Origin of the sequence: Paractinoplanes pyxinae (assembly GCF_026626335.1) — a bacterium.
Lineage (GTDB): Bacteria > Actinomycetota > Actinomycetes > Mycobacteriales > Micromonosporaceae > Actinoplanes > Actinoplanes pyxinae.
Map to the genome: position 1 here is coordinate 1 of NZ_JAPNTZ010000017.1, position 55199 is coordinate 55199.

The 55199-nt window shown below is 70.5% G+C and carries 58 protein-coding genes and 3 tRNA genes (1 of these 61 running past the window's edge); 26 read left to right on the forward strand and 35 right to left on the reverse strand.

Annotated elements, in window-relative coordinates; all coding sequences use genetic code 11:
* Positions 1–248: 248 nt before the first annotated feature.
* Positions 249–1085: a Rieske (2Fe-2S) protein gene (locus OWR29_RS37785; RefSeq protein WP_267568319.1), complete on the reverse strand. Its 837-nt coding sequence runs from the start codon at positions 1083–1085 to the stop codon at positions 249–251.
* 60 nt (positions 1086–1145) lie between these two features.
* On the opposite strand from OWR29_RS37785, the gene OWR29_RS37790 reads away from it, so the two are divergent.
* Positions 1146–2162 (forward strand): serine hydrolase domain-containing protein, encoded by a 1017-nt coding sequence (locus OWR29_RS37790; RefSeq protein ID WP_267568320.1) that lies wholly within the window; start codon positions 1146–1148, stop codon positions 2160–2162.
* A 231-nt stretch (positions 2163–2393) separates the two neighbouring features.
* On the opposite strand, the gene OWR29_RS37795 is transcribed toward OWR29_RS37790, so the two are convergent.
* From OWR29_RS37795 to OWR29_RS37825, 7 genes are all read right to left on the reverse strand, one after another.
* Positions 2394–2470, reverse strand: a tRNA-Phe gene (locus tag OWR29_RS37795).
* A gap of 14 nt (positions 2471–2484) precedes the next feature.
* Positions 2485–2558, reverse strand: a tRNA-Asp gene (locus tag OWR29_RS37800).
* Positions 2559–2621: 63 nt separating this feature from the next.
* Positions 2622–2694 (reverse strand) — tRNA-Glu (locus OWR29_RS37805).
* A gap of 149 nt (positions 2695–2843) precedes the next feature.
* Positions 2844–3743: a MerR family transcriptional regulator gene (locus OWR29_RS37810; RefSeq protein WP_267568321.1), complete on the reverse strand. Its 900-nt coding sequence runs from the start codon at positions 3741–3743 to the stop codon at positions 2844–2846.
* Positions 3733–4293: an isopentenyl-diphosphate Delta-isomerase gene (idi, locus tag OWR29_RS37815; protein ID WP_267568322.1), complete on the reverse strand. Its 561-nt coding sequence runs from the start codon at positions 4291–4293 to the stop codon at positions 3733–3735. Before idi ends, OWR29_RS37810 begins: the two co-directional genes overlap by 11 nt.
* Positions 4290–5771 carry a phytoene desaturase family protein gene (crtI, locus tag OWR29_RS37820; RefSeq protein WP_267568323.1) on the reverse strand — a complete coding sequence of 494 codons (1482 nt, stop codon included), beginning with the start codon at positions 5769–5771 and terminating at the stop codon, positions 4290–4292. The genes idi and crtI overlap by 4 nt, the downstream gene beginning before the upstream one ends.
* Positions 5772–5793: 22 nt before the next feature.
* Positions 5794–6927, reverse strand: coding sequence for a polyprenyl synthetase family protein (locus OWR29_RS37825; protein WP_267568324.1), 1134 nt, complete (start codon positions 6925–6927; stop codon positions 5794–5796).
* Between the two features lie 68 nt (positions 6928–6995).
* Between OWR29_RS37825 and OWR29_RS37830 the strand changes: the two genes are divergently transcribed.
* The 5 genes from OWR29_RS37830 to OWR29_RS37850 all read left to right on the forward strand — a co-directional run bounded on the left by OWR29_RS37830 (position 6996) and on the right by OWR29_RS37850 (position 10951).
* A complete protein-coding gene (locus OWR29_RS37830; RefSeq protein WP_267568325.1) occupies positions 6996–7883 on the forward strand; it encodes a phytoene/squalene synthase family protein in 888 nt (295 codons plus the stop codon).
* 1 nt (position 7884) lies between these two features.
* Entirely contained in the window at positions 7885–9210 is a 1326-nt protein-coding gene (locus OWR29_RS37835; protein WP_267568326.1) for a cryptochrome/photolyase family protein, read from the forward strand.
* Positions 9211–9338: 128 nt separating this feature from the next.
* Entirely contained in the window at positions 9339–9551 is a 213-nt protein-coding gene (locus OWR29_RS37840; RefSeq protein WP_267568327.1) for a hypothetical protein, read from the forward strand.
* Positions 9552–9613: 62 nt separating this feature from the next.
* Positions 9614–10138 carry an excalibur calcium-binding domain-containing protein gene (locus OWR29_RS37845; RefSeq protein ID WP_267568328.1) on the forward strand — a complete coding sequence of 175 codons (525 nt, stop codon included), beginning with the start codon at positions 9614–9616 and terminating at the stop codon, positions 10136–10138.
* Between the two features lie 168 nt (positions 10139–10306).
* Positions 10307–10951 carry an HAD family hydrolase gene (locus tag OWR29_RS37850; protein ID WP_267568329.1) on the forward strand — a complete coding sequence of 215 codons (645 nt, stop codon included), beginning with the start codon at positions 10307–10309 and terminating at the stop codon, positions 10949–10951.
* On the opposite strand, the gene OWR29_RS37855 is transcribed toward OWR29_RS37850, so the two are convergent.
* The gene (locus tag OWR29_RS37855; protein WP_267568330.1) at positions 10870–11928 is read right to left on the reverse strand and encodes a TDT family transporter; all 1059 of its coding nucleotides are present in this window, start codon (positions 11926–11928) and stop codon (positions 10870–10872) included. The genes OWR29_RS37850 and OWR29_RS37855 overlap by 82 nt on opposite strands.
* 70 nt (positions 11929–11998) lie before the next feature.
* Between OWR29_RS37855 and OWR29_RS37860 the strand changes: the two genes are divergently transcribed.
* Positions 11999–12895, forward strand: a complete 897-nt coding sequence (locus OWR29_RS37860) for a LysR family transcriptional regulator (RefSeq protein ID WP_267568331.1) — start codon at positions 11999–12001, stop codon at positions 12893–12895.
* Positions 12896–13161: 266 nt separating this feature from the next.
* Here the strand turns inward: OWR29_RS37860 and OWR29_RS37865 are convergent, their stop codons facing one another.
* Complete coding sequence (locus OWR29_RS37865) at positions 13162–13584, reverse strand: nuclear transport factor 2 family protein (RefSeq protein WP_267568332.1); 423 nt, start codon at positions 13582–13584, stop codon at positions 13162–13164.
* Between the two features lie 91 nt (positions 13585–13675).
* Between OWR29_RS37865 and OWR29_RS37870 the strand changes: the two genes are divergently transcribed.
* The 4 genes from OWR29_RS37870 to OWR29_RS37885 all read left to right on the forward strand — a co-directional run bounded on the left by OWR29_RS37870 (position 13676) and on the right by OWR29_RS37885 (position 16243).
* Positions 13676–14047 carry a YciI family protein gene (locus OWR29_RS37870; protein ID WP_267568333.1) on the forward strand — a complete coding sequence of 124 codons (372 nt, stop codon included), beginning with the start codon at positions 13676–13678 and terminating at the stop codon, positions 14045–14047.
* Positions 14035–15216 (forward strand): RNA polymerase sigma factor, encoded by a 1182-nt coding sequence (locus OWR29_RS37875; RefSeq protein ID WP_267568334.1) that lies wholly within the window; start codon positions 14035–14037, stop codon positions 15214–15216. The genes OWR29_RS37870 and OWR29_RS37875 overlap by 13 nt, the downstream gene beginning before the upstream one ends.
* Positions 15217–15233: 17 nt before the next feature.
* On the forward strand, positions 15234–15809 hold the full coding sequence (locus OWR29_RS37880; RefSeq protein WP_267568335.1) for a DUF402 domain-containing protein: 576 nt from the start codon (positions 15234–15236) through the stop codon (positions 15807–15809).
* 119 nt (positions 15810–15928) lie between these two features.
* Complete coding sequence (locus OWR29_RS37885; protein ID WP_267568336.1) at positions 15929–16243, forward strand: hypothetical protein; 315 nt, start codon at positions 15929–15931, stop codon at positions 16241–16243.
* Here OWR29_RS37885 and OWR29_RS37890 read toward each other — a convergent pair.
* Together OWR29_RS37890 and OWR29_RS37895 are read right to left on the reverse strand one after the other, a co-directional pair.
* The gene (locus tag OWR29_RS37890) at positions 16240–16629 is read right to left on the reverse strand and encodes a hypothetical protein (RefSeq protein WP_221380809.1); all 390 of its coding nucleotides are present in this window, start codon (positions 16627–16629) and stop codon (positions 16240–16242) included. The genes OWR29_RS37885 and OWR29_RS37890 overlap by 4 nt on opposite strands.
* 52 nt (positions 16630–16681) lie before the next feature.
* Entirely contained in the window at positions 16682–17098 is a 417-nt protein-coding gene (locus OWR29_RS37895) for a PaaI family thioesterase (RefSeq protein ID WP_221380810.1), read from the reverse strand.
* Between the two features lie 94 nt (positions 17099–17192).
* Between OWR29_RS37895 and OWR29_RS37900 the strand changes: the two genes are divergently transcribed.
* Positions 17193–17441, forward strand: coding sequence for a hypothetical protein (locus tag OWR29_RS37900; RefSeq protein WP_267568337.1), 249 nt, complete (start codon positions 17193–17195; stop codon positions 17439–17441).
* Here OWR29_RS37900 and OWR29_RS37905 read toward each other — a convergent pair.
* The 4 genes from OWR29_RS37905 to OWR29_RS37920 are packed head-to-tail and all read right to left on the reverse strand — an operon-like array spanning position 17438 to position 20612.
* The gene (locus tag OWR29_RS37905) at positions 17438–18667 is read right to left on the reverse strand and encodes a PrsW family intramembrane metalloprotease (protein WP_267568338.1); all 1230 of its coding nucleotides are present in this window, start codon (positions 18665–18667) and stop codon (positions 17438–17440) included. The genes OWR29_RS37900 and OWR29_RS37905 overlap by 4 nt on opposite strands.
* Positions 18664–19212 (reverse strand): hypothetical protein, encoded by a 549-nt coding sequence (locus OWR29_RS37910; protein ID WP_267568339.1) that lies wholly within the window; start codon positions 19210–19212, stop codon positions 18664–18666. The genes OWR29_RS37905 and OWR29_RS37910 overlap by 4 nt, the downstream gene beginning before the upstream one ends.
* 60 nt (positions 19213–19272) lie before the next feature.
* Positions 19273–19839, reverse strand: coding sequence for an RNA 2'-phosphotransferase (locus tag OWR29_RS37915; RefSeq protein ID WP_267568340.1), 567 nt, complete (start codon positions 19837–19839; stop codon positions 19273–19275).
* Positions 19836–20612, reverse strand: a complete 777-nt coding sequence (locus tag OWR29_RS37920; protein ID WP_267568341.1) for a class I SAM-dependent methyltransferase — start codon at positions 20610–20612, stop codon at positions 19836–19838. The genes OWR29_RS37915 and OWR29_RS37920 overlap by 4 nt, the downstream gene beginning before the upstream one ends.
* 18 nt (positions 20613–20630) lie before the next feature.
* On the opposite strand from OWR29_RS37920, the gene OWR29_RS37925 reads away from it, so the two are divergent.
* A complete protein-coding gene (locus OWR29_RS37925; protein WP_267568342.1) occupies positions 20631–21008 on the forward strand; it encodes a PPOX class F420-dependent oxidoreductase in 378 nt (125 codons plus the stop codon).
* Between the two features lie 123 nt (positions 21009–21131).
* On the opposite strand, the gene OWR29_RS37930 is transcribed toward OWR29_RS37925, so the two are convergent.
* Both OWR29_RS37930 and OWR29_RS37935 read right to left on the reverse strand, forming a co-directional pair.
* Positions 21132–21341 (reverse strand): BldC family transcriptional regulator, encoded by a 210-nt coding sequence (locus OWR29_RS37930; protein WP_014687221.1) that lies wholly within the window; start codon positions 21339–21341, stop codon positions 21132–21134.
* Between the two features lie 271 nt (positions 21342–21612).
* Complete coding sequence (locus tag OWR29_RS37935) at positions 21613–22452, reverse strand: DUF8083 family protein (protein ID WP_267568343.1); 840 nt, start codon at positions 22450–22452, stop codon at positions 21613–21615.
* A 153-nt stretch (positions 22453–22605) separates the two neighbouring features.
* Between OWR29_RS37935 and OWR29_RS37940 the strand changes: the two genes are divergently transcribed.
* Positions 22606–23685, forward strand: coding sequence for a Glu/Leu/Phe/Val family dehydrogenase (locus OWR29_RS37940; RefSeq protein WP_267568344.1), 1080 nt, complete (start codon positions 22606–22608; stop codon positions 23683–23685).
* A gap of 228 nt (positions 23686–23913) precedes the next feature.
* Positions 23914–24126, forward strand: a complete 213-nt coding sequence (locus tag OWR29_RS37945; RefSeq protein ID WP_133873684.1) for a DUF3073 domain-containing protein — start codon at positions 23914–23916, stop codon at positions 24124–24126.
* Positions 24127–24242: 116 nt separating this feature from the next.
* On the opposite strand, the gene amcA is transcribed toward OWR29_RS37945, so the two are convergent.
* The 5 genes from amcA to OWR29_RS37970 form a co-directional block, all read right to left on the reverse strand.
* Positions 24243–24467 carry a multiple cyclophane-containing RiPP AmcA gene (amcA, locus tag OWR29_RS37950; RefSeq protein WP_267568345.1) on the reverse strand — a complete coding sequence of 75 codons (225 nt, stop codon included), beginning with the start codon at positions 24465–24467 and terminating at the stop codon, positions 24243–24245.
* The gene (gene amcB, locus OWR29_RS37955; protein ID WP_267568346.1) at positions 24433–25539 is read right to left on the reverse strand and encodes a cyclophane-forming radical SAM peptide maturase AmcB; all 1107 of its coding nucleotides are present in this window, start codon (positions 25537–25539) and stop codon (positions 24433–24435) included. The genes amcA and amcB overlap by 35 nt, the downstream gene beginning before the upstream one ends.
* Before the next feature lie 152 nt (positions 25540–25691).
* A complete protein-coding gene (gene purM / locus OWR29_RS37960; RefSeq protein WP_267568347.1) occupies positions 25692–26843 on the reverse strand; it encodes a phosphoribosylformylglycinamidine cyclo-ligase in 1152 nt (383 codons plus the stop codon).
* Positions 26844–26877: 34 nt separating this feature from the next.
* Positions 26878–28434 (reverse strand): amidophosphoribosyltransferase, encoded by a 1557-nt coding sequence (purF, locus tag OWR29_RS37965; RefSeq protein ID WP_267568512.1) that lies wholly within the window; start codon positions 28432–28434, stop codon positions 26878–26880.
* Between the two features lie 82 nt (positions 28435–28516).
* Entirely contained in the window at positions 28517–28888 is a 372-nt protein-coding gene (locus OWR29_RS37970; RefSeq protein WP_253242468.1) for a sterol carrier family protein, read from the reverse strand.
* Positions 28889–29044: 156 nt separating this feature from the next.
* Between OWR29_RS37970 and OWR29_RS37975 the strand changes: the two genes are divergently transcribed.
* Positions 29045–30907: a carboxypeptidase regulatory-like domain-containing protein gene (locus OWR29_RS37975; RefSeq protein ID WP_267568348.1), complete on the forward strand. Its 1863-nt coding sequence runs from the start codon at positions 29045–29047 to the stop codon at positions 30905–30907.
* Positions 30908–30964: 57 nt separating this feature from the next.
* Here the strand turns inward: OWR29_RS37975 and purL are convergent, their stop codons facing one another.
* The 6 genes from purL to OWR29_RS38005 all read right to left on the reverse strand — a co-directional run bounded on the left by purL (position 30965) and on the right by OWR29_RS38005 (position 37884).
* A complete protein-coding gene (purL, locus tag OWR29_RS37980; RefSeq protein ID WP_267568349.1) occupies positions 30965–33532 on the reverse strand; it encodes a phosphoribosylformylglycinamidine synthase subunit PurL in 2568 nt (855 codons plus the stop codon).
* Positions 33532–34239, reverse strand: coding sequence for a phosphoribosylformylglycinamidine synthase subunit PurQ (gene purQ, locus OWR29_RS37985; RefSeq protein ID WP_267568513.1), 708 nt, complete (start codon positions 34237–34239; stop codon positions 33532–33534). Before purQ ends, purL begins: the two co-directional genes overlap by 1 nt.
* Positions 34236–34493 carry a phosphoribosylformylglycinamidine synthase subunit PurS gene (purS, locus tag OWR29_RS37990; protein WP_267568515.1) on the reverse strand — a complete coding sequence of 86 codons (258 nt, stop codon included), beginning with the start codon at positions 34491–34493 and terminating at the stop codon, positions 34236–34238. Before purS ends, purQ begins: the two co-directional genes overlap by 4 nt.
* Before the next feature lie 153 nt (positions 34494–34646).
* The gene (gene purB, locus OWR29_RS37995; protein WP_267568350.1) at positions 34647–36068 is read right to left on the reverse strand and encodes an adenylosuccinate lyase; all 1422 of its coding nucleotides are present in this window, start codon (positions 36066–36068) and stop codon (positions 34647–34649) included.
* On the reverse strand, positions 36065–37369 hold the full coding sequence (locus OWR29_RS38000) for an MFS transporter (RefSeq protein ID WP_267568351.1): 1305 nt from the start codon (positions 37367–37369) through the stop codon (positions 36065–36067). Before OWR29_RS38000 ends, purB begins: the two co-directional genes overlap by 4 nt.
* Positions 37369–37884 (reverse strand): ArsR/SmtB family transcription factor, encoded by a 516-nt coding sequence (locus OWR29_RS38005; protein WP_267568352.1) that lies wholly within the window; start codon positions 37882–37884, stop codon positions 37369–37371. The genes OWR29_RS38000 and OWR29_RS38005 overlap by 1 nt, the downstream gene beginning before the upstream one ends.
* Before the next feature lie 130 nt (positions 37885–38014).
* Here OWR29_RS38005 and OWR29_RS38010 point away from each other — a divergent pair, with 130 nt between their 5' ends.
* Positions 38015–38467, forward strand: a complete 453-nt coding sequence (locus OWR29_RS38010) for an SCP2 sterol-binding domain-containing protein (protein ID WP_267568353.1) — start codon at positions 38015–38017, stop codon at positions 38465–38467.
* Between the two features lie 12 nt (positions 38468–38479).
* On the opposite strand, the gene purD is transcribed toward OWR29_RS38010, so the two are convergent.
* A complete protein-coding gene (gene purD, locus OWR29_RS38015) occupies positions 38480–39721 on the reverse strand; it encodes a phosphoribosylamine--glycine ligase (protein WP_267568354.1) in 1242 nt (413 codons plus the stop codon).
* A 118-nt stretch (positions 39722–39839) separates the two neighbouring features.
* Between purD and OWR29_RS38020 the strand changes: the two genes are divergently transcribed.
* The 3 genes from OWR29_RS38020 to OWR29_RS38030 are packed head-to-tail and all read left to right on the forward strand — an operon-like array spanning position 39840 to position 43853.
* Complete coding sequence (locus OWR29_RS38020) at positions 39840–41132, forward strand: adenylosuccinate synthase (protein WP_267568355.1); 1293 nt, start codon at positions 39840–39842, stop codon at positions 41130–41132.
* A gap of 1 nt (position 41133) precedes the next feature.
* Positions 41134–42093, forward strand: a complete 960-nt coding sequence (locus OWR29_RS38025; RefSeq protein WP_267568356.1) for a diacylglycerol kinase family protein — start codon at positions 41134–41136, stop codon at positions 42091–42093.
* A gap of 59 nt (positions 42094–42152) precedes the next feature.
* On the forward strand, positions 42153–43853 hold the full coding sequence (locus OWR29_RS38030) for a MinD/ParA family ATP-binding protein (RefSeq protein ID WP_267568517.1): 1701 nt from the start codon (positions 42153–42155) through the stop codon (positions 43851–43853).
* A gap of 4 nt (positions 43854–43857) precedes the next feature.
* Here OWR29_RS38030 and OWR29_RS38035 read toward each other — a convergent pair whose 3' ends face one another.
* A complete protein-coding gene (locus OWR29_RS38035) occupies positions 43858–44280 on the reverse strand; it encodes a DUF3151 domain-containing protein (protein WP_267568357.1) in 423 nt (140 codons plus the stop codon).
* Between the two features lie 74 nt (positions 44281–44354).
* Between OWR29_RS38035 and OWR29_RS38040 the strand changes: the two genes are divergently transcribed.
* Positions 44355–45593, forward strand: a complete 1239-nt coding sequence (locus OWR29_RS38040) for an LOG family protein (protein WP_267568358.1) — start codon at positions 44355–44357, stop codon at positions 45591–45593.
* On the opposite strand, the gene OWR29_RS38045 is transcribed toward OWR29_RS38040, so the two are convergent.
* Positions 45555–46070: a hypothetical protein gene (locus tag OWR29_RS38045; RefSeq protein WP_267568359.1), complete on the reverse strand. Its 516-nt coding sequence runs from the start codon at positions 46068–46070 to the stop codon at positions 45555–45557. The two genes, OWR29_RS38040 and OWR29_RS38045, sit on opposite strands and share 39 nt — an antisense overlap.
* A gap of 122 nt (positions 46071–46192) precedes the next feature.
* Positions 46193–47218: a class II fructose-bisphosphate aldolase gene (gene fbaA / locus OWR29_RS38050; protein WP_267568360.1), complete on the reverse strand. Its 1026-nt coding sequence runs from the start codon at positions 47216–47218 to the stop codon at positions 46193–46195.
* A 162-nt stretch (positions 47219–47380) separates the two neighbouring features.
* Between fbaA and OWR29_RS38055 the strand changes: the two genes are divergently transcribed.
* From OWR29_RS38055 to OWR29_RS38075, 5 genes are all read left to right on the forward strand, one after another.
* Positions 47381–49000 carry a hypothetical protein gene (locus OWR29_RS38055; protein ID WP_267568361.1) on the forward strand — a complete coding sequence of 540 codons (1620 nt, stop codon included), beginning with the start codon at positions 47381–47383 and terminating at the stop codon, positions 48998–49000.
* Positions 49001–49005: 5 nt separating this feature from the next.
* On the forward strand, positions 49006–49179 hold the full coding sequence (locus tag OWR29_RS38060; RefSeq protein WP_267568362.1) for a hypothetical protein: 174 nt from the start codon (positions 49006–49008) through the stop codon (positions 49177–49179).
* Positions 49180–49247: 68 nt separating this feature from the next.
* Positions 49248–50624 (forward strand): 3' terminal RNA ribose 2'-O-methyltransferase Hen1, encoded by a 1377-nt coding sequence (locus tag OWR29_RS38065; RefSeq protein ID WP_267568363.1) that lies wholly within the window; start codon positions 49248–49250, stop codon positions 50622–50624.
* Positions 50621–53110, forward strand: coding sequence for a polynucleotide kinase-phosphatase (locus OWR29_RS38070; protein WP_267568364.1), 2490 nt, complete (start codon positions 50621–50623; stop codon positions 53108–53110). Before OWR29_RS38065 ends, OWR29_RS38070 begins: the two co-directional genes overlap by 4 nt.
* Positions 53111–53277: 167 nt before the next feature.
* Entirely contained in the window at positions 53278–54093 is an 816-nt protein-coding gene (locus OWR29_RS38075; RefSeq protein WP_267568365.1) for a DedA family protein, read from the forward strand.
* Positions 54094–54281: 188 nt separating this feature from the next.
* Here the strand turns inward: OWR29_RS38075 and OWR29_RS38080 are convergent, their stop codons facing one another.
* The gene (locus OWR29_RS38080) at positions 54282–54956 is read right to left on the reverse strand and encodes a class II aldolase/adducin family protein (protein WP_267568366.1); all 675 of its coding nucleotides are present in this window, start codon (positions 54954–54956) and stop codon (positions 54282–54284) included.
* Positions 54957–55067: 111 nt separating this feature from the next.
* On the reverse strand, positions 55068–55199 hold the end of the coding sequence (locus OWR29_RS38085; protein WP_014440216.1) for an ArsR/SmtB family transcription factor. It continues 246 nt past the right edge of the window; the window shows 132 of its 378 coding nt (coding positions 247–378); its start codon lies off the right edge, out of view — the gene reads right to left on this strand; its stop codon occupies positions 55068–55070.

Genomic DNA, 55199 nt, shown 5'->3' on the forward strand with positions numbered 1-55199 from the left:
GGTTCGTCCTGGCCGTGTCAACCGGTTTCTCCCGGTTGATGCCGCTTCGTCCCAGTAACCCCGCGTCCTGAGGCGCGCAGCATTGCTGCGATCCGCAGTTCGAAGGATTTGGCAGGACGTCCGCTTGCGGATCTCTCCGCTGCCGCGTCCGTTTCCCTGCCGGCTCGGAAAACATTACACGCGCGTTCCCTGGGCTCCAAATCGGGTACCAGTGTGCCGCGTAAGGCCAGCTCAGCGCAGGGAAACGGTCAAGGCTGGGCTACTTCGACCTGGCCCGCCTCCACGCGTACGCGCAAGAGGGGTTGGTCGTTGGCGGCCGGACCGTGGACGGCGACCCCGTCCCGGAGCCGGAACGTGCTGCCGTGCCAGGGGCACACCACACATGCGTCGTGCCCCGTGCCGACGACTTCGCCTTCCCCGAGCGGCCCCGTCTCGTGACTGCACCGTTCGAGCATCGCGGTCACGTTGTCGCCCTCGCGCCACAGCAGCACGGGCACGTCACCCAACGTCCGCACCGCCGGCTTGCCCTCGGGCAGCGACGCGAGCGAACCCAGTGACGTCCACTCCTCCGGCACCCGGTTGAGGTCGGGCGCCGCCTGGTTCATGCCGCCCCCACGGGCGTACGAGATGTGACCGCCCAGATAGGCGCCGAGCCCGATCACCGACAGGCCCGCATAGCTCAGAGCTCGCCCCGAACGCCCACGCGCCCGGGCCACCAGCGAGGCCGCGTAAAGACCGACTCCCACCGCGTTGGCCGTCGCGTGCACCAGGCCGACCCTTTGCTTGTCCTTGGTCATTTGCGACCAGTCGGCCCAGCCGGCCGCGATCGCCGGCGTCACCCCCGCCGTGCCGACGGCGATCAGCGTGGTCGCCGCGCGTCGCTGACCAGGCACGAGGTCGAGAATCCCGGCCGAGATGAAGGCGCCCGCCGGCACCTGCACCAGCACCGGATGCAGGGCATGGCCGAGCCACACACCGTGCAGCGCGTCCCGCAGGCGCTCGGGCGTCGAGGTGATCGCCGCCTGCACCTTGTCGATCACGCCGTCGAACAAACGGTTCGTCTCGAGCCGGTTGAGGAGCTGCATGACAGAACGGGTTCCCTCTGAGATGCCCGCGAAACGCTCCGACGGCATACCGTGCCGGTCATGAATGGCGTGATCGCACCCGGTTTCGAGGCTGTCGGCGAGGCTTTCGCCACCGATCCGCGCGGAGGGTCGGGGCTGACGATCCTGCGCGACGGCGAACCGGTCGTCGAACTGGTCGAGGGCTGGCGCGACGCCGCCCGGACCGACCCGTGGCGGCCGGACACCCTGGTCAACGTCTACTCGACGGGCAAGCCGGTGATCGCCATGGCGGTGGTGCTGCTGGCCGAGCGCGGTCTGATCGAGCTCGACGCGCCGATGTCGCGCTACTGGCCGTCCTTCCGAACCCCGGTTTCCGTACGCCAGGTTCTGTGCCACACGGCCGGCCTCTACTCGTTCCCCGTACAGCGCCCGACTTCCGCGTACAGCGATTGGGATCTGCTCTGTGCGGATCTGGCCGCGGCCACCCCCGAGTACGAGCCCGGGACCATCGCTGCCGAGCACGCCCTCACCTACGGACACCTGCTCGGCGAGCTGGTGCGCCGGGTCGACGGCCGGACTCCCGCCCAGTTCGTCGCGGACGAGATCCCGTACGACTTCGGCTTTGCCCTGTCCGATGAGGACGTGGCCCGCTGCGCCGACCTCGAGTTCGACGCCCCCGACTGGCCGGCCCGGAATGCGGGCGCTCCGGGCTCGGCGAAGAACCGCGCGATCAGCAACCCACCCGGCGCCCGCGACCTGGCCGTCGTGAACAGCACCGCCTGGCGCCGGGCCTCCGTGCCCGCGGTCAATCTGCACGCCACGGCCACCGGCATCGCCCGGTTCTACGCCGCCATCCTCGAGGGCGAGCTGCCGGCGCTGGCGATCCCGCAGTACACCGGCCTCGACCTGTTCATCGGTGAGGAAACGACGTGGGGTCTGGGCGTTCAGCTGGAGCCCGACGGCACCTGGGGTCACGGCGGGCTAGGCGGCTCGGCCGGTTACGCCGACCCCGCCCGGAACCTGGCGATCGCCTACGTCAGCCGCCGCCTCAGCGACTTCGCGGTGCTGGACCGAATCGACGCGGCACTTCCGCGCTGAAAGTTCTCAAGAGCCGCCGGCCGCGACCGATTCTGAACCTTCGCGGAATGAGGGAACACCGGAAGGCGGAAGTGAGGGAGCGGTGGCGGACCGGGCTGGTGCCCGCCACACTCACGCCGTCTTTCACTGCCGATGCCCGCGACGTCGCTCAACACCCGGCGTCGCGGGCATCGTCGTGACCGTGGGCGGAAATGCAGAACGCCGACCCGTGGGTCGGCGTCTCTGGTGATCTGGTGGCCAGGGGCGGGGTCGAACCGCCGACCTTCCGATTTTCAGTCGGACGCTCGTACCAACTGAGCTACCTGGCCTTGATGGTGCCTTGCGGTCCTGACGGGACTTGAACCCGCGACCTCCGCCTTGACAGGGCGGCGAGCACTCCAACTGCTCCACAGGACCTTGCTGTGTAACTGTGCCTTGCTCGGTCAGTTTAGCGAACCGAGCCGGTCGCTAACTTACCAGTACCCCCAACGGGATTCGAACCCGTGCTACCGCCTTGAAAGGGCGGCGTCCTGGGCCACTAGACGATGAGGGCAACGCCGTCAGTATTGCACGTCTGCAATGCTTCTTGGCTTTGACCCCAACCGGGCCCCCGCTTGAGGCTTGGAAAGCATACGTGATCCGACGCCCCCGCTCCAAACCGGTATCCACTTCCGGGCGGCGGCTCGCTGACCTGCGCAAACATCAGCGTACGGCGGCCGCGACGGTTTTCACGGCGTCGGCCAGGCTGGTGAGCTGGACCACGCCGTCGGGTAGATCGGCCGGCCAGCCGGGGCCGGCGGCGGCGGTCAGCATCGGCGGATGGGGGGCCGAGGCCACCTGGGCCAGCTGCGCGGGGTCGGAAGTGACCGGCGTCTGCGACCAGAGCACGACCACGGCGGGGCCGGTGCGGTCGATCGCGTCGGCCAGGGCTGTCCTAGGCACCCGGGCACCGAGCAGACGACTGGGGACGCCGGCTTCGGCCAGGGCCGCGGCCAGCGCTTCGAGCGGCAGCGTGTGCTGCTCCTCCTCGGCGGCGGCCATCAGAACCCGGGGCGGCTCACTGCTGTCCGGTCGGCCGACCGAACTCAGGACCTCGGTCACCGTACGGGAAATCATGTGTTCGACCTCGATGAAACGCTGGGTGGCCTCGTAGCGCTCGCCGATGCCGATCAACACCGGCATGGCCACCTCGTCCCAGGCCCGCAGCACGCCGTGCTGGCTGACCACCATCTCGAGGATGTCGCGCATGGCCGGGGCGTCCAGACGCATGGCGGCTCGGGCCAGGCCCCGGGCGGCCGGCACGACCGAGCCGAGCGCGATGGCATGCCCGCCACCGTCGCGCGCGTGCGGTTCGACGATGTCGTCGGGCGCGGCCGGGAAGCGCTGTGCCCACGCGGCCGCCTCGGCCGGCGCCACCCCCTGGGCGGTCAGCCGCCGCATCACCTGCAGGCGGTCGAGATCCTGCTCGGTGTAGCGCCGGTGGTGTCCCGGCACGTGCTCGCTCGGCCCCAGGCCGTACCGCTGGTGCCACGTACGCAGTGTGGTGACTGCTACCCCGAGGCGGCGGGCCACGGCCCCCGCGGTTAGACCCTCACCGGCCATCGGGCTGGGCGGGCCGGACTTCGAGCGCGAGGCGCTGGGTGACACCGAGGAGCCAGGGCGCGTACGACCGGGAGTCGGTCTCGAGTTCGGCGAGCAACGCCGGCACCGAGCACCACTTCAGGTCGGCGACCTCGTCCGGGTCGGGCTTGGGGCGTACGCCGGAAGGAAGGTCTCCCACCAGCACGTGGTCGTATTCGTATTCGACGCGGCCGGTTGCCGGGTCTTCCGCGTAGTAGGCGTAGACGCCGACCTCGGTGAGCTCGACGCCGTCGATCCCCACCTCTTCGATCAGCCGCCGGGACGCCGCAACGGGCAACGGCTCGCCCGGAAGCGGGTGGCCGCAGCACGTGTTCGCCCAGCGCAGCGGGAAGCGGGTCTTGACGGCCGCCCGCTGCTGCAACAGCACCTGCCCGAACTCGTCGCGCAGGAACACCGAGAACGCCCGGTGCAACCGGCCCGGCGCCTGGTGCGAATCGGCGACCGTGGCCGTGCCTACGGCCCGGCCCTCGGCGTCGACCAGCTCGACCAGGTGGGACTCGCGCGCCGTCATGCCGCAGCCTCGGTGACCCGTGCGGCGGCCAGCTTGCCGCTGATCAGCACCATCGGCACACCCACACCGGGCTGGGTGCCGGAGCCGGTGAAGACCACGTTCTCGAGGCCGGGGTGCAGGTTGGCCGGGCGGAACGGGCCGGTCTGAGCGAACGTGTGCGCGGCGGCGAACGGCGTGCCGGCGGCCATGCCCTGATCCTCCCAATCGGCGGGGGTGATGATCTGCTGCACCTCGATGCCGTCGCCGAAGCCGACGTAGCCGCGCTGTTCCAGGGTGCGGACCAGCGACGACGCGTACCTCTCGGCCAGGCCGCCACGCCAGTCCATCGGGCCGGCGATCAGGTTGGGCGTCGGTGCGAGCACGTAGTAACTCTGCCGTCCGGCCGGCGCGGCCGACGGGTCGGTGTGCGTCGGGTTGGTCACCAGCAGCGAGGGGTCGCTCATCAGCAGGCCCTTGCCGATGACCTCTTGGAACGTGCCGCGCCACTTCGATCCGAAGTGGATATTGTGGTGCGCGATCTTGCTGTAGCTCTGCGTGGAACCGATGTGCAGAACGACGCACGAGGGCGAGTACTTGAGGTTGCGCTGCCGCCGCTGGGGCAGCAGGTCGCGCTTCGCCACGGGCAGGTCGGGGTTCAGGACGACCACGTCGGCCGGGATCCGCGAGCCGTCCTCCGTGATCACGGCGGTGGCGCGGCCGTTGACCGTCTCGACCTCGGTGACCGTGGTGCCGTAGCGGAAGGTCACCCCGTGCTTTTCGGCGGCGCCGGCCAGCGCCCGGGGGACGGCGTGCATGCCGCCCTTGGGGAAATAGACGCCGGCGACCGAGTCCAGATAGGCGATCACGGCGTAGATGGCCAGCGCGTCGTGCGGGGCCAGACCGGCGTACATGGCCTGGAACGAGAAGATCCGCTGGGTCCGGGGATCGTTGAAGTACTGGTTGATCTTCGGCTGCAACCGCCGCATCCCGCCCAGGCCGATCAGCTTGAGCAGATTGAGGTTGACCAGGTCGAGCGGGGTGTCGAGATTGCGGTCGATGAAGTCGTGGCGTTCCAGCTGCCACAGCTTGCGGGCGAAGTCGACGAACCGCAGGTAGCCGTCGGCCTCCTTGGGCCCGCAGACCCGGGCGATCTCGGCCGCCATGCGCACGGTGTCGGTGCGTACGTCCAGGGTGGACCCGTCCGGGTAATAGGCCCGGTAGGCCGGGTCGAGCGGCGTCAGCTCGAGCCAGTCGGACAGGTTCTCGCCCACGGCGTTGAGCGGCTCGGCGATCAGCTCGGGCATGGTCAGCACGGTCGGGCCGGTGTCGAACTCGTACCCCTGAAGGCTGAGCCGCCCGGCCCGGCCGCCGGGCACGGTCTCGCGCTCGACGACCGTCACCTGCCGTCCGGCCGCGGCCAGGTGCAGGGCGCAGGCGAGTCCGCCCAGCCCGGCCCCCACCACGACCACGTGGTCGGTCGGCCCTGTCACGGTTCTCATCGTGTGCACCTCCGGGTGAACATCATGCCGGGCGGTGCGTGACACGAACCGCAAGCTCGATCAGCGCGGCGCGCGCTTCTTCATGGATGGGGGCCTGGGCCAGCGCGGCGACGCCGTCGGCCACCCGCTCCTGGATCATCGCCTCGAGCCGGGCGGGCGCGCCGGTCTCGGTGATGATCTGGGCCCGTCGCTGCACCTGCTGGTGAGTAAGGCCGCCGGAGCCGTCGGCGGGGTTGACGGCTCCGGCGGGGTCGAGGGTCAGCTCGGCGCGCTGGGCCGGGGTGGCCAGCTTGCGGGCGAGCATGAGCAGGGCGGTGGGCTTGCCGGTGCGCAGGTCGTCGCTGGCCGGCTTGCCGGTGACAGACGGATCGCCGTACACGCCCAGAAGGTCGTCGCGAAGCTGGAAAGCCTCGCCGACCGCAAGCCCGTAGGCCCCGTACGCCTGCTCGGTCTCGGTCTGGGCGAGGCCGGTCAGGGCGAGCCCGAGCTGCAGCGGGCGCTGAATCGTGTAGCTGGCCGTCTTGTGCCGGGCGACCAGCAGGGCGCGGTCGACCGACCAGGCGCCGGGCTGGTTCTCGCCGAGCACGTCGAGGTACTGCCCGGCGATCGCTTCGACGCGCATGCGGTCGTAGCAGGCACGGACGGCCGGCGGCGCGTCGGCCCGGGCCAGCAGCTGGTCGGCCCAGACGAGACAGAGATCACCGATGAGGATCGCAGCCGAGGATCCGAATCGTCCCGAATCCCCGACGCTACCGTCGAGCTCGTGCTGACCGGCGAAGATGCGGTGGGCGGTCGGCCGGCCCCGCCGGGTCTCCGACTCGTCCATCACATCGTCGTGCACCAGCGCGAAGGTGTGCATGAGCTCGAGCGCGGCGAAGGCCGGCAGCACCGGCTCGATCGGCGCGTCCGGACCGGCGATGCCCCGCCAGCCCCAGTAGGCGAAGAGCGGGCGCAGCCGCTTGCCGCCGGCGTGCACCAGATCGCGGGCGGTGCGGGCGAAACGGCCGAGGGCCGGATCAATCGAGTCGAGCGAGACGATCTGGGCGGCCAGGAAATCGGCCAGGGTGCCCTGGATCGCGTCGATCAACGTGTTCGGCGAGGCCCCCTGGCGGGGTATGCCCCGATGCCGGTTTCCCTCGAGCGTGTCGTTAGCCACGTGGAGTACCGTACCCTTGCTTTGAAGTTGCGTCGATTCGTGCGTCGATTTTTCTCCCGGAGGCTCCCGTGGACATCGATCTGGCCGCTGCCTACGAGCGGTGCCGCGAGCTGCACAAGCGGCACGGGCGCACCTACTACCTGGCGACCAGGCTCCTTCCGGCCTGGAAAAGACGTCACGTGCACGCCCTCTACGGGTTCACCCGGTATGCCGACGAGATCGTCGATCAAACCTGGGAACTTCCTGCGATCGAGCGGGCCGCGCGGCTGACCGAGTGGTCCGAGGCTTTTGTCGCCGGCCTGCGCGGCGAGCCGGTGGACGACCCGCTGCTGCCCGCGGTGCTGCACACGATCGCCGTCTTCGACCTGGAGGTCGACGACTTCGCGACCTTCCTGCGCTGCATGGCGATGGATCTGACCGAGACCTCGTACGGGACGTACGACGACCTGCTCGACTACATGGAAGGCTCGGCCGCCGTGATCGGCACGATGATGCTGCCGATCCTCGGGTCGAGCGATCCGGCCGCCGCCCGCGAACCGGCCCGCCAGCTGGGGTTCGCGTTCCAGCTCACCAACTTCATCCGCGACGTGGCCGAAGACCTCGAGCGCGGCCGCGTCTATCTGCCCGAGTCGCATCTCGGCCGGTTCGGCGTCACCCGCGACGACCTCGCCCGCGGCGTCGCCACCCCCGAGATCAAAGAACTGATCCGGTACGAGATCGGGGTGGCCCGCGAGCACTATGCGGCCGCCGCGCCCGGCATCGTGATGCTCGAGCCGGCCTCGCAGGCCTGCATGCGTACGGCATTCGCGCTCTACGGCGGCATCCTCGAAGAGATCGAGGCCAACGACTACGACGTCTTCTCGGGCCGGGCCACCGTGCCCAACCGGCGCCGGGCCGCGGTGGCGGTGCGCAGCCTTCTCACCAGGGCGGGCACGCCCGTACGAGTGGCGGCCTGACATGAAGACCGCCGTCGTCCTGTTCACCCGGGACCTTCGCGTACGCGACAACCCGGCGCTCGCGGCGGCCTGCGCCAGCGCCGAACACGTCGTGCCGCTGTACGTGCTCGACCCGAAGCTCGGCCAGCTCTCGCCCAACCGCACCCGCTTCCTGCACGAGTCGCTGGCCGACCTGCGCGCCGCCCTGCGTGACAAGGGCGGCGACCTGGTGATCCGGATGGGCGACCCGGTGGCCGAGACGATCGAGCTGGCCCGGTCGATCAACGCCGAGGGCATCGGGATGGCGGCCGACGTCAGCACCTACGCCCGCCGGCGCGAGGAGCGGATGCGGGAAGAGTGCGAACGGCACCGGATCGCGTTGCGGCTGTTCCCCGGCCTGACGGTGGTCGACCCGGGTGAGCTCCGGCCGGGCGGGGGCGGTAGCGCGTACCGGGTGTTCTCGCCCTACCACCGCGTCTGGCGGGCTGCCCAGTGGCGCGAAGAGGTCGCAACGCCGGCCAAGATCACACTGCCGCCGGCAGTGGCCGCGGGACGGCTGCCGGCCATCCCGAAGGGCGAGTCACCGGACGCGGCCCACGGCGGCGAGACCGAAGCCAGGCGGAAGTTCGCGACCTGGATGCGGCACATCGGCCCGTACCCGGAATTGCACAACGACATGCCCGCCGACGGAACGAGCAGGCTCAGCCCGTACCTGCGATTTGGTTGTCTGTCGCCTTTGGAGCTGGCCAACGCCGCGCTGAAAAGCGACGCCGACGATTACGTGCGGCAGCTGTGCTGGCGGGACTTCTACTACCAGGTCGCGCTCGTCTACCCGCAGCTGTCGACCAAGCCGCTGCGCCCCGGAGCCGACACCGAATGGCGCGACGACCGGGACGCGTTGCAGCACTGGCAGGACGGCACGACCGGGGTGCCCGTGGTCGACGCGGGCATGCGCCAGCTGCGGGCCGAAGGCTGGATGCACAACCGCGCCCGCCTGATCACCGCGGCGTTCCTGACGAAACATCTGGGCGTCGACTGGCGGCCCGGGGTGCAATGGTTCTTCCGCTGGCTTCTGGACGGCGATGTGCCGAACAATTCGGGCAACTGGCAGTGGGTCGCGGGCACCGGTAACGACACCCGCCCCTACCGCAAGTTCAATCCGATCCGCCAAGCCCAGCGTTTCGACCCCGAAGGCGTGTACGTTCGGCGCTACGTACCCGAACTCAAGGGAGTCGAGGGCGGCGCCGTGCACCAGCCCTGGCGTCTGCCGGACAAGGTCCGGCGCGGCCTCGACTACCCGGGGCCGCTCGAGTCACACCGAGATGAGGCGGTGTGGCTGCGGCCGTGACCCCGCCCGGTACGCCCGGGCGGGTCTCAGCGGGGCCCGCCGGCTGGTTGCGTCCGTCATAACGTCAGGTCGGCGGGCTCCGCGCCCTTCAGCCACACGCACTTCCCCCGCATCCCGGGTAGTCATGCATGAACGAGTTCCCGTACATCTGGGCCTGGCGCCTGCGCACCCTCGAATACCCGGGCGTCCACGTACGCGTCCCCTGGTTCGGCGACGGCGTGGACCGGGCTGGGAGGCCGTGCCGAATCCTCGTACGCGGCACCCGGAACAGCGCCCTGCTCGAATTCGACGACGGCTACCAGGTAATCACCAGCCGAGGCGGCCTACGCCGTCGCCGATAGTCACCACAGGGTCGCCTGAACGAATGATCGACAGGCGCCGAACCCGGCATCAGGGTGACCCGATGACGAACGAGCCGAGACCGTGGCAGCAGCCGGTCAAGAAGAACAACAACACCGTGGCCCTGGTCGCGTTCGGCGCGATCGCCCTGTCGCTGTTGGTCTGCGGCGGCGTATTCGTCGGCCAGATTTTCACCGGCAGCCCCGACCCGAAGCCCACCACGGCAGCACCGCGCAACCTCGCCGCTCTGCCCACCACCGAGGCAGTAGAGGCGCCGGCCGAAACGGTCCCGACCGCCGAGGTGCTGGCAACGCCCACGGCCACACCGAGTCGCACGCCAACCTCGAAGCCGGCGCCCACTCGCACCACCAGCAAGCCAACCGTCAAGCCGACAACGAAAACGAAGAAGCCGAAGCCACGCCCGACCACCAAGAAGCCCAAGCCCCGCAAGACCACCAAAGCGCCGACATCGGTCTACTACAAGAATTGTTCGGCCGTCCGCGCCGCTGGCGCCGCCCCCATCCACCGTGGCGACCCCGGCTACGGCCGCCACCTGGACCGCGACGGCGACGGCATCGGCTGCGAGTAGCTGCGGCGTACTTGTTGCCGCCGCGCCGCAACGCGAGCCGAGTGAGCATCGCTGTTTCAGTTCGTCGGCGAGTCTGAGGTGCGCGCCGTTGGGAACTTTGCGCAATGGCCAGGCTGGCCATCAGGACGTCTCGTCGGTCTGCCCCTTTGTCACTGCCATGATCGACGCATGTTGTTGCTTCTTGATCTGGACAACACGCTGATTGATCGGGCGGCAGCCTATGCCGCTTGGGCTCGGCAGCGGTTCGGCGAGGCGGAGGTGGCCTGGCTGGTCGAGGCGGACCGGGACGGCTATCGCCAGCGCGAAGAGCTAGCTCGGCTGATTGCTGAGCGGTACTCGCTGGATGCCGACGAGATGTTGGTTGAGCTGCGGGCGGGCATGGTCGAGCAGCTGGCGCCGGATCCTCGGGTGGACGCGGCTCTTCTCCACATGAAGGCCGCCGGGTTTGTGCCGGTGGTGGTCACCAACGGGACGGTGGCTCAGCAGGAGGCGAAGCTTCGGCGGACGGGGCTGGATCGGCTGGTGGCCGGGTGGACCATCTCGGAGGGGGCCGGCGTGCGGAAGCCCGATCGGCGGATCTTCGAGATCGCGGCGGCGTCGGTGGGGGCTTCTTTGGCTGCGGGCGGCTGGATGGTCGGGGACAACGTCGCGTACGACGTCGGGGGTGGGGCCGGCGCCGGGCTGCACACTGCCTGGGTGTCGGGTGGGCGGGTGTGGCCCGGCGACGTCGACTACCGGCCGACGGTCACTGCTGTCGACTGTGTCGGCGCCCTCGAAGCGGTGGTCGGAGCGGCGGGCCACAGCGTTTTCTGACGTACGCCGCGCACCGTCCGGGCGGCGACGATCGTCCAGGCCGTCAGCAGGACGGTGAACAGGGCCACGGCCAACGCGGTCAACAGTGGAGAACCGGTGCGGGTGGCCAGGCCGCCGGTCGCGGTGACGACCGTGCCGACGGGGAACGTGAAGCTCCACCACGTCAGGGAGAACGGCAGGCCGCTCCGGGCGGTGCGGATGGTGATCGTCGCCGCCAGCGCGGCCCAGAAAAGCGCGAAACCCAGCACCGGTACGCCGTAGAGCACCGCTATCATCTGCGCTCCCGACGCGTACGGGTCGGAAAGCACCCCCTCGGCCGAGCGCCCCAGCAGGTGGAACGCGGTGACCGACTGGCCGAGCGGTCCGAGCACGATCCACAGTGTCGGGACCATGCGGGCCGCCCCGACCTGGTGGTTCACCAGGCGCGTCCAGATCTGGGTGATCACGACGAGCGACGCGATCAGGCTGATCCCGGCCAGCGCATAGCAGGTCAGCAGCAGGTCACGCCCGTCCGGCACGTGCGGCACGAGCAGCGCCCCGGTGGCGACCGAGACCATCGGCGGCACCACCGGCATCAGCCAGCCGCCGAACGCCGCGTCGGGGGTGGCGCCGGGGCGGGTCATCATCCGGTACGGGACGGCGACCGCCACGATCAGGCCGAGCACCGTGCCGGCCGTCCACAGGACGAAGGACGCCGTGACGGCGAAGCGGCCGGGGCCGAGCAGCAGGGTTCCGGCGCCGACGGTCATCAGGGCCATCGGCGGCGCGCCCCAGAACTGGACCAGCACCGGGTCGGTGGCGTGCGTCGTCCCGCGGCGGGCGAAGGCAACGATCACCGTGATCAGCAGCAGCGTGGCCAGCAGCCACATCACGGTGGCGAAGGCGTGCAGGCCGGGCAGGTGGACGGGCAGCGTGGCGGCCGCGGTGGCGACGATCCCGGTGCCCATGACGGAGGCGAACCAGTTGGGTCCGAACATGCCTCCAGCCTCCGTTGAGAAGGTCAGGGCCGGTAGACACCGATCTCGGTTGAGGTCATAACCTGAAGTTATGCCTCTGCCGCCGCTGGCCGCCGACCTCACCGGCTTCGACCTGCTGTTGAGCGTGGCCCGGCTCGGCAGTGTGGGCCGAGCCGCGGCCGAGCACCGCATCTCGCAGCCGGCCGCCAGCGCTCGCTTACGCGAGCTCGAACGGCGGGCCGGCCTGACCCTGCTGCACCGCACACCGCGCGGTTCGACCCTGACCGAGACCGGCGCCCTGGTCGCCGACTGGGCCCGATCGGCGGTCGACGCGGCCGATGCTCTGGCGGCCGGACTGGCCGCGCTGCGGGCCACCCACGAGAGCCGGCTGACCGTCGCGGCCAGTCAGACCGTCGCCGAATATCTGCTGCCGGCGTGGCTGGTCGCGCTGCGCGCCGCCCATCCCGGGCTGGCCGTGACATTGCAGGCGGCCAACTCGGCCGACGTGGCCGCCGCGGTGCTGTCCGGGCAGGTCGAGCTCGGCTTCGTCGAGGGCCCCGACCTACCGGCCGGTCTGCACGCCGAGGTGGTGGCGACCGACCGCCTGACAGTGGTGGTGGCGCCCTCGCACCCGTGGGCCCGCCGGCGCCGGGCGCTGACGGCGGCCGAGCTGGCCGAGGCGCCGATGGTGTCGCGCGAGGCCGGGTCGGGCACCCGCCGGGCGTTCGACCAGGCGCTGGGTGACCTGGTCGCCGCGGCGCCGCTGCTTGAACTGTCGTCGACCACCGCCATCAAGCACGCCGTCGCCGCCGGTTCGGGTGCGGCCGTGCTGAGCTCGCTCGCCGTGACGGCCGAACTGACAGCCGGCACCCTGATCGCCGTACCGGCCGCAGTTTCGCTTCAGCGACGGTTGCAGGCAGTGTGGCGGACCGCCGACCAGCTCAACGGGCCGGCGCGCGACCTCTATGCGATAGCCCGCCGAGCATGACCGCGGCGCCCATCACCACGGCGGTGATGATCGAGAGGGAGGGCAGGCCGGACTTCAACTGCTGGTAGGTCGTGCCGCCGTACGCCAGATAAGCCGCACCGGCCCTGGCGAGTGACCACCGCAGGGCCCGGCGTTTCGGACTGCCGCCGGGCCTCGGTGGATCACCGCCGTACAGAAGCTCAGAGATTCTCATGGCCGGACGCTAGGCCCGCGGTAGCACCCCCGTCGTGCTACCGCAGAGCCGTTTACCTGGTCATACTCCGGTATCACGGGGTCAGGTCGATGGCGGCGGCGAACGAGCCGTCCATGCGGAACGGCACCGATTCGTGCTCGTGCACGACCAGCCAGCGCCCGTCGATGCGGCGCAGGCCGAGCGTCACCCGGTACCAGAGGGTGAAGGCGTCGGTCGTGCCCTTGGGGGTCGCGCTCATCGAGTCGAGGCTGGTCGCGAAGGCCACGTCGCCGTCGACGGCGATCTCGAGCTGGGTGACCTCGCGACGCGGCGGCGCCTCGAACGTGGCCAGCCACTGCTCGGTCGGGGTGGGGTCGGTGCTGTCCGCCCGTTCGGCCAGCGGCGGGGCCAGGCTGTAAAGAACAACTTCCGGCGCCGAGTACGCGAGGAAGCCCCGCACGTCACCGGCGCTCAGCTTGGCCGCGCGTCCCTCGATCACTTCTTGGATCTCTCGCATGTCCTGCTCCCTTTCGGCCAGAAACTTCGCCCGGGACGTCGAAGCCGAGGCGGCCGCTTCGACATGCTGTGTGAGGCAAAGGAGAGAACCCGTGAAATATCTGATCCTCATCCAGTCCAATCCGCGCAGCCTGGCCGTGTGGGAGACGCTGTCCGACGACGAGCGGATGGCCTTCGGGCGCGGCCACATGGAGCTGGGCGAAGAGATGTCCGAGGCCGGGGTGTACGTGGCCAGTGAGGGCCTGGCCGACCCGTCGCTGGCCAGGTTCGTCTCGGTCCGCGAGGGCCAGACGATCGTCTCCGACGGGCCGTACGCCGAGGTCAAGGAACACCTGGCCGGCTTCTATCTGATCGACGTGCCCAGCCTGGACGAGGCAGTGGCATGGGCGGCCAAGGTGCCCGACGCGGCCAACACCGAGGTCGAGGTGCGCCCGATCCTGGACATGAGCGGGTGGGAGTTCTGACCCCTCTGGAAGAAGTGCTGCGTACCGCCGCGCCGCAGGTGCTGGGCGCGGTGGTGCGGCGCTACGGCGACTTCGACGCCGGCGAGGACGCGGTTCAGGAGGCGTTGCTGGCGGCGGCCCGGCAGTGGCCGTCCGAGGGCGTGCCGGACGATCCGCGGGCCTGGCTGATCCGCGTCGCCTCCCGCCGCCGCATCGAATCCCTGCGCAACGACGAGGCCCGGCGCCGGCGCGAGGCGCTGCCGGCCGATCCGGTTCCTTGCGTACGCGGTGACGACGAACTGACCCTGCTGGTGCTCTGCTGCCATCCCGCCCTGACGCCGGTCTCGCAGGTGGCGTTGACTCTGCGCGCCGTCGGCGGCCTGACCACCGCCGAGATCGCCCGCGCCCTGCTGGTGCCCGAGTCCACGGTCGGCCAGCGCATCAGCCGGGCCAAGCGCAAGATCCGGGAGGCCGGCGCGCGATTCGTGCTCCCCGACAACTTCGAAGACCGGCTTCCCGGCGTACGCGGGGTCCTGTACCTGATTTTCAACGAGGGCCACACAGCCAGCTCCGGAAAGTCCCTGCACCGCGTCGAACTCAGCACCGAGGCGATCCGCCTGACCCGCCAACTGCACGCCCGCCTGCCCGCCGACGGCGAGGTGGCCGGCCTGCTGGCCCTGATGCTGCTGACCGACGCAAGACGCCCAGCCCGAACCCGCCCCGACGGCGCCCTGATCCCGCTGGCTCAACAGGACCGAAACCTCTGGAACCAGTCCGCCATCGACGAGGGCATAGACATCATCACGACCGCACTCCGCACCACCGAGATCGGCCCGTTCCAGCTGCAGGCCGCGATAGCCGCCGTCCACGCCGAACCCGGCGAGACCGACTGGCCGCAGATCCTCGAGCTGTACCGCCTGCTGGACGCTCTGGCCCCCGGCCCGATGGTCACCCTGAACCGGATCGTCGCCCTGTCCGAAGTCGACGGCCCGCTGGTCGGCCTGCGCGCGCTGGAGAAGGCCGCCCTGGACAACCATCACCGAGTGGCCTCGGTCCGCGCCCATTTGCTGGAACGCTCCGGCGACCTGGCTGCCGCCCGCGACGAATACCTGCTGGCCGCCCGGCAGACGCTGAGCCTGCCCGAGCAGCGCTACCTGGAGTCCCAAGCGGCTCGATTGCGCTCAGCGTAGCGGTCTAGTCTCGGGCGATGCTCCGCGTCGTGCAGCTCGTGAAGCAGAAGCTCAACGGCAACACGGGCACCTGGCTCACCTATCACCTCGGTGACGACGAGGCCGGCTCCTGGCTGTTCCACCCCGAGGGCACCTCCTACACAGGCCGGTGGGCCGACGGTCGCGAAGCCAGGTGTTTCTCCGGGGTTCCCGAGAAGCCGGGCTGCCCCATCCTCTACTTCGCACCCCATCAGGCCGGTTGGGTCGCTGCCTGGCGGCACACACCCCGGACCGAAATCACCGTCGACCTGTCCCGCCCCGTGACGCGAAGCGGGGACGTGTGGGGCTACGTCGACCTCGAGCTCGACCTCTGGCACCGGCCGGACGACCCCAGGCACGACAGGACCGTCGGTGTGGCCGACGACGACGAACTCGAGGACGCCGTACGCCGAAACTGGATCACCCCGGCCGAGGCCACGCGGACCCGCGACGAAGTACAACGCGTTGCCGGCTCGATCCTCGACGGCGTCCAACCCTTCACCCAGGCCGCATGGAAACGCTTCGAGGAAGCGATCGCCCGGGGGCTACCGGCTCCGCACCGACCACAAGCCTGAGCAAGCGGGCACAAGACCGGGCTTGAAGGTCGCTGTGAGGTCGATCAGAGTGAACTGCAGGGTCGGTGAGCAGCAACGTTCGTCGATCTTGTCAGGTCGGGCGGGTTGAGGAGGACGGCGTGCTGACATTCACTAACGCGGCCGAGCAGGCGGCCTGGAGCATGGCGGAAGCGCTCAGCGAGAAGGCCTTCGCGGCGATGAAGAACGCCGAAGAGGCGCAAGAGGTGTTCCGGTCCGGCCGGATGGCGATGCGCCGGCAGTTCAAGGCGCGCGGCCTGTCCGAGGTCGACGCGGCCATCCGCTGGAAGAGCACCGCCCAGGCCCAGTCGGCGCTGGCCGACCACGAGTTCTACATGTCGCTGGCGTCGATGTACAACGAGGCGGCCACCGCCCAGTACGCCAAGGCCCTCTACCTCAAGAACGGCAAAAACTAGGCCGCGCGGTGGCGCAGTGTCGCCACCGTCGAGCCGGCCAGCGCCAGCAGGCAGTCGGGCAGCTGGCCGTCGGCGATCGCGGCGCCGAACAGCGCCTCGGCCGTCGGGATGTCGCCGTTCGCGTAGGCGCTGATGAAGCGGGCCACCCAGCGCTTGTCGTAGCGCGCGTCGTCGATGCCGGGGAAGTCGAGCGTCCACGCGCCGCCCGACGGCACCTGGCCGACCATCGTCGCGGCCAGGCACCAGGCCACGTCGTAGGCGCCGACGATGCCGGAGCGGTCGACGACCGAGTCGAACGTGCCGACCACCGCATCACTGTCACCGCTCAGCGCACTCTGAAGCACGAGTGCCGCGTCGTCGATAGCGTGCTGTGGTACCTCGGTCACGAGAAAGAAGGTACGTGGAACGGTCAAGGTCTGCCCGCTGAGACCCCGATTTTCAGGCTCCGCGGAGCAGACAGGTGATGCGCGCCGTGCAGACCCGCTCGCCGCTGTCGTCGGTGATGACGATTTCGTACGTCGCCATGGTGCGGCCCCGGTGAACCGGTGTGGCCACCCCGGTGACCACCCCGGAGCGGGCCGACTTGTGATGGGTCGCGTTGATGTCGACGCCCACGGCGAACGGCCGGTCGACCGTCTGGCCGTGCATGACCGCCCCGACCGAGCCCAGCGTCTCGGCCAGCACGCACGAGGCGCCGCCGTGCAGCAACCCGTACGGCTGGGTGTTGCCCTCGACCGGCATGGTGCCGACGACCCGCTCGGCGGACGCCTCGCTGAGCTGGATGCCCATCCGCGCGCCGAGGGAACCGCCGCCGTCGGTGAAGAGCTCCTGCACGCTGTCGGCCGCTATGTCCATTCGATGAACGTTACCGGCGTCGCTCGGCTCGCGGCGCTGTGACTTGGGTCTTACTCTTCCCTGCGACCGTGAACCCCTTTGATCGGGAGCTGAGATGACCGAGCCGCAGGAGACCGTCGAGACGCGCGGTAACGACCGCGTCGACCTGATCGCCCAGGACGCGAACGGCGACGGCAAGACCGACGTCTGGGTGTCCGACACCGATGGCGACGGCAAGCCCGACCTGTTCCAGTTCGACACCGACGGCGACGGCAAGGTCGACATCACGATGGTCGACCTGGACGAGGACGGGAACCCCGACATGATCGTCGACGGTGACGGCGGCATCCCGCCGAAGGCCTAGGCGCCACCCAGGGCGCTCAGAGCGACCCACAGCACGGCGATCCCCACGACCGTGGCCGCGATCGTCCAGGCCCGGTGCCGCCTCGGCCCCGGGCCGGCGACGGCTTCGGGGTGACCGAGCCGTCGTAGTTCCGCCCGCTGTTCGCGTACGGCGGCCTCCGCCTGAGGTGAGGGGGAGGCCGCCAGCCGGGCCTGGGCGCGCTGCAACCGTCGTACGGCGGTCTTGGCGGCCCGCCCGGCGCCGGCCGCGGCCAACCGGCGGGCCGAGGCCCGTCGCGCGCCCGACCGGAGTGTGGCCAGCTCGCCCTCGGTGATCAGCTCCGGGTCGTCCAGCCGGGCCAGCCGGCCGACGTAGTAGTTGGCCTCGCTGTCGTGCACGCGCCGCACCAGCAACAGGATCAGCACCAGCGGCGGCAGACCCTTGACCAGCAGCACCAAAAGCAGGGCCAGGGCGCCGTTGCCCAGCCCGTCCACCACCAGCGGCGCGTTCCAGAGCACGTGCGAACCCCACGCGCCCAGCACGGCCAGCACAGCCACACCCACCCGGTGCGGCCGCCCGCGTTCCCGGCTCACCACCAGATAGCCGATCCCGGCCCCGGCCAGCGCCCCGAACAGCGTGTGACTCCAGATCCCGCTGAGGAAGCCGCGCAGCAGGAACGTCGCGATCACCGGCTGCACCTGGTCGCCCTGCCCGGCCAGCGCGACCGCGCCGACGGCGAACACGATGTCCTCCGCGATCTGGAAGCCGAGCCCGACCATCGCCCCGTAGACGACGCCGTCGAGCACGCTGTTGACCTGCGACCGGGCGACCAGCACGATCGCCACCACGCCGAGCGTCTTCGCGATCTCTTCCACCGTGGGCGCGGCCAGCGCGGCGCCCCACCCGGCGGCCAGCTGCGGCGAGCCCAGCTTGGCCACGAGGTTTTCCAGCGCCACCCCGCCCGGGATCGACACCGTGGTCGCGACCAGGCCGCCCCAGGCGAACGCGAGCACCAGCAGTTTGGCCGGCTCCGGTTCGAAGAAGTCGAGTTCGGCCACGACCAGCCAGAACGGCACGGCCAGCAGCGCGAACAGCACCACCGAGGTGGCCGTGGCTTTCGGGTACGAGGTGAAGAACTGCCCGGCGAGCTGGGCCATCCGCAGTCCGCCCACCGCCAGCACGGCAAGCATCACCCAGAAGGCGGGCACCCGGATCAGAGCCGGCGTGCGCACCGCCGAGACGGTCACCGCAGGGTCCGCGTGCTGGCCTCGATCCGCGGCAGGGTGCGCCCCAGGTCGAGGTCGTTGCCGCTGATCGTCACCTCGATGGTGTGCCCGTCGCCGACGAAGACCGCGTACCGCCCGCCCCGCCCGGGCGCCGTGTAGCCGCCCTGCAGCCCGGCCAGCCCACCAGCTGTGCTCACCTTCAGCTGCGCGCTGGTGACCTGGTATCCGGTCGTTTCCACGATGCGCTGCCGAAGCTGGTCGGCCGCCGCGGTCAGGTCACCCCGAAAGGGGCGTACGGCTATCGCGTACCGCACCGGGCCGACCCGGAACAGCACGGTGCCTTCGCTGTCGCCCGGTCTGGTGCCGGTCACGTCGAGCGTGGCGCCGGCCGGCGGCACCACGGTGACGCCGGCCCCGATCAGGTAGGGCTCGTCGTCGGGGATCTGGCGCTCGGCTGGCAAGGACTGGTCGATCGCGGGCAAGCCGAAGGCCAGGCCGCCGAGTATGGCGACGACTCCGACCGCTCCGAGGACATTTGTCAGCTGACGCCGGGAGATCCTCGCCATGTCCCCACGCTAACGGCGGGTGCGGACGATCGTGACGTACGGCCACAGTGGAGCCGGTTATTACGGATTTGTCGCTTCTAGCGCCAGATAGTGTGGCGGCACGGCCGAGGTCAGCCAGACGCCGTTCGCGCTGAGGTGGAACACGTGCCCGGCCGCCGCCATCTCGCCGGTCGCCACCCGGAGCACCACCACGTCGGCCGACCGGCGGCCCCCGACGCGCAGGGCGGTCGCCCGGTCGGTGGACAGGTGCACGTGGTCGCGGCTGCGCGGACGCAGGCCCTCGCGCATGATCGATTCGAGGTTGGTCCGGGGCGTGCCGTGGAACAGCGCCGGCGGCGGATCGGCGGGTGGCAGGTCGAGGTCGACGGCAACCCGGCTCGAGTGCCCCTGGCTGGCCCGGATCCAGTCGGTGCCGTCGTCGCGCCGGGCCACGGCGAACCGGGACTTGTCGTTGTGCTCGACCACCACGTCCAGCTCGGCGCGGCTGATTCCCAGGGCGGCCAGCAGGTCGGCCACCGGCACCCAGCCGTTCGCGTCGAGGGTCAGCCCGGCCGACTCCGGCCGATGCCGCAGCACCAGGGAGATCCGGCGGCTGGTGCGCACCTGCTCGCGGGTCAGCGTGGTCATTCCCGCAACTCCATGACGGCAAGGTAGTACGGCCGGTCGGTGGCGTCGACCGTTTTCAACTGCCACCGGGTGCCCTCGAGCAGCGCCTCCAACTCAGGCACCGAGCAGTTCAGATAGTCGAACCACTCGGTGGCCAGCAGGCGGTACCGCAGTCGCAGCCGCAACTGCCCGCCGAGCCGGCCCCGCTCACGATTGCGACGGTGATAGCTGACATGTACGGGGTCGGTAGTGCCGTACGGGTCGGTGCCCTGGGCGATGATCCGCGCGCCCGGATTCGCCAGCCGGGCCAGGGCCGATAGGAACACCGGCGCCCGTTCCGCGTTCTCGAGCAGCCCGAGGTTGTTGCCGAGCAGTAGGAACGTGTCGTACCGGGCACTTGCCGAGGCGTACGCGTCAACGGTGTTGAGAACCGTGTCGCGCAACCCCCGCTGACGGGCCACGGCGATCGCCCCGGCCGACGTGTCGAGGCCGGTCACCGCCATGCCGCGGCGTTGCAGTTCGACGGCCGTACGACCGGCGCCGACACCGATGTCGAGCACGTGACCGCGGCAGAGGCGCAGGGCGCGATGGTCGTGCGGCTGCCATTCGCCGGGCTCACCCAGGTAGTGGTCGGCCGGAGCGCCGTTGATCAGGCCGTCGTCGCGCTCGATCACCTCGATGACCGGCCGCGGCACCCGCCCGCCGGCCAGCGGCCTCGGCCCGACCCCGGTGCGCACCGCATAGGCGTCCCGGATCATTTCGCCGAACACGTCGCCGATGGGTGGCTGTTCCATGGTCACTACCCTTGGGGCATGGCCACTCTGGAGCAACTCGGTTCGGCGAAGTACGTCCTTCTGACGACGTTCCGCAAGGACGGCTCCCCGGTGGCGACGCCGGTATGGGTGCTGCCCGACGGTGATGGCGTGGCCATCTGGACGGAGTCTCGCTCGTACAAGGTCAAGCGGGTCCGCAACAACCCTCGCGTGACCGTCGCGGCCTGCGATTTCCGGGGCAACGTCCGCGGCGAGACGGTCGAAGGGACGGCGCGGATCGCCAGCGACGCCGAGCGCGACCACTACGCCAAGGTGCTGGGCCGCAAGTACTGGATGACGGGAATCCTGGGCTCGCTGCGGTACCGGGTGATGGGCCACCGCGACCGCATCACGGCCATCGCGATCAGCCCGGTCTGAACCCGGCCGCGCGGACTCTGCACGCGGCCGCGGATGCTTCGTACCCGGCCGCGAAGACGAAGAAGGGGCGATCGCCTTCCCCGACGCTCGCCCCTAGCAACGATCTCTCGTCTCGACTGAAGGTCAGTCGCCCTGACGCTGCGTGGGAATCTGCCCCTGCAGCAGGGCGCGAACCTCCGACTCCCGGTAACGACGGTGGCCGCCCAGAGTGCGGATCGCACTCAGCTTGCCGGCCTTGGCCCACCGGGTGACGGTCTTCGGGTCGACACGGAACATCGACGCCACCTCGGCCGGCGTTAGTAGCGGCTCAGGATCGTGCGTACGCGATGCCATCGGTCACTCCTCCACAGGTACCTATAGACAACGGCCGGGGTCCCGCCGGCCGGTGCGTCTCTCATGGTCCGGCTAGTCCCCGATGTCCGACATGGGCCGAACGGACGAAGGTCCCCAGATAGACGGATGAAGCATGCCCGATTTTTACGCGTTTTCTACGCCAGATAGTGTCGCGTTTAGTCCGATTATCACGCTTCGGCGAACGATGATCACGAAGAGTATTCGCCTCGGGAGCGTTCCCACGGAGGGCAAACTGCCGCATTTCCGCAGGTCAGTTGCAACGCTCCAGAAGCTGGACGGCCCGCCACCGTTCGACCAGCTTCTCGTACGCTCCGGAGGCGTCGTCGGCGTCGCCGCGTGACAGTGCCGAAAGGCCGGCCGCCACCACACCGGGTGAATCGTCACCAGCAAGAACGTCATCCGGGAGAAGGTTGACGAGGCCGCCGTAGTCAAGCTCGACGATCGAGCGCGGATGGAACTCCTCGAGCCAGCGCGTGCCCTCCTCGACGGCCTCGGTGATCGGGGCCTCGCCCAGCGACTTGCGCAGCACGGCCACCGCGCGGTGCGCGCGCCGCCGGGCCTTGGAGATCTCTGTGCGGTAACGCAGGGTGCGCGGCTTGGCGGAGAGGTCGATGACCCGCTCCTCCAGATCGACGAAGACGAACCAGCGCAGCGGCACACCCCAGGTGGCGATCTGCTCGTGCACCCGCGGCACGCCGTGCTCGAGCACCTTGGCCCCGCTGCGCCAGTCCTCGACCACGGCCTTGGCCTGGCCGGCCAGCACGGGCGGCACGAACGCGTCGGCCAGCACGCTGGGCACGCCGTCGCGCGCGTTGAGAGCGGCCTCGGCGACCCGCAGGCGCAGATTCCACGGGCAGACCAGCAGCGAGTCGCCCCACTGCAGGACGTACGCCTCGTCGGGCAGGTCGGGCAGCCTGGTCCAGCCGGCGCCGAGCGCCTCGAGCACGGCCGACCGCTGGCGGACCGGGCCGTCGACCGGGCCCAGGGCGCGACCCTCACGCGCGTACTTGCGCCAGAAAACCTGACGGTCGCGGTCGAAGGCGGTCAGCGGCTCGTAAACCCTCAGGTACGACGCGAACAGTGACGGCACGGCGCGATCCTTTCACGAATTCGGCCGGGTGGAACTTCCCGCGCGGACGGAATCCCGCCGGGGGTACACCCGACTAGGCTCGCAATGTCCGGCCTACCCCAGCCGGCACGACCGGCCTCACAAGGGCCCAGACACCAGATCAGGAGAACAGCCATGGGCGTGTTCGACACCGACGGCACCGACGCCACCGGTCACGAACAGGTCGTCTTCTGCCAGGACAGGCAGACCGGCCTCAAGGCGATCATCGGGATCTACTCCACGGCCCTCGGGCCGGCGCTCGGCGGCACCCGTTTCTATCCGTACGAGAGTGAGGACGCCGCCCTCGCCGACGTGTTGAAGCTCTCCCGCGGCATGGCCTACAAGAACGCGCTGGCCGGCCTCGACCTCGGCGGCGGCAAGGCGGTCATCTGGGGCGACCCGGCCCGGGCCAAGTCCGAGGGGCTGCTGCGGGCGTACGGCCGCTTCGTCGAGTCGCTGCACGGCCGCTACTACACCGCCTGCGACGTCGGCACGTACGTGCCCGACATGGACGTCATCGCCCGCGAGACCCGCTACGTCACCGGCCGCAGCCTCGAGCACGGCGGCGCCGGCGACTCCTCCATCCTCACCGCCTGGGGCGTCTTCCAGGGCATGCGCGCGGCCGCCGAGCACACGTGGGGCCGGCCCACCCTCGCCGGGCGCACGGTCGGCATCGCCGGCCTGGGCAAGGTCGGCAAGTACCTGGCCGGTCACCTGATCGAGGACGGCGCCGCGGTCATCGCCACCGACGTCAACGAGGCCGCCCTGAACTGGGCCCGCACCACGTACCCGCAGATCGAGCTGGTGGCCGACACCCAGGCCCTGATCACCTCGGACCTCGACGTCTACGCCCCGTGCGCGCTGGGCGGCGCCCTCGACGACGAAACCGTGCCGGTGCTGCGGGCCAAGGTCGTCACCGGCGGCGCCAACAACCAGCTGGCCCACCCGGGCATCGAGAAGACGCTGGCCGAGCGGGGCATCCTCTACACGCCCGACTATCTGGTCAACGCGGGCGGCGTGATCCAGGTGGCCGACGAGATCGAGGGCTTCAACTTCGAGCGGGCCAAGCTGCGCGCCACCGGCATCTTCGAGACCACCGGCCGCATCCTGCGGATGGCCGAGTCCGAGGGGGTGGCGCCGGCCGTCGCGGCCGACCGGCTCGCCGAGCAGCGCATGGCCGAGGTCGGCCGGCTGCGCTCCATCTATCTCAGCTGAACGGGCACACCCAACCCACCGAAAGGTGGGCTGCGAGGTAGGAAAAGAGAGCGGTTTAGTGCCTGCCGCGCGTTCCGCGACAGAAATCCGCGACGCGCGGCAGTGTCACACGCAACCCGAGGTGCCGAAGACGGCATCGTCCATGTACCGTAAGACCCACGAGAGATGCCTGACGTCATCGGGGCCCGCCTTCGGGCTGCCCCGAATTCTGTGCGAGGGGGTCGAGCCATGGGGCGCGGCCGTGCTAAGGCCAAGCAGACGAAGGTGGCCCGGGAGTTGAAGTATCACTCCCCGAACACCGACCTCACCGCCTTGCAGCGCGAACTGGCGGGAACACGCCAGTCCGACCGTCACTTCGACGACGACAACGATGAGTTCGTCGACGACGACGAGGATGACGCTGACGACGACCAGGATTCCTGGTCGCCGACAAGGCGCTGACCCTTATCGCACAGAGCACGCGGCTCCCCGCGTGCTCCCGTGCGTGATGGTCAATCCCTAGGTTCACAACACACGAAGCCCACGCGGGCTATTGCCTGCGTGGGCTTCGAACCAGGTCAGCGCGGCCTGTTGTTCCAGTTGTAGAACGTCGGGATGTTCTCGAAGTGGTTCCAGGCGCACACCGCCGAACCCTCCTCCGCCGTGCTCTCCGCGCGTGCCTGCCGTGCCTGTTCCGCCTCGGTGAGGAGCGCGGCCAGCCCGGCCCGGGTGTCGTGCACCCGTGCGCTCACCGGGTCAATCCCCGGCTCATCGGACAGCCGAGGGCTCGTGGTCTCGGGCATGGTCCAGCACTCCCTCCAGTAGGCGAATCTTGCTGTTCCGGCAGTGGTCGGTCTCGGTGGTGTCGAACCGGCCCTGCTCGAAGTAGCGGTTGGCCGCGTGGGCGCCACCGCAGAAACCGAAGTACGGGCAGGCCGCGCGGCACGCTTCCACCCCGCGCAAGAACTCGGCGATCCACAGCGTTCCGGCCGCGCCGGCCAGGATCTCCCCCAGCGGCGTGGTCAGCACGTTACCGCTTGTGAAGTCGCCGTAGCGGGGGTCGGTGAAGCCGGCCAGTTCGGGCGAGAGCAGCACCACCGAGCCGTCGTGGGCCACGGTCGGGATCGGGTCGAGCCGGCGGGGCAGCAGCTCGTCGGCCGTGCCGTCGAGCACCGCGGCCACGTAGCGCAGCGACCATTCCACCTCGCGCAGGTGGATGCGGGGGTCGGCCCGCCAGGCGGTGACCAGTTCGGCCCAGAACGCCGTGACGTCGGCCGCGGCGTGCCCGTTGGCCCGGGTGTTGACGCCTTCCTGCTCCTCGACGTTGATGCCGAGCACGTCGCAGCCCAGGCCGAGGAAGTAGTCGTAGAGCTCGGTGGCGACGCCCGGCCGGGGGTCGCTGACGACGCACAGGGCCGAGAACGGGATGCCGCGGCGGCGTAGCGTCTCGATGCCGCGCAGGATCCGGTCGTACGCCGGTTTCCCGCCCCGGGTCACGCGGTCACCGTTGCGCGCGGGCGGCCCGTCCACGCTGACACTGACCCGTACGTCATGGGCCTGGAAGAAGTCGCACCAGGCGTCGTCGATCAGCGTGGCGTTGGTCTGCACGTGGTGTTCGACGCCGGGGCCGAAAGGCTCGAGCAGAGCGGCCAGATGGTCCCGCCCGGCGGCCAGCGGTTCGCCGCCGTGCCAGACGACGGAGAACCGGCCGTCCCGGACCCATCCGGCGGTCGAGGCGGCGACGGCCCGGGCGACCTCGACCGGCATGCGCTGGTCGGCCGCGCGGAACGGCAGATAGCAGTAGGAGCAGTCGAGGTTGCAGAGGGTGGTGGGCTGCATGACGACATAGGTCGGCACGGGCGCGATGCCTCGCATCCCGCTCCAGGCTTGTGCCACGCCGCACCCCCCGCCGTTGGCCAACACGTATGGAACTCACGTCAGAGGCTAGGCCCCCGGGTCCAGCCAGTAAACGAAAAAGATCCGCATGTGCCGGATATCGACACACGCGGATCGTTTGCCGCGGGGCTTCAGCCCCGGGTGTACTGGCCCATCATCTGCACCTCGCCGGTGCCGTCGATGACCTCGCCGACCTGCCACGCCTCGACGCCGCGGCCGGTCAGGTAGGCCATGGCCCGGTCGGCGTCGTCGGACGAGACGATCGCGAACATGCCGACGCCCATGTTGAACGTGGCCTCCATCTCGTTGTCCTCGATCCGGCCCTTGGCCTGGATGAGGTCGAAGATGGGCTGCGGGCGCCAGGTCGAGCGGTCGACCACCGCGTCGACGTGCTCCGGCAGGATGCGCACCAGGTTGCCGGGGATGCCGCCGCCGGTGACGTGCGAGAACGCGCGTACGTCGGTCTCTTCGATCAGGCCCAGGCAGTCCTTGGCATAGATCTTGGTCGGGGTCAGCAGCTCTTCGCCCAGGGTGCGCTGGCTGCCGAAGTCGTCGACCACCGAGTCGAGCCGCATGCGGCCGGCGCCGAGCAGCACGTGGCGCACCAGCGAGTAACCGTTGGAGTGCAGGCCCGAGGAGCGCATGGCGATCACCGCGTCACCCACCTCGACCCGCTCGCGGCCGAGGATCTCGCTCTCTTCGACGACGCCGACGCCGGTGGCCGAGACGTCGTACTCGTCGGGGCGCAGCACGCCGGGGTGCTCGGCGGTCTCGCCGCCGAGCAGCGCGCAGCCGGCGTAGCGGCAGCCGTCGGCGATGCCGGCGCCGATCTCGGCCACCTTGTCCGGCACGACCTCGCCGCAGGCGATGTAGTCGAGCAGGAACAGCGGCTCGGCGCCGCAGGCGACCAGGTCGTCGACGACCATGGCGACCAGGTCGATGCCGATCGTGTCGTGGATGTCGAGCTGCTGGGCGATCACCAGCTTGGTGCCGACGCCGTCGGTCGACGAGGCCAGGATCGGGCTCTTGTACTTCGCCGTGTTGAGCCGGAACAGGCCGGAGAAGCCGCCCAGGTCGCCCATCACCTCGGGCCGGGTGGTCTTCTTGACCTTCGACTTGAGCAGCTCGACGGCCCGGTCACCGGCCTCGATCGAGACGCCCGCGTCGGCGTACGTGGCCGTGCGCTTGCGCACCCCGCGCCCACCACCGGCCGTCCACGGCCGGCGGTCGCCGCCCTCAGCGCCGTTGGACCCGGCACTGTTGCGCTCGGACACGTGCGTCACGGTTCTCCCCTTAGCGATTCTTCGTTCGTCACAGTCACGCGCCGCCCTGGCCGGCCAGCTCGCGCACGTCGTATTCCGTCTCGAGCTCGGCCACCGCGGCGGTCGCCGCCTCGTCACTGGCCGACGGCATCGAGGCGCGCTTGCCGACGCCCTCGAGCAGGTGCTTGCCGATCAGGTTGCCCGCCGGCAGCTCGATCGGATAGTGCCCGTCGAAACAGGCCATGCACAGCCGCGACTTGGGCTGCTCGGTCGCCTGCACCAGACCGTCCAGGGAAACATAACCCAGGGAGTCGGCGCCGATCGAGCGGCGGATGCCCTCGTTGTCGAGCCCGTTGGCCAGCAGCTCGGCCCGGGTGGCGAAGTCGATGCCGTAGAAGCAGGGCCACTTGACCGGCGGCGACGAGATGCGCACGTGCACCTCGAGCGCGCCGGCCTCGCGCAGCATGCGCACCAGGGCCCGCTGGGTGTTGCCGCGGACGATCGAGTCGTCCACCACGACCAGGCGCTTGCCCCGCACGACCTCGCGCAGGGGGTTGAGCTTGAGCCGGATGCCGAGCTGACGGATCGTCTGCGACGGCTGGATGAAGGTGCGGCCGACGTACGCGTTCTTGGTCAGGCCGGCGCTGAAGGTGATGCCGGATTCCTCGGCGTAGCCGATCGCGGCCGGGGTGCCCGACTCGGGCACCGGGATGACCAGGTCGGCCTCGACGGGGTGCTCGCGGGCCAGCACGCGGCCGATCTCGACGCGGGCCGAGTACATGTTGCGGCCGGCGATCGTCGTGTCGGGGCGGGCCAGATAGACGTACTCGAAGAGGCAGCCCTTGGGCTCGGGCGCGGCGAACCGCGTGGAGCGCAGGCCGTGCTCGTCGACGGCCAGCATCTCGCCCGGCTCGACCTCACGCACGAAGCTGGCGCCGACGATGTCGAGGGCGGCCGTCTCGCTGGCCACGACCCAGCCCCGCTCCATGCGGCCCAGCACCAGCGGCCGCACACCCTGCGGGTCGCGGGCGGCATACAGCGTGTTCTCGTCCATGAAGACGAAGCTGAACGCGCCCTTGAGCCCGGGCAGCACCTCGAGCGCGGCGGCCTCGACCGACAGGTCGGGGCGGCTGGCCAGCAGCGTGGTCACCAGAGCGGTGTCGGAGGTGGCGCTGTCGGCTTCGAGGCCGCGCTCGGCCACCTCACGGGCCAGTTCGGCCGTGTTGACCAGGTTGCCGTTGTGGGCCAGCGCGATCGTCGTGCCGGCTGTGGTGGCGCGGATCGTCGGCTGGGCGTTCTCCCAGTTCGAGCCGCCGGTGGTGGAGTAGCGCGTGTGCCCGATGGCCAGGTGGCCACGCAGGCTGGCCAGGGTGGGCTCGTCGAAGACCTGGGACACCAGGCCGAGATCCTTGTAGACCACCACGCCGGAGCCGTCACTCACCGCGATACCGGCGGCCTCCTGGCCACGGTGCTGCAGAGCGAAGAGCCCGAAGTACGTGAGTTTCGCGACCTCTTCCTCCGGGGCCCAGACGCCGAAGACGCCACAGGCATCCTGGGGGCCGCGTTCCTGGGGGTCGAGATCGTCGGTCAACCGGCCGTCGCCTCGGGGCACCTGTAGCTCCCTCATGCTCATGTGCTCGTAACTGCCGTCCGACCGCCCAGTGTACGCGAGCCGGCGGGCACTGACCTCGCAGCTAATCGGCCTCGCGGCCGGTCAGCGGAAGGTACTCGGTCAGATCCGTGCGGATGCCGCTCGCCCGCAGCCGCCCGTCACGCACCGCATCCGCCCAGGTCATACGCTGCGTGGCCACCAGCAGCCAGGTGATCGGGTCGGCTTCGACCACATTGGGCGGTGTGCCACGTGTGTGCCTGGGACCAGGAACACACTGAATCGCACCGAATGGCGGAATCCGGACCTCCACCGATCGGCCAGGCGCCTTCCGGGACAACTCGGCCAGCAGCGCTCGCACAGCGTCACGCTGCACTGATCTCTCGGGTTCGACGCCACGGTCCAGCGCGTCCAACGCTTCTTTCACGGACTCGGATTTATTGTGCGCAGGGGACACGTCGGGACGATACGACTCGCTTCAGCGAGATTGGTACGCGGCCCTGGGTCGCGCGATGGACGTGTGACAAGGCATAGTGGCCGACGGTGTTTTAGTCGCGGGATGTAACCGGCCACCCTTGAACGGCCGGGAGACCGTGCGACCGGAAGGCGGTGGATGGTGACAACGCACCTTCGAGCCCGGGCGGCCCAGGCCGGTGCGTTACTGGCGGTGGTGCTGGGCGGACTCTTCGTCGCGCCCACGGCGGCGTTGGCCGCCCCGCCGAACGTGCAGATCACCGAACTGCAGACCGAGGTGCTCTCGGGCGGGCGGCTGACCATGCAGTTCCAGGTTGCCGAGGGTAACGGCAGCCAGGTCCCGGTCCCGGTCCAGATCAACGTCAACGGCGGCGGCATGGACTGCCGCGGCGCCGACTGCGGCCGCCGCACCGTCGTCGACGGCAACGGACGCCAATTCTCCGTGCAACTCACCGCACCCAATGTCAACGCCGGTGAGACGCGCCAGGTTACGGTCGAGATCACCGCCGAGGTCCAGAACGAGGGCCCGGGCCGGACCAGCCAGCAGATCACCGTCAAGGGGCCGGACAAGCCGCAGACCGTGCGCCAGGTCTCGGGTCGCGTCAAGGACCAGGACGGCAAGGCGATCGCCGGCGCCACCGTCGGCATGCAGGACAGCGCGGGCAAGGTCTTCCAGGGCACGTCCGACGGCTCGGGGCAGTTCTCCTTCACCTCGTCGGACAACAACCCGATCGCCCCCGGCCGCATCTCGATCGGCGCCGGCAAGAACGGCTTCGAGGACGTGACCGTCCAGCGTGAGGCCCAGGCCGGGCAGAATCTGAGCGTGTCGCTGACGCTGAAGTCGAAGGTCGTCCCGACCACGTCGGCTCCGACGACCCCGAGCGCGTCGCCGACCAGCGCCACCCCCACCGAGGACGTGAGCGAGGAGCCGACGCCCGAGGAGGCGACGGCCACCCAGCCCGCGACCGACCAGGCCGCGTCCAACGAGGACGACGGCGGCTCGATGCTCTACATCATCATCGGCGTGCTGCTGGTCGCGGCCGGCATCGGCGCGATCGTGCTGGTCGTGCTGCGCCGCCGGAACAGCTCCGACAACGACGGTGACGACGACGACCCGACCGGCCTGGCCGGCTCGGGCGGCGTGGTGCCGCCGAGCCGGGGCGGCTTCACCGACGCGACGCGGGTCGGCGCGCCGGTCGGCGGCGGGCGCAACGACGCCACCATGATCGCTCCGGCCCCGCGCTCGGCGGCCATGGCGGACGCGCCGACCGTGATCCACCGTCCGGTGCCGGCCGAGGACGAATTCCCCGACCCGTACGGCGCTCCCCTGCCTCAGCAGGGCGGTTACGCCGGTGCGGCGGCGGGCGGCTGGGACCAGGGCGGCAACCAGTACGGCGGCACCCAGCAGTACGGCGGCGGCACTCAGCAGTACGGCGAGGCGACCTCGTACGGCCGCCCGCAGGACGACGGCTACGGCGGCGGCGCCCAGGCGGGCGGCAACTACGGAGCGTACGGCGAGGCCACCGGCATGTACCGGCCCGAGGCCGACAACGACGGCGGCTACGGCGGTGCCCAGTACGGCGGCGGCCAGCAGTACGGCGACGGCACCCAGCAGTACGACGGCGGCGGCCAGTACGGCGGTTACGGACAGGAACCGGCCGACCAGGGTGGCTACGGATCGTGGGGCGCCGCGGGCGACGGCCTCGACAACAACGGCTACGGCCCGCAGGGCGGCCAGCACGGTCAGCAGGGCGGCGGCCAGCAGTACGGCGGCGGTCAGGGCGGCCAGTACGGCGGCGGCACCCAGCAGTACGGCGGCGGCTACGACGACGGCCAGTACGGGCAGCAGGGCGGCTACGACTCGTACCAGCCGCCGGCCGACGGCTACGACGACCGCGGCCGCTACGACGACCAGTACGGTCAGCAGGATGGCTACGACCAGCGCCGCGGCCGCCCGGGGCACGACGCACCGGCTCCTCGGCGCGGCGGCCACGACTACTGAGTTCTGAACACGAAAGAGCCGGCCAGCGGATTCGCTGGCCGGCTCTTTTCGTACGTGTCAGGCGTCCGGTGCGTCGTCGGTCGGCGACGGCTCTTTGACCTCGGCCGCCGCGGCGGCCGGGATGCCGTCCGCCTCGATCGGAGCCGCCGATTCCATGGCCGCGCCGGCCGCCGCCGTGATCAGCACCTCGTCGCCCCGGTCGGGGGAGGCGGGCGCCGTCGGGTCGGCCGCGTGCTCCGGGTCGCCGTGGCGGTTGGCCAGCTCGGCCGAGCCCCCGAACAACCGGGGCAGCGTGCCTTCGTACGCCTCACGGGCCTTGTCGAGCGACAGGCTGAACTGGTCGCGCACCTCGAGCACCGGCTCGGACGTCGTGACGCCGAGCGAACTGACGGGGATGGTGAACTCGGCGGCCAGGGCCTTGAACGCCTTCTCGTGCCCGCGCGGCACGGCGACCAGCACCCGGCCCGCCGACTCGCTGAAGAGCTGCACGAAGGCGTCGGCGGCCAGAGTGACCTGGGCGCCGACGTTGTAGCGCAGGCAGCTCTCGACCAGCGCCTGGGCCAGGCCGCCGTCCGACAGGTCGTGCGCCGCGCTGACCAGGCCGGTCTGCGACGCGCGGGCCATCAGCTGGGCCAGCCGCCGCTCGTGCTCGAGGTCGACCTTGGGCGGCCGGCCGCCGAGGTGGCCGTGGGTGACCCAGGCCCATTCCGAGCCGGAGAGTTCGGTCGTCGTCTCGCCGAGCAGCAGGAGCAGGTCGCCGTCGCCGGACGGGGTCTGGAAGCCCATCGGGATGCGCCGGGCCACGTCGTCGAACACGCCCAGCACGCCGACCACCGGGGTGGGGTGGATCGCGGCGGCGCCGGTCTGGTTGTAGAAGCTGACGTTGCCGCCGGTCACCGGGGTGCCCAGCTGCTGGCAGCCGTCGGCCAGGCCGCGCACGGCCTCGGCGAACTGCCACATCACGGCCGGGTCTTCCGGCGAGCCGAAGTTGAGGCAGTCGGTGACGGCGACCGGCTCGGCCCCGGTGACGGCGACGTTCCGGTAGGCCTCGGCCAGCGCGAGCCGGGCCCCCTCGTACGGGTCGAGCCGGGCGAAGCGGCCGTTGCCGTCGACCGACAGGGCCACACCGAGGCCGGTGCGCTCGTCGATGCGCAGCACGCCGGAGTCTTCCGGCTGGGCCAGCACCGTGTTGCCGAGCACGTAGCGGTCGTACTGCTCGGTGACCCACGTCTTGTCGCACAGGTTCGGCGAGGCGATCATGCGCAGCACCGTGGCCCGCAGTTCGTCGCCGGTGGCCGGCCGGGGCAGCGTCTCGGCCTTGTCGGCCTGCAGCAGTATGAGGTCGGCGGGCTCACGGATCGGCCGGGCGTAGACCGGGCCGTCGTCGGCCAGCGAGCCCGGGGGCACGTCCACCACAACGTGGTCGTTCCAGCTGATCACCAGGCGACCCGGCGAACCGTCCTCGCCGGCCGGGGTGACCTCGCCGATCGCGGTGGCCCAGACGCCCCACTTCTCGGCCACGCTGAGCACGGCCTCGAGGTTCTGCGGGGTGACGATCAGGAGCATGCGCTCCTGCGACTCGCTGGCCAGGATCTCGGTCGGCGACATGGACGCCTCACGCAGCGGCACCCGCTCGAGCCAGACCCGCATGCCGGTGCCGGCCGCGGCCGCCGTCTCGGTGAGCGCGCAGGTGAGGCCGGCGCCGCCGAGGTCTTGGATGCCGGCCACCAGGCCCGCGTCGTAGAGCTCGAGGCAGCTCTCGATCAGCAGCTTCTCCATGAACGGGTCGCCCACCTGCACCGACGGGCGGCGCTGTTCCGCCTCGTCGTCGAAGGTGGCCGAGGCCAGCACGGAGACGCCGCCGATGCCGTCGCGGCCGGTGCGCGCGCCCAGCAGCACGACGATATTGCCGACGCCGGCCGCCTCTTTGTGCTGCAGCCGCTCGACCGGCAGCACGCCGATGCTCAGCGCGTTGACCAGCGGGTTGCCCTGGTACGTAGGGTCGAAGACGATCTCGCCGCCGATGTTGGGCAGGCCCAGGCAGTTGCCGTAGCCGCCGATGCCGGCGACCACGCCGGGCAGCACGCGGGCGGTGTCAGGGTGGTCGGCCGCGCCGAAGCGCAGCGGGTCCATCACCGCGATCGGGCGGGCGCCCATGGCCAGGATGTCGCGCACGATGCCGCCGACGCCGGTGGCCGCGCCCTGATAGGGCTCGACGAAGCTGGGGTGGTTGTGCGACTCGACCTTGAAGGTGACCGCGAGGTCGTCGGAGATCTGCACGACGCCCGCGTTCTCGCCGATGCCGGCCAGCATGCGGGTGCCGCGGGGGGCCTTGTCACCGAACTGGCGCAGGTGCACCTTGCTCGACTTGTACGAGCAGTGCTCGCTCCACATGATCGAGTACATCGCGAGCTCGGAGGCGGTGGGACGGCGGCCGAGGATCTGCCGGATCCGGTCGTACTCGTCGTCCTTGAGGCCGAGCTCGGTGTGCGGCTGCAGCTCGTCCGGCGTGGTGCCGGCCCGCTGAACGGTGTCGGGCCCGCCGTCGAACTCGTTGACCAGCACGTCGGTCGCCGCGAAACCGGTCTGTTTCGGCGCGGCGGACGTGTCCGGCTGCGTCGTCATTACTGATGTCCCCCTGCGTTCGCGCCTGCTGACGCCCCGGCCAGGGCCCGCAGGACGGAGGTGAAGAAGCCGAGGCCGTCGAGCGACGGACCGGTCAGCGCCTCCACCGCGTGTTCCGGATGCGGCATGATGCCGACGACGTTGCCGGCCTCGTTGGTGATCGCGGCGATGTCGCGCTGCGAACCGTTCGGGTTTCCGCGGATGTACCGCGCGACCACGCGGCCCTCGGCCTCGAGGGCGTCGAGGGTGCGCTCGTCGGCGACGTAGCAGCCCTCGCCGTTCTTGACCGGGATCAGCACCTCTTGCCCGGCGGTGAAGGCGTTGCTCCACGCGGTGTTCGTGCCCTCGACGCGCAGCCACTGGTCGCGGTTGCGGAAGTGCAGGTGCTGGTTGCGGGTGAGCGCCCCGGGCAGCAGGTGGGCCTCGCAGAGGATCTGGAAGCCGTTGCAGATACCGAGCACCGGCAGGCCGCCGCGGGCGGCGTCGATGATCGATTCCATGGCCGGGGCGAACCGGGCGATCGCGCCGCAGCGCAGATAGTCGCCGTAGGAGAAGCCGCCGGGCAGCACCACGGCGTCGACGCCGTGCAGGTCGGGGTCGCCGTGCCAGAGACGGACGACGTCGGCGCCGGCGATGCGCGCGGCGCGGGCCGCGTCCCCGTCGTCCAGCGAACCCGGGAAGGTGACCACACCGATGCGCATGCTCAGGCGACCTCCGCCGCGGCGTCCTCGTGGACGTTGATGGTGAAGTCTTCGATCACCGGGTTGGCGAGCAGCTTGTCGGCGATCTCGCGAGCCCGGTCGAGATCGGGCGCGCCGGCGAACTCGATCTCGATCCGCCGGCCGATGCGGACGGACGAAACATTGTCGACGCCGAGCCTGGGCAGCGCATTCGCGACCGCCTGGCCCTGCGGGTCGAGGATCTCCGGCTTGAGCATGACGTCGACCACGACGCGAGCCACGGGCACTCCTGACTGATAGGTGTAAGCACGTGGAGCCTACCTTGCGAACCACGCCGAAGGTTTCTCGGCCGGTGTCGCGCACGCGACGCCGGCCCCGCTGAGCAGCCAACTCGTGGGTGATCTCAGCCACTGCCCGATCAAATCTTCAAGCTTTCACAGGATGGGCGCCGGCGCGTACCCGGCGGCGTCCGGGTGAGCCGCGACGATCGTGGCGACCCGGTCGGCCACGGCCCGCACCTGGGACGGCGCGGCCCCCACGAAGGCGGCCCGGTCGGCCACCAGGGTGTCGATCTCGGCCCGGGTCAGGCCGAGCCGGCCGTCGGTGGCGAGCCGGTCGAACAGGTCGTTGACCGTGGCGCCCTTCTCACGCATGGCGAGCGCGACGGCGACGGCGTGCTCCTTGATCACCTCGTGCGCCACCTCACGGCCGACGCCCTTGCGCACGGCGGCGACCAGGATCTTGGTGGTCGCGAGGAACGGCAGGAACCGGTCGAGCTCGCGGGCGATCACGGCGGGGTAGGCGCCGAACTCGTCGAGCACGGTGAGGAACGTCTGGAACAGGCCGTCGGTGGCGAAGAACGCGTCCGGCAGGGCGACCCGGCGCACCACCGAGCACGAGACGTCGCCCTCGTTCCACTGGTCGCCGGCCAACTCGCCGACCATCGACAGGTAGCCGCGGACGATGACGGCCAGCCCGTTGACCCGCTCCGACGAGCGCGTGTTCATCTTGTGCGGCATCGCCGACGAGCCGACCTGGCCCGGCTTGAAGCCCTCGGTCACCAGTTCCTGCCCGACCATCAGGCGGATCGTGGTGGCCAGCGACGACGGACCGGCGACGATCTGGGCCAGCGCCGAGACCACGTCGAAGTCGAGCGACCGCGGGTAGACCTGGCCGACACTGCTCAGCACCCGCTCGAAGCCGAGGTGGCCGGCGACGCGCCGCTCGAGGGCGCCGAGCGCGTCGAAGTCGCCGTCGAGCAGGTCGAGCTGGTCGGCGGCGGTGCCGACCGGGCCCTTGATGCCGCGCAGGGGATACCGGCCGATCAGGTCGTCCAGACGTTCGTACGCGATGAGAAGCTCTTCGGCGGCCGAGGCGAACCGCTTGCCGAGAGTGGTCGCCTGCGCCGCGACGTTGTGCGAGCGGCCGGTCATGACCAGGTCGGAGTATTCGACCGCACGCTCGGTGAGCCGGGCCAGGGCGGCGATCACCCGGGCCCGGATGAGCTCGAGCGACGCCTTGATCTGCAGCTGCTCGACGTTCTCGGTCAGGTCGCGCGACGTCATTCCCTTGTGGATCTGCTCGAAGCCGGCCAGCGCGCTGAACTCTTCGATGCGGGCCTTGACGTCGTGGCGGGTCACCCGCTCACGAGCCGCGATCGACCCCAGGTCGACCTGGTCGAGCACCGACTCGTACGCCTCGACGGCGCCCTCGGGGACGGCCACGCCCAGATCGCGCTGCGCCTTGAGAACGGCCAGCCAGAGCCGGCGCTCCATGCGGATCTTCTCTTCCGGCGACCACAGGGTCACCAGGTCGGTCGAGGCGTAACGAGCGGCGAGGACGTTCGGGATGGTCACGCCACCGATTCTTTCACGGCACCGGTTTCGGGCTCCGGCAGCTTGTGCGGCAGCGTGCGCACGTCACGGCTCAGCAACATGAAGATCACGGCCAGTGTCATCAGCACGGTGGCGCCGATGAGCGTCGTCCGCACACCCACCACGTGCGAGAACGGACCCACGGCCATCTCGCCGATCGGGATGGCGACGAAAGAGCCGACCATGTCGTACGAGTAGACGCGGGCCAGCTTGTCGGCCGGGATGTGCTCCTGCATCGTCGTCTCCCAGGCGATGCCGAACTGCTCGACCATCAGACCCGCCACCAGCGCGCCGCCGATGAGCAGCCACAGGTGCGGATAGACGCCCAGGATCAGCACCGGGATCGACATGAACAGGGTGCTGAACACGCCGAAGAGCAGCATCCGCCGCATCCGCAGGCGGATCGCCAGCAGCGCGCCCACGATCATGCCGAGGGTCTCGGCGGCCAGCACCAGACCCCACGCGCGGCGCCCGATCGTCTCGTCGGCGACCACCGGCCCCAGCACGAACAGCGAACCGCTCCAGGCCGCGTTGAGCACGCAGAACCCGGCCACCACGACCCACAGCCAGGTGCGCGAGCGAAATTCGGACCAGCCCGTACGCAGGTCGGCGAAGATGTTGGGCCGGGACGGCTCGACGGCCGGCTCGCCCGGGGTCTGCTCGTCGCCGATCACTCCGGGGGCGGGCTCGGCCTTCGCCGGCGGCGGCACCCGCAGGAACGCGAAGAGCAGGGCGCTGACCAGGAAGGTGGCCGAGTCGACGGCGATGCCCCAGCCCGGGTTGGTCGCGGCGACGACCACGCCGGCCAGCGGCGCGCCCAGCACGGCGGCGGTGTTGAGGGCCACTCGGTTGAGCCCGTTGGCCTGCTGACGGATCTCGGCCGGGACGATCTGCGGCAGGATCGACGAGGTGGCGGGCAGGGCGAGCGCGCCCACCATGCCGTTCAGCGCGGAGATCACGATGAGCACCGGGATGGTGGCCGTGCCGGTGAGCACCAGGGTGGCGACGACTGCCTGGGTCAGGAAGGCGGCCAGGCTGGCCCCGACCATCAGCAGATGCTTGGGCAGGCGGTCGGCCAGCACCCCGCCGAAGAGCAGGAAGACGACGTTGACCAGCGTGCGGGCGCCGACCACGAGGCCCAGGTCGGTGGCCGAGCCGGTCAGGTCGAGCACGGCGAAGGCGAGCGCGATCGGCGCGAACGAATTGCCCAGCGCGTTGATCGTGCGGCCGCCGATGAGCAGGCGGAAGGCGGGGATGCGCAGCGGCGCGAGGGCGGTGCTCATCAGGACTCCATCTCGAACATCGCGACGGTGGTGCTGGTGCGGATGGTGCCGGCGGTACGCGGGGGCTGAGCCTCGTCGTGCAATTCGGCGACGAGCGCCATGAACCGCCGGCGCAGGTCGAGCCATTTCTCCGGATCGATCCAGAACTCGCCGTCACCCAGCAGGATCTTCGACTCGAACTGACCGGAGGCGGTGCGCCGAATCAGTTCGTGACCGAGCGCAGCGAACAGCGCCCGCTTCTGCTCGGGAGTCTCGGACTGGCGATCTTGCGCGCGATCGTAGCGGTAGCGCTTGGCGACGCCACCACGAATTTTCTCCTCGCCGGCGACGACGATCATCCCGGCCGAGTGCAGGTGGCGAAGGTGATAACTGGCGTTGGCATGGGTGAGCCCGAGTTCCCGGGCCACCTCGGCCGCGGTCATCGGGGCGGCGGTGAGCAGCGACATGATCCGTAGGCGGACGGGATGGGCCGTAGCGCGCATCGCGGCCTTCTCGCTCGCATCTCCCAAAGACATGTTGGGGAGTCTAGGACGCGGCGGGGCGACTGTCCAACGATTGTTTGGGAGTGGCACACTGCACGGGACGGCGGCTCAGCCGCTAAAGTTACCGACGAGTAGGTCGACTCAGCCTGAAAGGTCTTCACCGATGACTGATTTCAACCCGGACTCGCTCGCCGCCATCGGGCCGAAGGAGTTCGCGCAGCTCGTCAAGGCGACGCCGGATGCGAAGCTGGCCGAGGTGATGGCCGGTGACTCGCGGGCCAAGATCCTCGACGAGGTCTTCAACCGCATGCCCACCCTGTTCCGCCCCGAGAAGGCCGGCAACACCACCGCGGTCATCCACTGGATCATCACCGGTGGCGCCGGCGGCGCGAGCGACACCTACGAGACGGTGATCGAGAACGGCGCCTGCACGGTCACCAACCAGCCGGTGCGCGAGCCCAAGCTGGCCATGACCATGGACCCGGTCACGTTCCTCAAGGTCGTCTCGGGCGACGGCAACCCGATGATGATGTTCATGACCGGCAAGATCAAGGCCAAGGGCGACCTCGGCCTGGCCGCCAACGTGGCCAAGCTGTTCGACATCCCGAAGGCCTGACCTCGCCGGGCCTCAGAGCTTGATGCGGCCCTCGACGGCGCCCAGCGCGATGTCCGTGCGGAACTGGGCGCCGTCGAGGCGCACGCCGTCGACCAGGGCGTAAGCCGCGTCGCGGGCTGCGGCCAGGTCGGGGCCGGTGGCGGTTACGCTGAGCACGCGGCCGCCGGCGGAGATCAGGGCGCCGTCGTCGCGGCGGGCGGTGCCGGCGTGGATCACTCCGGGCACCTCGGCGCCCTCGATCACGTCGCCCGTACGCGGGGTGCCGGGGTAGTTCTGGCTGGCCACGACCACCGTGATGGCCGCGCCGTCGCGCCAGCGCAGTGGCGGCAGCTGGGCCAGCGTGCCGGTGGCGGCCGCGTTGAGCAGACCGGCCAGCGGCGTCTCGAGCAGGGCCAGCACCACCTGGGTCTCGGGGTCGCCGAAGCGCGCGTTGAACTCGATGACCTTGGGGCCGTCAGGGGTCAGGGCCAGCCCGACGTAGAGCAGCCCGGCGAACGGGGTGCCGCGGCGGCGCATCTCGGCCAGCGTCGGCTCCACCGTCTCGGCCAGCACGCGCGGCACCAGATCGTCCGGCGCCCAGGCGAGCGGGGCGTACGCGCCCATGCCACCCGTGTTGGGCCCCTCGTCGCCGTCGGCCAGCCGCTTGAAGTCCTGGGCCGGCATCAGCGGAACAGCCGCCGTGCCGTCGGTCACCACGAACAGCGAGACCTCGGGGCCGGGCAGGAACTCCTCGATCACGACCTTGCCGCAGTCGGCCGCGTGCTGCTCGGCGGCCGCGCGGTCGTCGGTCACCACCACGCCCTTGCCGGCCGCGAGACCGTCGTTCTTCACCACGTACGGGGCGCCGAAGTCGTCGAGCGCTCGGCCCACCTCGTCCGGCGTCGTGCAGGCGTACGACCGGGCCGTCGGCACACCCGCGGCCGCCATCACCTCGTTGGCGAACGCCTTCGAGCCCTCGAGCTGAGCCGCCGCGGCGCTCGGCCCGAAGCAGGCGATGCCCTTGGCCCGTACGGCATCGGCCACCCCAGCCACCAGCGGCGCCTCCGGCCCGACGACGACCAGGTCGGCCGCCAGCTCGACGGCCAGCGCGGCCACCGCGGCCGGATCGGTCGCCTTCACCTCGTGCAGCTCGGCCACCTGGGCGATGCCCGGGTTGCCGGGAGCGGCGGCGAGGAAGTCGACGGAGGGGTCGGCGGCGAGGCCGACGGCGAGGGCGTGCTCGCGCCCGCCGGAACCGATCAGAAGTACGCGCACGACGGGCGATCCTACCGGCGAGCCGCTTCCCCACGTCGCACACCAGGGCAGTCGCGTAAACTTCGGCAGTACCCGGACCTCTGCCGAGTACGACCTGTTCGACGGAAGGCTCACGCACGTGCCGGTGATCGTGTTGGTCGGCGCCCAATGGGGCGACGAGGGCAAGGGCAAGGCCACTGACCTGCTGGGCGACCGGCTCGACTACGTGGTGAAGTTCAACGGCGGCAACAACGCCGGTCACACGGTGGTGATCGAGGGCGAGAAATACGCCCTCCACCTGCTGCCGAGCGGCATTCTCTCGCCCGGCGTCGTGCCGGTGATCGGCAACGGCGTGGTGATCGACCTCAACGTGCTGTTCCAAGAGATCGACGGGCTCGAGTCGCGCGGCATCGACACGTCACGGCTGCGGATCAGCGCGAACGCGCACGTCATCCCCTCGTACAACCGGTCGCTCGACAAGGTCAGCGAGCGGTACCTGGGCGCGCGGCGGATCGGCACCACCGGTCGCGGCATCGGCCCGACCTACGCCGACAAGATGAACCGCGTCGGCGTCCGCATCCAGGACCTCTTCGACGAGTCGATCCTGCGGCAGAAGGTCGAGGCGGCCCTCTCCTTCAAGAACCAGATCCTCGCGAAGATCTACAACCGCCAGGCCGTGAAGCCCGACGACGTCGTCAACGAGCTTCTGTCGTACGTGGAACGTCTGCGCCCCTACGTCGGTGACACCGCCCTCGAACTGTCCGAGGCGCTGGACGCCGGCAAGGTCGTGCTGTGCGAGGCCGGCCAGGCCACCCTGCTCGACGTCGACCACGGCACCTACCCGTTCGTGACCAGCTCGAACGCGACGGCCGGGGGCGCCTGCACCGGTTCCGGCATCCCGCCCACCCGCATCGACCGGGTGGTCGCCGTGCTCAAGGCGTTCACCTCCCGCGTCGGCGAGGGCCCGTTCCCGACCGAGCTGCACGACAAGTTCGGCGACCACCTGCGCGAGGTCGGTCAGGAGTACGGCACCACGACCGGCCGCCCGCGCCGGATCGGCTGGCTCGACCTGGTCATGGCCCGCTACGCCCAGCGGATCAACGGCGTCACCGACTTCGTTCTCACCAAACTCGATAATTACGACGACCTGGACGAGATTCCCGTCTGTGTCGCGTACGAGGTGAACGGCGTCCGCCACGACGAGATGCCGATCAGCCAGTCCGACTTCCACCACGCGGTCCCGATCTACGAGACGATGCCGGGCTGGAAGCAGAGCATCATGGGCGCCCGCTCGTTCGACGATCTGCCCAAAGAGGCGCAGGATTTCGTCGTCTTCGTCGAGGAGCGCATCCGCGCCCGCATCTCGGTGGTCGGCGTCGGCCCCGCGCGCGACCAGGTCATCGAGCGCCACTCGGTCCTGAGCGGAGCCTGACATGTACGACGTGGTCCTGCTCAGCCTGGCCGAGGGTCAGGGTTCCGGCGGGGGCGCGTGCGGCGCCGAGTGCGGTGGCTGCGCGCCGGCCACCGCCTGCGCGCCGCGGGTTCCGGTGCTGCGCTGTGCCGACGCGCTCACCGCGGCCGGCGCCCGGGTCGAGACGATCACCGCGGCCTCCGATCAAGAGATCGACGAGGTGCTGTCCCGGCTCGACGGCCCGGCTCGCGCCGACGGTCTGAACTGGCCCGACCCGGACAGCAAGACCAGGCTGGTGGTGGCCTCGGCGACCGACGGCCAGTTGCGCGCCGTCGTGCGCCGGCTGGTCCGGCGGTACGCTCCCCCGCCCAGCAAACGACCGGGTGACCTGCCGACCGGCCGCACCGTGCCCGACCTGCCGCCGCTGGCGATCCTGCCCCTCGACGCGGGCAGCACCACCGACCTGGCCGCTCAGCTGGGTCTGCCGCGCACCCCCGAGCAGGTGGCCGCGGCCGTCCTGGGCGGCCCGGTGCGGCGTCTCGACCTGCTGCGCAACGACGGCGGTTCGGTCACCGTGGACGGCGCCCTGGTCGGCGGCATGGACGACGACGGGCGCGCGGTGCCCTGGCGGGGCCGGGTCGAGGTCGACGACGCGGTGCTCTCGGACGGCGAGGACCCGATCCTGGCCTGCGCGATCGGCAACAGCGCCGGGTACGCCGAGTTCGCCGGCCTGCGGATGCTGGCCGAGGGCGACGCGGTGGACGGTCAGGTCGAGGTGGCGGTGGCCGTCCCGACGATCGTCAAGCAACGTTTCCGGGGCACCAAGATGCGCGTCGAGGTGCGCCGGGCCCGGGGTCGCGCGGTCTCGGTGCTGCCCCGCGACGGCGAGATCCAGTTCCTCGACGACGGGGTCGGCGGCGCGATGAGCCGCAAGCGTTCATGGTGGACCGAGGCCGGGGCCTGGGCGGTCTACGCGAGCTGACCTACTGTGTGAACCAGGAGTAAGGACAGCATCCGGGGAGGGTTGCATCCGTGGCATCGGTGGAGGACGAGGACGCTGACCGCGTCTACGTCCCGGGCTCGTCCAACAACCCCGCACCGCCCGATCGTGATGTCGAACCGTTCTGGGCGGCGGACGAGTTGGAAGCGCCGGTGCACGGCCGGCCCGTGCCGCACGAGGCGCCGCCGCCGGTGCCGCTTCCGTCGCCGCCGAACGGGGCGCCCGGGGTCTACCGGCCGGGTGAGCGCATCCCGGTGCCGCCGCCGGCCGCCGTGCCGGTGCCGCCGCCCGCAAACATCCAGGTGCCGGCTCCGCGCCCGGCGCCGCCGCCCACTCAGGCCTGGCCCAACCTCGAACCGCCGGCACCCGCTCCGGAAGCACCGCCTCCGGCCGTACCCGTCTCCGGCGACGATGAGTCCGGTGTGCACGGTTCACCGGATTCACCGTGGTCGCAGCCTCCACAGCGGCCGGCGCCCGCGCCCGATCTTCAGCCGCCCGCACCCCCGAGGGCGGCCGCCTCCGCCTCGGTTCCGGTCGCTCCCCCGCAGCCGTCGCCGGTGAGCCCGGCCGATGCCGGGGACCCGGCCAACGGCGCGATCTACCGCCCCGCCACCCCGCCTCCGCCCGTCCAGGGCCCACCCCCCGTACCCCCGCAAGCGCAGCCACCAGCCGCGCCGCCGGCCGTGCCGCGGCAGATGCCCGGGCCGTACCCGCCCAGCATCGACCCGCGGGCCATGCAGCATCCGCAGCCTCCGGCGCCGGCCCAGCCCTCGACCGACCCGTTCCAGGATCTGCCCTGGGTCTCCGACGGCACGCCCACCGCCGAAGAGTTCGCCCGCCGCCGCATGGCCAAGCCGGCCGACCCGGTGGCCACCCAGGGCGCCCGGGCGATGCTCCGCAAGGGCACGATGGGCCTGGTCAAGCTGGCTCCGGGTAAGCGCGAGCAAGAGTACAAACAGGACGTCGAGATGGTCCGCCGCAACTTCGGCGGGCTGCGCCAGGTCACCGTGGTCAACCCCAAGGGCGGCGCCGGCAAGACGGTGGCCGTGCTGCTGCTGGCCATGACCTTCGGGCAGAAGCGCGGCGGGTACGTGCTGGCCTGGGACAACAACGAGACCCAGGGCACCCTCGGCATGCGGGCCCAGCAGGACTTCCACGCCCGCACGGTGCGCGACATGATGCGCGACCTGCATCTGTTCCGCGGCTCGCACGGGCGGGTGGGCGACCTGTCGCAATACGTGCGGGCCCAGGGCGAGGGCATGTTCGACGTGCTCGCCTCGGACGAGTCGGCCACCGCGGGCGAGATGCTGACGGCCGACGCGTTCGGCGAGATCCGCGAGATCGTGAGCCGGTTCTACAAGCTGATCTTCGTGGACACCGGCAACAACGTACGAGCGCAGAATTGGCAGGCGGCCATGGACGCCACCGACCAACTGGTGATCACCATGTCGGCCCGTAACGACTCGGCCGAGACGGCGGCCCGGATGCTCGACCACCTCGAGCAGAGCGGGCGCCAGCGGCTCGTCCGGCAGGCCATCAGCGTGGTGTCGATGCCGCCGACCCGCAAGGACATCGACCTGCCGGCCATCCAGCGGCACTTCGCGGCGCGGACGCGGGCGGTGCTGCTCGCCCCGTACGAAAAGTTGATCGACTCGGGTGAGCCGATCCGCTACGGCCACCTCTCCAGCAACACGAAGGACGCGTGGCTGAAGATCGCGGCGGCCGTAGCGGAGGGTCTGTAGGTAGTCAGCTCAGGGCGTCGGCGGCAGCGGGGTCGCTGTCGCGCAGGAACTGGGCACAGCGGGCAGCCTCGTCGGCCTCGCCGATCTCGGCCGCCGCCTGCGACAGCGAGTAGAGGCAGCGCAGGAAGCCCTGGTTGGGCCCGTGCGACCAGGGAATCGGGCCGTGTCCCTTCCAGCCGTTGCGGCGCAGGGCGTCGAGGCCGCGGTGGTAGCCGGTGCGGGCGAAGGCGTACGCGGTGACCGGGTCGCCGGCGTCGAGCGCCCCGGCCGCGAGGGCGGCCCAGGCGGCGCTGTACGTCGGGTGGTCCGCGGCAACGGTCTTGAGGGCCTCGGTGGTGCCCGCCGCGGTCGCCTCGGCGAGTGCCTTGTCGGCCTCGGCGTCGGCGGGCAGCAGGGTGGCCGGAGGCTCGGGGAGCAGGTTCTGCATGACCTTATTCAACCGGGCCGGTCCCGATGCATTCCGACCGACTCCGCGTTTTGCACGATCGCTACCCTACGGTCATGCCCGGCGACCCGTTACAGCCCGTACTCGGCGGAAACATCCCCTTCGACGCCACCGCGAACGAGATCGAATCCCGGGCCGAGCTCGATGTCCACCTGGCCGCGAAGTCGGTGGCCGGCCTGGTGATCCTCGGCCTGCGGCTCGACCTCGACCCGCCGTCGTTCGGCGACGTCGACGTGCGTGGGGCGCTGTTCGTGGGCTGCCGCCTCGAGAACGACGACGTCGAGATCGACCTGATCCGGCGCGGCGCGCACCTGATCCCACCGTTCGACGCGCGGCCGTACCCGACTCATCCGGCGACGCTCTACACGCCGGAAGATCTGGCTTACGGGTTCGCGGCCGAGGGCTTCGCCGGCATGTACGACACCCTGGTCTACGACCATTTCGTGACGCACGGTGGCGCCGCGCCGGACATCCGTGAGGCGATCGCCCAGCGGCTGCACGACGCCGGCATCGACAACGCGCTGGGCAAGGCCCTGGCCGCCTGGGTGCACGCGCGGGGACGGGCCGGGGCGGTCGGCATCATGGGCGGCCACGCGGCGCCGCGCGGCTCGGCGGCCTACCGGATGGCGGCGACCCTGTCGTGGCGGCTGGCCTCGGTGGGCCGGCTGGTGGTGACCGGTGGTGGGCCCGGCGTCATGGAGGCGGCAAACCTCGGCGCGTACTTCTCGACCCGGCCCGCATCCGAGCTGAACTTGGCCATCGACATGCTGTCGGCCGCGCCGCACTTCGCCGACCACGACCCGTACACGGCGGCCGCCCTGGCCGTGCGGGCCAAGTTCCCGGCCCCGTCGACACCGGTCACCGACGTGGTCGGGCGGCTGCTGCACGGCGGTCTGGCCCTGCCGACCTGGCTCTACGGCCACGAGCCAGTCAACCTGTTCGCCGGGCAGATCGGCAAGTACTTCTCCAACGCCGTACGCGAGGACTCGATCCTGCGGCTGTCGCGGGGCGGCATCGTGTTCGCTCCCGGCTGGGCCGGCACGGTGCAAGAGATCTTCCAGGCCGCGACGAAGACCTTCTACCAGACCGACGGCCCGTCCGGCGCCTTCGTCTTCCTCGGCGTCGAGCACTGGCGGCAGCTGCCGGTCGAAGGGTTGCTGCGGCCGCTGCTGGCCCGGAGCCCGCACGGGGATCAGTCGAATCTGGTGGTGGTCACCGATTCGCTGGACGAGGCGATGGCCGCGCTGGCCGCCTCGTCAGGCCACATGCACACGCCGCCAGTTGGTCACGGGTAGGTCGTTCTCGGGCACGTCGGTGATGCCGTTCTCGTCCATCGCGTTGAACACGGCCAGCCGGGCCTCGTCGAACAGGAACTCGACGGCGTGTAGCACGCGGGGCCGCCACTCGGCCACGGTGACCAGCTCGATGATGTTGACCGCGCGCAGCACGGCGCCCCGGGCGTTGCGCAGGGCGGCGTGCGGGTCGGGCCGCCAGTCGAAGTGCTCGTACCAGTCGATGGGGACGTTCAGATCGATCTGGTCCCAGGTGATGGCGCACTCGTCGAACTTACGATGCGTGATTTCGACGTGGGTGAGGCCGAAGTCCAGGATCACCGGGCCGTCCGCGAACCAGCCGCGCTCGGCGATGTCCCACATCAGCCAGCTCGAGCGGAGCTTGCGCCCGATGAGCCGGACGAACCTGGTCCGGTGGACCGCCGCCAGCGCCTCGGCATCATGGTGCCATTCGGGTTCGTAGCCCTCGATGCCGAGCACGATCTTGGTCCTCCTCCCAAGGGGAGGATCGATCGTATACATACCTCTGAGTAACGCGGCAACACGAGAGACGGCCGGTCCCCCTGTGGGGAACCGGCCGTCACCGATCGATTACTTATCGACTACTTCGAAAGGGTGGTGCCGCTCGAGCGCAGGTGCTCGCACGCCTCGACGACGCGCTTCGCCAGGCCGTTCTCGGCCAGCTTGCCCCAGGCGCGCGGGTCGTACGCCTTCTTGTTGCCGACCTCGCCGTCGATCTTCAGGACGCCGTCGTAGTTCTTCATGACGTGGTCGACCACCGGGCGGGTGAACGCGTACTGGGTGTCGGTGTCGATGTTCATCTTGACCACGCCGTAGTCCAGGGCGCCGTGGATCTCGGACAGCAGCGAGCCCGAGCCACCGTGGAAGACCAGGTCGAACGGCTTCTCCTTGCCGTACTTGGCGCCGACCGCCTCCTGGATCTCCTTCAGGATCTCGGGGCGCAGCTTGACGTTGCCCGGCTTGTAGACGCCGTGCACGTTGCCGAAGGTCAGGGCCGTCATGTAGCGGCCCTTCTCGCCCAGGCCCAGGGCGGCCGCGGTGGCCAGGCCGTCCTCGACGGTCGAGTACAGCTTGTCGTCGATCGCGGCCGAGACGCCGTCCTCCTCGCCACCGACCACGCCGACCTCGATCTCGAGGATGATGTGCGCGGCCGCGGCGTCCTTCAGGAGCTCCTCGGCGATCTGCAGGTTCTCGTCGACCGGCACGGCCGAGCCGTCCCACATGTGCGACTGGAACAGCGGCGCCTGACCGTTGGCCACGCGCTCCTTGCTCAGCGCGAGCAGCGGACGGACGTACCCGTCGAGCTTGTTCTTCGGGCAGTGGTCGGTGTGCAGCGCGATGTTGATCGGGTAGTTCTTGGCGACCTCGGTGGCGTACTCGGCGAGCGCGACCGCACCGGTGATCATGTTCTTGATGGTCGGGCCGGACGCGTACTCGGCGCCACCGGTGGAGATCTGCACGATGCCGTCACTGCCGGCCTCGGCGAAGCCCTGCAGGGCCGCGTTGAGGGTCTGCGAGGACGTGACGTTGATGGCCGGGTAGGCGAACGCGCCGGCCTTGGCGCGGTCCAGCATCTCGGCGTAGACCTCGGGAGAAGCGATGGGCATCGGTGCGCTCCTAGCTCGTTGCTGTACGGGAGACAGAGGGCAGGACCGCGCTGTCCTCCAGCGGCCAAGTATTCCGTAGCGGCTTCGGCGTTGGGAAATGACCCCGTAACTGTCCAGCGGAAACCGGCTCATCGGACATAGCGGGCAACTTACGCTCCGACCATGCCTCTGTTCTCGCGGGTGCTCGCGGTGTCGCTCCTCGTCGTCCTGCTTCCCCCGCAGCCGGCCGCCGCGGCACCCACGACGGCCACACTGAAGCCGTATGCCCCACCGCTAACTCTGGCCCCGGGAAGTGACACCCGGTACACCGCCATTGATGTCCGCAGCGAGAATGCGGAGCCCTACACGTCCGTACGCCTGGAGGTGACCGTCGATCTGGGCGGCGCCACGTCGTTCGCGGACGTCAGCATCGAACCGGGCTTCGGCACCACGCGCAGCGGCAGCACCGAGATCGTCGTCGAGCCCGGTGACACGTCCACGCCCTGCCAACGGACCGGCGAGAAGATCACGTGCTCGTGGACCTCCACTCCCTCGTCGGAGATCGTGGACCAGACTCCCGCCCTGCTGGCCGTCAAGCCGCTGAAGACGGCCAAGACCGGCGACCGAGCCGTACTGACGATGGCTGCGCGGATCGGCGACGGCGCCGTCACCAACGGCTCCTCGGTGATCCAGGTGGGCGAGGGCGTCAACCTGGTGTCGGACGGTGAGCAGACCGTCAAGGCGGCGCCGGGCAAGACCGTCCGGACCACGCCGGCCGTGCTCAACGGCGGCAAGACCGCGATCAACGGCGTGGTTCTGGTGCTCGATTCCCATCCCCGGCTGATCGGGCCGTCGTCCTATCGGAACTGCCGCTACTACTTCGGCATGATCTGTACCTTCGACACCACGCTCGAGCCGGGCCGCCGCTACGCCCTCTCGTCGCCGATCACCCTGCACTCGCCGGCCGACACCGTGCCGGGCAGCGTCGCGCCCATCGACCTCGCGTGGATCACCCCGGCCGACTGGGCGACGACCGAGTTGGGTGATTCCGGCCGGGCCGGAACCGGTCCGCCGCTCACACTCAAGCCGCTTGCTGCCGCGCAGGACGCGACCCCGCAGGTGGACGTGGATCTCGAGGACAACTTCGCGACCATCAAGTTCACCGTCACCGGCAAGCGGAAGCCGAGCTTGTCCGCGATCGGCGCGCGGCTCGACGCCGCCACCAGTGACCGCCGGACGCTCACGGCCGGCCTGATGAACTTCGGGCCGGGAACGCTGCGCCCCGACCTCTTCCGGAACAACAGCCTCGGGGTGGCCGTCCGCCTGCCGGGCAACGTCGCCGTGGAAGAGGAGCCCCATTCCGACTGCTATTCCGTGAACGTCGGCCCGCCGGTCGCGCCGCCCAGCCCACCGTCGGCTCCCGGCTCCGCCGGGCCGGACGAACTGACCAGCGAGTGGCTGTGCGACCTGAGCCGCGACCTCGGACCGGGACAGCGTGCGACCTTTCCCTTCCTCGTGACGGTGGCGGACGAGTGCGGGACGCCGGGCCAGGTCGAGATCATCCAGAACGACGACGGCATCGTCGGCCACCGCCGGAAGGTCGTCCCCCTCTCGGTGAACGTGAAGGGGGCGAAGTGCGCCGCCGTGGCGTTGCCCATCACCGGGCCGGCCGCCGGGTGGACCGCGCTGGCCGCCCTCGTGCTGATCGCGGCCGGGCTCGGGCTGGCCGTAAGGCGTACCCGGCGGCCGGTTTGCGCGCATGCTGAGGGGGCAAGTGGGGCCGGATCGCGACCGGAGGGATGACCACGATGACGTACCCGGATCTGGAGAAGCCGGACGGAGACGCCGCCGAGCAGCTGGCCGAGGCCTTTCCCGGTGATGAGGACCGTGCACCGAACCCGCCCGAGCTGAGCGTCGAGACGCCGGAGTGGGACGCGCAGGAACAGAGCCAGATCGTGCGGGACGACGACGAGTACCGCTGAGTCGCCGGTTGTCCACAGGGCGGCAAATAGGTCGCCCAAGATCGCGATGAGCGCCCATCATCTAGGGCGTGCTGCTCACCGTGACGACCACGCACCGGCCCGCGACCGACCTCGGTTACCTGCTGGTCAAGCATCCTGACCGGGTGCACCGGTTCGACGTGCCCACCGGTACGGCGTACGTGCTGTATCCCGAGGCCACCGACGAGAGGTGCACGGCGGCCCTGCTGCTCGACGTCGACCCGCAGCGGCTGCGGGCCCAGCAGGACGCGTTCGCCCTGGGCCAGTTCGTCAACGACCGGCCCTACGCCGCCTCCAGCCTGCTGGCCGGCGCGCTGGCCAAGGTGTTCCGCAGTGCGCTGCGCGGCGCCTCCAAGGACCGGCCCGAGCTGGTCGGCGCCCCACTCCCACTGCAGATCCGGGTGCCCGTGCTGCGCGGCACCGCCGAGCTCGCAGCCCGGCTGTTCGAGCCGCTCGGTTGGTCGGTCACGGCCACGCCGATCCCGCTCGAGCCCGCGCTCGGCGGCGACAGCCATTACGTCGACCTCGAGCTGAACGGCGAGCTCACACTGTCCGCCGCCCTCAACCACCTCTACGTGCTTCTGCCCGTCCTCGACGACGCCAAGCACTACTGGGTGGCCCCCGACGAGATCGACAAGCTGCTGCGCTCGGGCGCCGGCTGGCTCGCCGCCCACCCCGAGAAGGTGCTGATCGCCCGCCGCTACCTGGTGCACAAGCGCGCCCTGACCACCACCGCCCTGCAGATGCTGGAGGGCGAGGAGGCCGACGAGCCGCCCGCCGAGGAGGACGCCGAGCTGCCCGTGGCCCGCAAGCAGTCGCTGGCCGAGCTGCGCCGCGAGGCGGTGCTCGCCGCGCTGGCCGAGGCCGGCGCGTCCCGCGTGCTCGACCTGGGTTGCGGCGGCGGCGCGCTGCTGACCGCCCTGCTGAAGGACAAGCGCTACACCGAGATCGTCGGCGCCGACGTGTCCGCCCGGGCACTCGAGATCGCCGCCCGCAAGCTGCGCCTCGACCGCATGCCCGAGCGGCAGCGGGCCCGGCTCCAGCTGTGGCAGTCGGCGCTCACCTACCGCGACGACCGGCTGCGCGGCTACGACGCTGCCGTGCTCATGGAGGTCATCGAGCACGTCGACCCGCCGCGGCTGCCCGCGCTCGAGTCGAGCGTGTTCGGTCACGCCCGTCCCGGCACGGTCGTCGTGACCACGCCCAACGCCGAGTACAACGTCAACTACCCGGGCCTGACCGGCCGGCGCCACTCCGACCATCGCTTCGAGTGGAGCCGGGCCGAATTCGAGGCCTGGGCCCGCCGGGTGGCCGGCGCCTACGGGTACGAGGTTTCCCTGCGCCCGGTCGGTGACATCGACGAGGCCACCGGCTCCCCCACCCAGCTCGCGCTGTTCACTGCTTCCCGGACGGAGGTGACCGCATGATCGACATCCCGGAGCTCTCGCTCGTGGCCCTGGTCGGCATCTCCGGCTCGGGCAAGTCGACCTTCGCGCGCACCCACTTCAAGCCCACCCAGGTGCTCTCGTCCGACTACTTCCGCGGCCTGGTCGCCGACGACGAGAACGACCAGTCGGCCTCGGCCGAGGCGTTCGACGCGCTGCACTACGTCGCGGGCAAGCGGCTCACCGCGGGCCGCCTCACCGTCGTCGACGCCACCAACCTGCAGCCGCACGGCCGGGCCGCGCTGGTGCGCCTGGCCCGCGAGCACGACGTGCTGCCGGTGGCGATCGTCCTCGACGTGCCCGAGGCGCTCGCCTGGGAACGCACCGAGGCCCGGGCCGACCGCGACTTCGGCCGCCCGGTTCTCTCCCGCATGCACCGTGACCTGCGCCGATCTCTGGGCTCGCTGGCCCGTGAGGGCTTCCGCAAGGTGCATGTGCTGCGCGGGTCCGACGAGATCGCGGCTACCGAGATCCACTACGAGAAGCTGTTCAACGACAAGCGCGAACTGACCGGCCCGTTCGACATCATCGGCGACGTGCACGGCTGCCGGGCCGAGCTCGAGACCCTGCTCGAGCGGCTGGGCTACACCCTCACCCGGGACTCCTCGGGGCGCCCGGTCGACGCCGTGCATCCGTCCGGGCGGACGGCGGTCTTCGTCGGCGACCTGGTCGACCGCGGGCCCGACGCACCGGGCGTGCTGCGCCTGGTGATGGGCATGGTCGCCGCCGGGCACGCGCTGTGCGTTCCCGGCAACCACGAGCAGAAGCTGGCCCGCAAGCTCAACGGCCGCAACGTTCAGCTCACCCACGGCCTGCCCGAGACGCTCGAGCAGCTGTCCCGCGAGCCCGAGTCCTTCGTGGCGTCGGTCAAGACCTTCATCGAGGGCCTGGTCAGCCACTACGTGCTCGACGAGGGCAAGCTCGTGGTCGCGCACGCCGGGCTGAAGGAGGCCTACCAGGGTCGCGCCTCGGGCCGGGTGCGCAGCTTCGCGCTGTACGGCGAGACGACCGGCGAGACCGACGAGTACGGCCTGCCGGTGCGCTACCCGTGGGCGCGGGACTACCGTGGCTCGGCCGCGGTCGTCTACGGCCACACCCCCACCCCGAAGCCGGAGTGGATCAACAACACGATCTGCCTGGACACCGGCTGCGTCTTCGGTGGGGCCCTCACCGCGCTGCGCTGGCCGGCCCGCGAGCTGGTGTCGGTACCGGCCGAGCGTGAGTACTACGCGCCGGTGCGCCCGCTGGCGCCGGCTGAGCGGCCCGACGACGGCCTCGACATCGCCGACGTGACCGGGCGGCGGCACCTCGACTACGGCTACGGCCGGGTGACCGTCGCCGCCGAGAACGCGGCCGCCGCGCTCGAGGTGATGAGCCGGTTCGCGCTCGATCCGGCCACGCTCGTGTGGCTGCCGCCGACCATGGCGCCCTGCTCGACGTCGACGCTGGACGGCTACCTCGAGCACCCGGCCACCGCGTTCGACGACCTGCGCGGGGCCGGCGTCGAGCGGGTCGTGTGCGAAGAGAAACACATGGGCTCGCGGGCCGTCGTACGCGTGTCCCGCTCCGGCGCGGGCGATGCCATCTGGACGCGTACGGGCCGGCCGTTCTTCGGGCCCGCACTCGACGAGCAGCTGCTGGCCCGGGTACGCGCGGCGGCGGCCGGGGTCTTCGACGAGCTCGAGAGCGACTGGCTCCTGCTCGACGCCGAGCTGCTGCCGTGGTCGGCCAAGGCGGCCGGGCTGATCCGCGACCGGTACGCCGGGGTCGGCGCGGCCGGCCGGGCGGCGCTGCCGGCCGCGCTCGACGTCGTCGGCCGGGCCGCCTCGCGGGGGCTCGACGTGGAGGAACTGCGCGACCGGCTGTCGCTGCGATCGGCCGAGATCGACGGCTACTCGGCGGCGTATCGCGCGTACGTGAAACCGACCGACGGCCTGGACGGGGTCACCCTCGCGCCGTTCGCGGTGCTGGCCGGGGCCGGCGTCTCGTACGCCGACCGCGACCACGGCTGGCACCTGGCGCTGGCCGACAAGCTGGTGGCGGCCGACCCGGCACTGTTCACCCCGACCCGGCGCATGGTCGTCGAGCTCGGCGACGCCGCGTCCGAGGCGGCAGCGACCGAGTGGTGGCTCGAGCTGACCGCGACCGGCGGCGAGGGCATGGTGGTCAAGCCGTGGACCGGGCTGAAGGCCGCCGACGCCAAGGGCCGCCTGATCCAGCCCGGGGTGAAGTGCCGCGGCCGCGAATACCTGCGGATCATCTACGGCCCGGAATACACGCGGCCGGAACAGCTGACCCGGCTGCGCAAGCGCAACCTGGGCCGCAAGCGCAACATGGCCCTGCGCGAGCACGGCCTGGGACTGGCCGCGCTCGACCGGCTGACCGAGGGCGCACCGCTGTGGCGCCGCCACGAGCTGGTCTTCGCCATCCTGGCCATCGAGTCGGAGCCGGTCGACCCCCGGCTCTGAGCTGGTACGCGACTCGCCGTCCACCCCCGTTCGGGTGGCCGGCGGGCACGAACGGACGGGCGGCCCCGGACTCTGCGCCGGGGTCGCCATCCCTTCTCGGGCGGGAAAGCTCCCACACAGCAAGCGGAAACGAAAGACATAGGTATCTGGGCGTACCCTGGCTCCTCGTGACGATCCGCGCGCTCGGCGATGCCCTCGCCCTCAACCCCCTGGATCCGAAGGATCTGCTGCACAACTTCGGCGTTCCCGGGGTCCTGGCGATCATGTTCGCCGAGACCGGTCTGCTGGTCGGGTTCTTCTTCCCCGGCGACTCGCTGCTGTTCCTGGCCGGCGTGGCCGCCTCCCCGGTGGCCGACTCGATCTTCGGCCCGGGCACCCAGCTGTCGTACGTCGCGCTGCTGATCGGCGCCCCGCTCTGCGCCATCGCCGGCGCCCAGCTCGGCCACTTCCTCGGCGCGCGCTACGGCACCCGGATGTTCGACAAGCCCGACTCGAGACTCTTCAAGAAGGAGTACGTCGAGAAGGCCGAGTACTACTTCGAGAAGTTCGGTCCGGCCAAGGCCGTGGTGCTGGCCCGCTTCATCCCGATCGTGCGCACGTTCCTCAACCCGGTCGCGGGCACGCTGGGCATGCCGGCCCGCAAGTTCCTGCTGTGGAACATCGTCGGCGCGATCCTGTGGACCGACGGCATCATCATCGTCGGCCACACGCTGGCCCAGCAGATCTACGACGCCATCGGCGACCACATCGACCGCTACATCCTGCCCGTCGTCGCGTTGATCGTCCTGATCTCGGTGCTGCCGATCCTCATCGAGATCCTGCGCGAGCGGCGTCACAAGAAGAAGGCCGGTCCGGCCGCGCCGGCCGAGCCGGCGGCCGCCATCGGCGTCGTGGCCGCGGCCAGCATCGCCGGCCTGGTCGAGGCGGCCCGCCACGAGGACGACGAGGACCCCCGGGAGCCGCGCTCGCACCGCCGCCACTAGGGCCCGTCCTGCGCCTGGATACGCGGAAACGCCCGGCACGGAACCTCTCGGGGAGCCGTGCCGGGCGTTTCTGTCGGTGCTTGTCGGTGGGGATGGTTCGGGTGGCCGGAACGGGACGGGCTCCGGCTGCGCCGATCCTCTGGGCGCCGTTGGGGGCGGGCGCCGGTCGGGTCGACCGGTTGTTGCGGTCAGACGGTGACGGCAGTGGAGCCGTACAGCCTGTCAAGAAACTCTTCGGGGCAGTCGCGGAGGTTTTCCAGGCGGCCGGCGGACAGCGCCCGGTAGGTGAGTTCCGCTGCTTCCTCGAGGTTGCGGGCGCGTTTGTGCGCCAGCTCGATCGTGTCGCCCATCACGACACAGCCGTGCTGACTGAGCACCAGGCAATCGGTGCCGTCGGCGGCCATCGCGGCGGTCAGGGCGGCCAGCTCGGTCGTGCCGGGGAGCCGGAACGGCACCGTCGACACACGACGCAGGTAGTACGCGTGGTCGGTGGTGACGATCCGGACGTGCTCACCCATCGCATCGAGCAGGAGTGCGGTCTGCGGATGCAGGTGGATGATGGCGTTGACGTCCGGTCGGGCTCGATACAGCGCCAGGTGCAGCGCCAGTTCGCTCGTCGGCTGGATCGCGGGCGGTGGAATGTTGCCCACCGCCGCGGGCGAGCCGTCCGAGATCCGTACGGCCGCGAACGTGGTCCGGCTCAGCCGGCCCAGCCACGAGCCGCTGCCGGTGACCCAGATCGCGTCCTCGTCGGGGATACGGGCGGAGAGGTTCCCGCCCGACCCGGCGACCAAGCCGGCCTGGACGACGTCGAAACCCACGAACGCGAGCTGGTCACGCAGATCGCCGTGGACGTAATTCACCCGTTACTCCTGAAGGTCCTGGGGGGTGGACTGGAGGAGGAGAGGTCTGCTGCCTGGCGTCACGCCCCGCGTGATTGCCGGTGACGCCAGGCGATTCCCTGAGCGAAGCGGTCAGCGCGCCTTCTTGGTGGCCCGCTTGCGAGGCGGGGTCAGCAGGTCGGCGATGGTCGCGATGGCGGTCGGCACCAGGCGGTAGTAGGCCCACACGCCTCGCTTCTCCCGCTCGAGCAGGCCCGCCTCGGT

Bases quoted from the DNA above. Each gene is read 5' to 3' on its own strand.
- OWR29_RS37785 (WP_267568319.1), bottom strand. From the start codon at position 1,085: ATGCAGCTCCTCAACCGGCTCGAGACGAACCGTTTGTTCGACGGCGTG.
- OWR29_RS37790 (WP_267568320.1), top strand. From the start codon at position 1,146: ATGAATGGCGTGATCGCACCCGGTTTCGAGGCTGTCGGCGAGGCTTTC.
- OWR29_RS37810 (WP_267568321.1), bottom strand. From the start codon at position 3,743: ATGGCCGGTGAGGGTCTAACCGCGGGGGCCGTGGCCCGCCGCCTCGGG.
- idi (WP_267568322.1), bottom strand. From the start codon at position 4,293: ATGACGGCGCGCGAGTCCCACCTGGTCGAGCTGGTCGACGCCGAGGGC.
- crtI (WP_267568323.1), bottom strand. From the start codon at position 5,771: ATGAGAACCGTGACAGGGCCGACCGACCACGTGGTCGTGGTGGGGGCC.
- OWR29_RS37835 (WP_267568326.1), top strand. From the start codon at position 7,885: ATGAAGACCGCCGTCGTCCTGTTCACCCGGGACCTTCGCGTACGCGAC.
- OWR29_RS37840 (WP_267568327.1), top strand. From the start codon at position 9,339: ATGAACGAGTTCCCGTACATCTGGGCCTGGCGCCTGCGCACCCTCGAA.
- OWR29_RS37845 (WP_267568328.1), top strand. From the start codon at position 9,614: ATGACGAACGAGCCGAGACCGTGGCAGCAGCCGGTCAAGAAGAACAAC.
- OWR29_RS37850 (WP_267568329.1), top strand. From the start codon at position 10,307: ATGTTGTTGCTTCTTGATCTGGACAACACGCTGATTGATCGGGCGGCA.
- OWR29_RS37855 (WP_267568330.1), bottom strand. From the start codon at position 11,928: ATGTTCGGACCCAACTGGTTCGCCTCCGTCATGGGCACCGGGATCGTC.
- OWR29_RS37860 (WP_267568331.1), top strand. From the start codon at position 11,999: ATGCCTCTGCCGCCGCTGGCCGCCGACCTCACCGGCTTCGACCTGCTG.
- OWR29_RS37865 (WP_267568332.1), bottom strand. From the start codon at position 13,584: ATGCGAGAGATCCAAGAAGTGATCGAGGGACGCGCGGCCAAGCTGAGC.
- OWR29_RS37880 (WP_267568335.1), top strand. From the start codon at position 15,234: ATGCTCCGCGTCGTGCAGCTCGTGAAGCAGAAGCTCAACGGCAACACG.
- OWR29_RS37895 (WP_221380810.1), bottom strand. From the start codon at position 17,098: ATGGACATAGCGGCCGACAGCGTGCAGGAGCTCTTCACCGACGGCGGC.
- OWR29_RS37900 (WP_267568337.1), top strand. From the start codon at position 17,193: ATGACCGAGCCGCAGGAGACCGTCGAGACGCGCGGTAACGACCGCGTC.
- OWR29_RS37910 (WP_267568339.1), bottom strand. From the start codon at position 19,212: ATGGCGAGGATCTCCCGGCGTCAGCTGACAAATGTCCTCGGAGCGGTC.
- OWR29_RS37915 (WP_267568340.1), bottom strand. From the start codon at position 19,839: ATGACCACGCTGACCCGCGAGCAGGTGCGCACCAGCCGCCGGATCTCC.
- OWR29_RS37920 (WP_267568341.1), bottom strand. From the start codon at position 20,612: ATGGAACAGCCACCCATCGGCGACGTGTTCGGCGAAATGATCCGGGAC.
- OWR29_RS37925 (WP_267568342.1), top strand. From the start codon at position 20,631: ATGGCCACTCTGGAGCAACTCGGTTCGGCGAAGTACGTCCTTCTGACG.
- OWR29_RS37930 (WP_014687221.1), bottom strand. From the start codon at position 21,341: ATGGCATCGCGTACGCACGATCCTGAGCCGCTACTAACGCCGGCCGAG.
- OWR29_RS37940 (WP_267568344.1), top strand. From the start codon at position 22,606: ATGGGCGTGTTCGACACCGACGGCACCGACGCCACCGGTCACGAACAG.
- OWR29_RS37945 (WP_133873684.1), top strand. From the start codon at position 23,914: ATGGGGCGCGGCCGTGCTAAGGCCAAGCAGACGAAGGTGGCCCGGGAG.
- amcA (WP_267568345.1), bottom strand. From the start codon at position 24,467: ATGCCCGAGACCACGAGCCCTCGGCTGTCCGATGAGCCGGGGATTGAC.
- amcB (WP_267568346.1), bottom strand. From the start codon at position 25,539: ATGCGAGGCATCGCGCCCGTGCCGACCTATGTCGTCATGCAGCCCACC.
- OWR29_RS37975 (WP_267568348.1), top strand. From the start codon at position 29,045: ATGGTGACAACGCACCTTCGAGCCCGGGCGGCCCAGGCCGGTGCGTTA.
- purL (WP_267568349.1), bottom strand. From the start codon at position 33,532: ATGACGACGCAGCCGGACACGTCCGCCGCGCCGAAACAGACCGGTTTC.
- OWR29_RS38000 (WP_267568351.1), bottom strand. From the start codon at position 37,369: ATGAGCACCGCCCTCGCGCCGCTGCGCATCCCCGCCTTCCGCCTGCTC.
- OWR29_RS38005 (WP_267568352.1), bottom strand. From the start codon at position 37,884: ATGTCTTTGGGAGATGCGAGCGAGAAGGCCGCGATGCGCGCTACGGCC.
- OWR29_RS38010 (WP_267568353.1), top strand. From the start codon at position 38,015: ATGACTGATTTCAACCCGGACTCGCTCGCCGCCATCGGGCCGAAGGAG.
- OWR29_RS38025 (WP_267568356.1), top strand. From the start codon at position 41,134: ATGTACGACGTGGTCCTGCTCAGCCTGGCCGAGGGTCAGGGTTCCGGC.
- OWR29_RS38035 (WP_267568357.1), bottom strand. From the start codon at position 44,280: ATGCAGAACCTGCTCCCCGAGCCTCCGGCCACCCTGCTGCCCGCCGAC.
- OWR29_RS38040 (WP_267568358.1), top strand. From the start codon at position 44,355: ATGCCCGGCGACCCGTTACAGCCCGTACTCGGCGGAAACATCCCCTTC.
- fbaA (WP_267568360.1), bottom strand. From the start codon at position 47,218: ATGCCCATCGCTTCTCCCGAGGTCTACGCCGAGATGCTGGACCGCGCC.
- OWR29_RS38055 (WP_267568361.1), top strand. From the start codon at position 47,381: ATGCCTCTGTTCTCGCGGGTGCTCGCGGTGTCGCTCCTCGTCGTCCTG.
- OWR29_RS38060 (WP_267568362.1), top strand. From the start codon at position 49,006: ATGACGTACCCGGATCTGGAGAAGCCGGACGGAGACGCCGCCGAGCAG.
- OWR29_RS38070 (WP_267568364.1), top strand. From the start codon at position 50,621: ATGATCGACATCCCGGAGCTCTCGCTCGTGGCCCTGGTCGGCATCTCC.